Origin of the sequence: Roseibium sp. HPY-6 (genome assembly GCF_040530035.1) — a bacterium.
GTDB lineage: Bacteria > Pseudomonadota > Alphaproteobacteria > Rhizobiales > Stappiaceae > Roseibium.
This window is the reverse complement of the sequence record NZ_JBEWCD010000002.1, coordinates 3,103,826-3,159,889: the sequence shown is the minus strand read 5'-3', so window position 1 is coordinate 3,159,889 and position 56,064 is coordinate 3,103,826. Positions and strand designations below refer to the sequence as shown.

Genomic DNA, 56,064 nt, shown 5'->3' with positions numbered 1-56,064 from the left:
TCGGAACATCATCCAGGAACCCATTTGTTCCGTCTTCCAGACCCAGTGCTTGTCTTTCGGCGCGTTTTTCCGCCTTTTCTTCTGCTTTTATGCGCTCCCAAATGCCTTTCACGAGCTCTGGCTTGTCACCGTGTTCGTCTCCAAACACGTGTGGATGCCGGCGGATCATCTTCTTTGTGACACCTTCCACAACGTCGCCGAAATCGAAGTGGTCTTCTTCTTCGGCCATGCGGGCGTGATAGACGACCTGGAGAAGCAGGTCACCCAGCTCCTCGCGAAGATCGAGCATGTCGTTCTTGGCAATGGCGTCAGCGACCTCGTACGCCTCCTCCAGGGTAAAGGGCGCGATCGTCGCAAACGTCTGTACCAGATCCCAGGGGCATCCTGTGACGGGTGTTCGCAGGGCTGCCATGATTTCGATAAGGCGTGCAATGTCGCGGCTGGGGGTCATGAAGGCGTTGCTCCAATCTGTTGATCACTACCTAGAAGGCGGGGCCAAACTGTCCTTGGCTAAGGGCTATTTTTTAACACCGGTATATCGACTTCAGGACCCCGGATTTTGTCTTTTGGCACATCCGGGGCGACAGGTGAGCAATCTATCCCCGGATCGACGGATGCCAGAAGGTAACGGCCCGTTCAAGGAGCGCGATAATGCCATAAAAGAGCGAGCCGGCGAGCGCCGCGATCGCTATCTCCGCCCAGACCATATCCACATTCATGCGGCCGACTTCCGTGGAGATGCGGAAACCCATGCCGACAATCGGCGTTCCAAAGAACTCGGCAACGATAGCGCCAATAAGCGCAAGGGTGGAATTGATTTTCAACGCGTTGAAAATAAACGGCATTGCCATCGGCAGCCGCAATTTAAAAAGGGTCTGCCAGTAATTCGAGGCGTAAGTCCGCATCAGGTCGCGCTGCATTGCATCGGACGCCGCCAGTCCCGAAACCGTGTTCACGAGCATCGGGAAAAAGGTCATGATCACGACGACGGCGGCTTTGGATGGCCAGTCGAATCCGAACCACATGACCATGATCGGCGCGACGCCGATAATCGGAAGGGCCGAAACGAGGTTGCCGATGGGGAGAAGACCGCGGCGGAGGAACGGCACGCGATCAACGAGAATGGCTATGACAAAAGCTGACCCGCAGCCCATGGCGTAACCAGCCAGAACGGCTTTCAGGAAGGTTTGCTGAAAGTCTGCCCAGAGAGTCGGTACCGACGTGGCCAGACGCACCCAGATTTCCGACGGTGCCGGGAGAAGAACCTTCGGGACGCCGGCGCCGGTGACGATCACTTCCCAAAGAAGCAGGATAGCGACGCCGAAGAGGGCAGGGATGGCAAGATTGACAAGCCGCGTTGCAATCGGCGAGGCGGTTCTCCAGATCGCCAGCCTTTCGACAAATAGCCACGAGGCGGCCCACGTTGCGGCGGTCAGTGCCCAGAAGCCCAGCGCTGCTTCACCTTCATATCTGGACGCAGCGCCGATCAATAGCCAGGCGGCGATCGCTGTCACGAGCCCGAGGATCAGATCTCCGATCCAGTTACGCATGAAGCCGAGCTCATACCGGACTGCGGCAATGCCGAGGATCACCAGGCAAATCGACAGGCGTGGAACATCCATAACACCGAGATCTGGTTCGAAGATACGGCTGAACAGGCCGACAATGACCATTGCGACGATGAACCAGGCGAGGAGGGCGGGCATATCGAAACGCCGCTTGGAGACTGTTGCCGGTGTCATTGCGCCATCCCCATCCGTTTGAGCGTGACCTTTTCCATGATGCCGATCAGTGCCACGAGCGAGCCAGCCAGGAATGCGGCCACGATGAGCGCGGACCAGATCTGGATTGTCTGGCCGTAGTAAGAGCCCGCCAGCAAGCGCGCGCCCAGTCCTGCCACAGCACCTGTCGGAAGCTCCCCGACGATAGCCCCGACGAGCGAGGCCGCCATGCCGATTTTCATGGAGGTGAACAAAAAAGGTACCGCGTAGGGCAGGCGCAGTTTCCAAAAGGCCTGGATCCGCGTTGCGGAGTAGGTGTGCATCAGGTCCATGTGGATGACTTCCGGTGATCTCAGGCCCTTGACCATCCCAACGGTGACCGGAAAGAACGACAGGTAGGTCGAAATCATTGCTTTGGGCAACAACCCGGAAACGCCGATGGCGTTGAGGACCACGATGATCATCGGGGCGATTGCCAGGATCGGTATCGTTTGCGAGGAAATGATCCAGGGCATCAATGACTTGTCGAGGACACGCGAGTGCACGATGCCAACGGCGAGCAAAATGCCCAGCGTCGTTCCGATCAAAAAGCCGAGCAGCGTTGAGGAGAGGGTTATGCTGCTGTGATAGACCAGTGAGCGCTTGGACGTGATCTTTTTCTCCACAGTGGTGTTCCAGATCTCGATAATGACCTGGTGCGGTGCCGGCAGAACCGGCCGTTCCTGGGCCCAGGTATCGGCAATGAGCTGGGTGAACTGGACGTGTTCCTGCCCGGCACGCTCATACATTTCCTGCTGGAACGGCGTATTGAGTGCAGCCGCCGCGATGTACCAGATCGCCAGGATGGCCAGAACGACCACGGTAACCGGCCCGACTGTGCCGGACATGAGCCCGGCAAACGGGCTGAGATTGGCGCGGGGCGACGGGAGGGCGGTGTCGGTCATGCGGCCTCGCTCTTGCGGTTCAACTTGTCCGTCATTGTTTTTACGATGAAATCAGCCTCGGCATCGTCCAGATCGGTTCCGAACGAAATGGTCTTTTGTCCATAGTCGAACGCGACGCGTCCATGGCCCTTGATTGGCAGACCTATATTCTGCCTGCGGCCGGTCGTGCGAATTGAATCCTGCGTTCTGATATTTGTAACGTGTGCGGGATTGAAATGCCTTGTTCTGCCAAGCGCAAGTATCGAGATCTTCTTAGTTATCTTCGTTTGCGATACAATCAGGTGTTCCCTGCCAGTCAGCATCCAGAGCAATGTTGTTGCCGCGAACAGCCAGCCGAAAGCCCATCCGCCCATCCAGAACAGCAGGAACAGGTTTGTTTCGCCTTGCCAAAAACCGGAGAGGAGGCTGCCACCGGCAAAGAGCCCGCCGACTGTCCAGCCGCATATCCAGAAAGCAAGAAAGCCAAAGACGAAGTGCTGCATCTGCGCGCGCACGGTTATGACCAGACCGTCATGTGTTTGTCTGGTGCTCAGGCGCTTGGAAAGAGGCGACTCAAACTGCATCGACCGAGTGTTTCCTTGTCAAACTGCCGTCGCTGCCGTGATCGGGGTCTTTGCATTCCGGTCTCCAGGCAAACAAAATGTCCGGCAGCTTCTCTTCGTTTTCCCCGGAAGTGCGCCTCACTTCGTTGAAGCCTTCTCTTTCATAGAACTTTCTACCCCTTGCGTTTGCAACGAAGGTCCATAGCTTGAGCCCGTCGGGGTTCTCTTCCTTCAGTCGCTCGAGGAGTGATCGGCCAATGCCTTTTCCTCTTGCATCCTTGGCCAGATAAAGACCCGTGACAAAGCCGTCGGAACTGGTTGCAGCAAAACCCGTGACGGTTTTCAAAACGTCGGCGATGAAAACAGTGCGGTTCTCGAAAACGAATTCACAATGATGTCGGACAACATCTTCATGCGAATTGACGCGCGGCATCCATGGCGTTTCATCAATCCAGTCGTTCAGGATCCGGCCACAAGCTGGCATGTCGCCGCGGTTCGCTTTGCGGATCTCATACTGTTGGACTGGTTCAATCCTCATAGGAATGCCCGGCCCTGAGCCCATCTCGGACCCTGTGTGCAATTTTCAGGAACTCGGGGGACTCGCGGATGTCCAGGTTCCGCTCGCGCGGCAGGTCGCTCTCGATGACGTCGTAGATGCGGCCCGGGCGCGGGCAGAGCACGACGATCTTGGTAGAGAGGAACACGGCTTCCGGGATGGAGTGGGTAACGAAGACAACGGTCTTGTTGGTCTTCGCCCAGAGCTGAAGGAGTTGTTCGTTAAGGTGATCGCGGACAATTTCGTCAAGCGCACCGAAGGGCTCGTCCATCAGGAGGAGATCCGGTTCGACCGCAAGCGCGCGGGCGATAGAGGCGCGTTGCTGCATTCCGCCGGAAAGCTGCCAGGGATACTTCTGCTCAAAGCCGGCAAGATTGACCAGCTCCATGTTGCGCGAAATGCGCTCCTGCTGTTCGGCCCTGGAGAGCCCCATGATTTCCAGCGGCAGAGCGACATTTTTTGAAATCGTGCGCCAGGGATAAAGCGCAGCCGCCTGAAAGACGTATCCATAGGCCCGGTTGAGACGGGCTTCCTGGGGTGAAACGCCGTTGACCGTGATCGACCCCGCTGTCGGTTGTTCCAAGTCGGCAATGACGCGCAGCAGCGTCGTCTTTCCGCATCCTGACGGGCCGATGAAGGAAACGAAGTCGCCTTCGTCTATCTTCAGATCGATATCCGAAAGCGCATGAACCGGTCCGTCATTGGTCTGAAAGGTCAGCGACAGCTTGTCTATGTCGATGACACGCTTAGACTGTTCCTTCATCGCATCGTCCAGTCCGTCTTCAATTTCAGCGGCGGTCAACATTCTCTTACCTGATGCCCTTTTTCAATTTTAACCCGTGCAGGATGCGACGCGGAGTGTGTCCAATACGGACAGCCGCATCGACGCACCCTGCACGATTTGTCAAACGCCGCTGGCCGGAATGCCGGTCCGTTCCACCTTGCGCGGAGCGGTGAGTTCCTTCCATGTGCTGAGCGCCTTGTTGACCGCGTGGAACGGCTCGCGCGGGACGAACTCGCCGTGGCCCTGCTGGTGGTTGACCGTGCCATCCACAACGGCGACGCGGCCACGGGTGAGCGTGTAGCGCGGCAGGCCCTTGACCTTCTTGCCCTCAAAGACGTTGTAGTCGATCGCCGACTGCTGATTGCCCGCCGTGATCGTCTTTTCCTTTTCCGGGTCCCACACGACCAGATCCGCATCCGCTCCGACAAAAACAGCACCTTTTTTCGGGTAGATATTGAGAATCTTTGCAATGTTGGTTGAGGTGACGGCAACAAACTCATTTGGCGTCAGCCGACCGGTGTTGACGCCATAGGTCCACAGCATCGGCAGCCTGTCTTCGAGGCCGCCCGTGCCATTCGGGATCTTGGTAAAATCGCCGACGCCAGTGCGCTTCTGCTCGGTGGTGAAAGCGCAGTGATCAGTTGCAACGACCTGGAGCGAGCCTGCGGCCAGACCGGCCCAAAGCGAGTCCTGGTGTTTCTTGTCCCGGAAGGGAGGCGACATCACGCGGCGCGCGGAATGGTCCCAGTCGTGATGGTAATACTCGCTATCGTCCAGTGTCAGGTGCTGGATGAGCGGCTCGCCATAGGCGCGAATGCCGTTCTGGCGTGCGCGGCGGATGGCTTCATGCGCCTGCTCGGACGAGGTGTGAACGATATAGACCGGGACGCCGGCCATGTCGGCGATCATGATCGCGCGGTTGGTGGCTTCCCCTTCCACTTCCGGCGGGCGCGAATGCGCGTGACCTTCCGGACCGTTGTGGCCTTCGGCAAGCAGTTTCTGCTGAAGGCTGGCGACCACGTCACCGTTTTCGGCGTGGACGAGGGGCAGGGCGCCGAGTTCGGCGCAGCGCTGGAACGAAGCGTACATCTCGTCGTCGTTCACCATCAGCGCGCCTTTATAGGCCATGAAGTGCTTGAAGGTGTTGATGCCCTTTTTCTGCACGACCTCCTGCATGTCGTTGAAGACCTGCTCACCCCACCAGGTAATCGCCATGTGGAAGGAATAGTCGCAGTGGGCCATCGTCGACTTGTTGTCCCACATCTGCAGTGCCTCGAGCAGCGACTGGCCGGGTGAGGGCAAGGCAAAGTCGACGACCATGGTGGTGCCCCCGGCAAGGGCCGCGCGGGTACCGCTGTCGAAATTGTCGGAGGAGAACGTGCCCATGAACGGCATTTCAAGATGCGTATGCGGATCGATGCCGCCCGGCAAGATGTAACAACCGGTCGCATCCAGCGTCTCGTCGCCCGACAAGTTCGGCCCGATCTCGACGATCTTGCCACCCTCGATCTTCACATCGGCTTCATAGGACAGGTCAGCGGTGACAACCGTACCGCCCTTGATCACTTTGCTTGCCATCATTGTTCCCCTTTACTTTTGCCGCATGCGGTCACTTTTCAGGTCCCGATCAGAGTTCGGGACGATTTTATGAGCTGCTGTTTAGGTCCCGCCTCGAGGCGTGACGACATCTATTGGCTTTGGCTTCAGGTCCCGGCTCAAGGCCGGGACGGCGGAGAGAGATGTTCCAGCTAGGTTTCAACTTGATTTTGTTCTCTCTGTTTCGTGCAGCGCCGCCCCGGACTAGTTCCGGGGCCTTTCTATCTATTTTCATGCCGTCCCGGACGTGATCCGGGACCCACGTCCACAAAGCCTGTCTTCTAAAACGGTATCTGATCACTGATATCCTTCCAGTTCGGATTGAACCGGCCGATCAGGTCTTCCTTCCATTCCCTGCGCCACTTTTTCAAGCGATGCTCCTGTTGTATCGCCTCTCGCGTATCCGAATGTACCTCGAAACATACGAGCGTCTTGATATTGTATTTCTGCGTGTGGCTTCCGGGAATCCCCGCTTTGTGCTGATCAATCCTACTCCGCAAGTTTCGTGCTGAACCAACGTAGATCGCTCCATGCGGTTTGTTTGCAAGAATGTATACGAAATGGGTCATTGGTCCTTTTTGAGTGCTTGTGGATTTGGTCCCGGACAGTAGCTTGTTGCGATGATTAGGTCCCAGCTCAAGGCCGGGACGGCGGGGTTGGTTTTGGCTTTTTGGTTCTAGAAAATGGCCGGGACGGCGCCGCATATGCTTTACCGCCCCGGACTTGATCCGGGGCCTTTATCCAAACGACTACCCCACGATCTCTGCTGTCTCGACAACCGCGTGGAAGAGCACATCCGCGCCGGCCTTGGCCCACTCGCGCGTGATTTCCTCCGCCTCGTTATGCGAAAGTCCGTCAACGCACGGGCACATGATCATGGCCGTCGGGGCGACCTTGTTGATCCAGCAGGCATCATGGCCCGCGCCTGAGATGATGTCCCTGTGGCTGTAGCCAAGGCGCTCGGCTGCGCTGCGTACGGCCTCCACGCAGCCTTTGTCGAACTCGACCGGGTCGAACCCGCCGACTTTCTCGAATTCGACCTCAAGGCCCATGTCGTCGCAGATCTTCTTCGCGCCGGCCTTGAGCCTCTCTTCCATGTCCTGGATTACGGACAGATTCGGTGAGCGGAAGTCGATTGTGAATACAGTCTTGCCCGGTATGACGTTGCGCGAATTCGGGTAGACATCGATATGACCGGCGGCGCCGACTGCGTGCGGGGCGTGCGACCAGGCAATCTCGTCAACCAGTTCGAGGATCTTTGCCATTCCGAGACCTGCATTCTTGCGCATCGGCATTGGCGTGGACCCTGTATGGCTGTCCTTGCCAGTGACGGTTACCTGCGTCCAGGAAAGGCCCTGGCCGTGGGTGACGACGCCGATATCCTTGCCCTCGGCTTCCAGGATCGGGCCCTGCTCGATATGGAGTTCGAACATGGCATGCATCTTGTCCTTGCGGGAGCCGACGTCCTCGTCGCCGACCCAGCCAATGCGTTTCAGTTCGTCCCCGAATTTCTTGCCTTCCGCGTCTTCACGGTCATAGGCCCAGTCCTGGGTATGAACGCCTGCGAAGACACCGGAGGCGAGCATGGCTGGTGCGTATCGCGTGCCTTCTTCGTTGGTCCAGTTGGTCACGACAATCGGGTGTTTGGTTTGAAGCCCGAGATCGTTCATCGAACGCACAAGTTCCAGACCGCCAAGCACGCCCAGGACACCGTCATACTTTCCACCGGTCGGCTGTGTGTCGAGGTGGGAGCCGACGTAAACGGGCAGGGCATCCGGGTCGGTTCCGGGGCGCGTCATGAACATGTTGCCCATGGTGTCCACCGCCATGGTCATTCCGGCATCTTCACACCATTTCTGGAAGAGCTTACGGCCTTCGGAATCTACGTCTGTCAGCGTCTGCCGGTTGTTGCCGCCTGCCACACCGGGCCCGATCTGGGCCATTTCCATCAGACTGTCCCACAGTCGGTCCGCATTGATCCTCAGGTTTTCGCCCGGAGCAGCCATCGGAAATCTCCTATTTCAATTCGGTTTCGACGAAGGACATCTGAGCGTCCCCGCCATTGATTACATTGTGTTCCACGCCCTCGTCGCGGCGGTAAACCGTGCCGGCGGGAATGACCACTTCCCGGGTTTCGCCGCCCGGTTCCTCAAGCAGCATCTTGCATTCGGTCAAAGTGGTGATGACATAGTCCATCTCGTGCCGGTGCCATCCGGTTTCCGCACCCGGTTCGAAATCGAAACGGGTGACTCGAACCCTGTCGTCGTCAATCAATTGCGTTGCGGTGGCCGGTGTTCGTTGCATCACGCTCTGCTTTCGTTCTTACAGCTCAGTCGATCGCATTCAGAACCGACCGAAGCTTCCCGAACAGTTCGTCGATCTGGTCCTTTGAAATGATCAAAGGCGGCGAGAGGGCGATGATATCGCCGGTGGTGCGGATCAGGATGCCATCATCATAGGCTTTCAGGAAAGCCGAGAAGGCGCGTTTTGTCGGCTCACCTGCAATCGGCTCCAGTTCAATTGCTCCGATCAGGCCGAGGTTCCTGATATCGATGACATGCGGACAGTCTTTCAAAGAATGAAGTCCGTCCTCCCAGTGCTGGGCGAGATCGGCTGCGCGCGTCAGCAATCCTTCTTCATCATACGTGTCGAGTGTTGCAAGCGCGGCAGCACAGGCGACCGGATGGCCCGAATAGGTGTACCCGTGGAACAGTTCGATCATGTGCTCCGGGCCCGTCATGAATGCCTGGTAGATGTCGGCCGAGCAGAAAGCTGCTCCCATCGGAATGACGCCTGAAGTAAGACCCTTGGCTGTTGTCACCAGATCCGGTGTCACGCCGAAGAAATCGGTGGCGAAAGGCGATCCGAGGCGGCCGAAACCGGTGATGACCTCATCGAAAATCAGAAGGATTCCGTTATCGGTGCAGATCTTGCGCAGCCTCTCGAGGTAATTCTTCGGCGGAATGAGGACACCTGTTGAGCCGGCGACAGGTTCAACGATAACAGCCGCGATCGTGGAAGGGTCGTGCAGCTGGATAATGCGGATCAGGTCTTCTGCATATTCGGCTCCGTTTTCCGGCATTCCGCGCGAAAACGCATTGCGTTCCGGATCATGCGTGTGGCGCATATGGTCAACACCGGTCAGCATTGTCCCGAAGGTTCTGCGGTTGGCCACGATACCGCCCACCGAGATGCCGCCGAAGCCCGTGCCGTGGTAACCGCGTTCTCTACCAATCAGGCGTGTACGTGTACCCTGACCAATGGCTCGCTGGTAGGCCAGTGCGATTTTCAGTGCCGTGTCGACGCTTTCGGATCCCGAATTGGTGAAAAATACATGGTCGAGTGGTGAGGGCATCATTGCCGAAAGACGGGCGGCAAGTTCGAAGGCCTTGGGATGGCCCATCTGAAAGGCGGGGGCGTAGTCCAGTTCCGCAATCTGCTTTTGAACCGCTTCGACGACCTTCGGACGCGAATGTCCGGCGTTGCAACACCACAGGCCGGCCGTTCCGTCCAGGACCTGGCGTCCGTCTGCCGTTGTGTAGTGCATGTCCTTGGCGGCAACGAACATGCGAGGTGCCTGCTTGAATTGCCGATTGGCCGTGTAGGGCATCCAAAAAGCTTCAAGATTGTTGGTTGCTGCCTGGCTTGATGCTGACATGCGTCCTCCTCGGTCCGTCGAATGGACCGCTCCTGGTCAATTGTGAAGGAGACGGAGCGTGCGTCACGCCGGTTGCACGCAAGGTGAAACCGGCAGCGCTGATCCTCTCCCCACGCTGTTCCCGGCGCTTCCGACGGGTATTTTACCTCTTTGAGAAGTGCCGTATATCTCTGGTCGGCCGTGCGGCCTTTTCCGGCTTCTGCCGTTTTTTCATGATGGTCAGAACGCCGGTTCTCTTCAAGAGTTCCCCATTGCAGGGCACCCTTTGTTCGACTAGCCTTCTGACCACTTGGTCAATTTACCCTAGGAGGGATTTGACCAAATGGTCAAGATGCAATTCCAGTCGGCATGACCAATTTCTGGTCAATTGGTGTCAATCGCATTCGTGATCGGGGAAGGGGCAGGGTTCGCAGTGGCCCGGTCTGTTATCACAGGAACCTGGAAAGGCAGTCGCACAGGCTGCGATCGGAAGTAGTTTATGACAGGTCTAAGCGGGCAGGGCTCAGAAACACACAAGAATGGAGGCTTGAGCCGGATTCAGGAAAGAAACCGGTCCCTCATCCTGGATGCGGCATTGGGCGAATTTTCAAAAAAAGGGTTTTCGGGAGCCACTGTTGAAAGGATTGCCGCGGAAGCGGGAATGTCGAAATCCAATCTGCTTTATTATTTTTCCTCCAAAGAGGCGATCTACAAGGCAACACTCGCGCATATCCTTGAAGTCTGGCTCGCGCCGCTTAAGACACTCAACCCGAATGGGGAGCCATCCCAGGAATTGTCAGCCTATATCCGTCAGAAAATCGAGATGTCGGCGGAGTTTCCCGAGGCGTCCAGGCTTTTTGCAAATGAAGTCATGCAGGGCGCTCCGCAGATCCTTCCCATTCTGGAGGGTGAACTCAAGCGACTGGTCACTGAAAAGTCTGCCGTGATCGAGGACTGGATCGTTGCTGGGAAGATGCAGCGTGTGGAACCGGCCCATCTTATTTTTACAATCTGGGCGACGACGCAGCACTATGCCGATTTCTCCATTCAGATCAAAGCTCTTACCGGGAAGGATCTCAGCGATCCGGATTTCTTCCGCGAGACTGTTGCCTCGGTTACGGCCCTGATCTTGAACGGGATCGGTCTGACACCGCCACAAGACACCCCCAGCTGAATATGGCAGACGATACGAATGACCCCTACGCGTCTTCGCGCATCCCGGTGACCGCCCGGCTTTTTGTTCTGAAGAGTGACATCTCGGAGGATTTCGTCAGGGCGTCCGGTCCGGGAGGACAGAACGTCAACAAGGTATCAACCGCCGTACAACTTCGATTTCATCTGTCGTCGAACGAAACGCTGCCTGAGGATGTGAAATCGCGCGCGGCAAGGTTGGCGGGCAGCCGGTTGACGCTTCAAGGGGAGATTGTTCTTCAGGCAGACCGCTATCGCACGCGCGAGCGCAATCGTGCGGATGCGCTAGAGCGCTTGATCGAATTGCTGCGTAAGGCGACGGAAAAACCAAAGCCCCGAAAAGCCACGAAACCGACGCTCGGGTCGAAAAAGAGGCGTCTGGACGCCAAGAAACAGCGAAGTCAGATCAAGAAGATGCGTGGGCGTGGCGGCAGGTTCGAGGACTAGTGTTCGCAACACTCCATTCAAACCTGCGGTCAGCATTCACTCGCCCGAAGCCTGTTTGAGCGTGTCGCCCTGAATATGGACTTCCAATGCCTCAATGAGTTCGTCCTGGCTGGGCTTGTACTTCAGATGAATATTGGCGCCCGATATATAGACAAGGTTCTCGAACCAGTCAGGATTGCTGGCAGAATAGGAGACGAGAATCGGGCGACCATCCTTCTGATATTCATAAAGGTTCAACAGTTTCCGCGGGCAGTTCTGGTCGTGCGGGTTCGCCTGAACCGCAACGGCATCCAACAAACCTGCCCGGGCGTGTTCAAAGAGCTCTTCAAAGGTTTCGCAGTACAGAACATTCCAGGACTGCGAATCAGCGATCTTTCTGTCGCCAGCATCATTTATCTCGTTAGCGCATACCGCTAGAATCCGTTTGCCACGGATGAACCCGTACGACATGTGTCGTGACCCCTAAATTTCCAAGAATGTATGTGTCGAACCTCTAACGAGAAGCAGGCGCTTTCATCAGATTTTCAACGCGGGCAGACAAAAGCATCAACTCGCTAACCCGATTGCCCGTCTCTCGGCTTGCAAGCAATTTGCCAGCCGTTTCGATCAATTCCGACGCAATCAGCAGACAAACGTCGTGCCCTGCCGGGTACTCCATTGCCTGCGCTTTTTCAGAAATAAGTTTGGCAAGCGCCTCAACTTCTGCGAAGGGCTCTTCCATACCGTAATCCTGTGTCTTTAGAAGGCGCAGCGCCACAACACGAGGTGGAATCCCCGTTGAAACCATCGGTGTGCGAAGGGCTGCGTCAGATTGCGTTCAGTATCGTGACTGACAGACGCAGTTGTACGTATTTTTGCAGCGATAGGGAACGCAACGCAACAGATGTCACATGTTACATTTTTAGTAAGTGTCTGAAAATAAATCAATAAATTGATCTTCTATTGATTTAGAAGTGCTGTTTCCAACTCTGAATACAGCTCGATGAAACGTGTGCTGTCTGGTTGTTCACTGCACAAGCGGGGAATCGTAACGCTTGAAAAATGCGCGGGATCGATGTCGGGCCAGTTCGATTTTTGCCGTTCTATGACCGCCGCCGCCTGTTCCGGCCGGCCGAGTTTATTCAGCAACATGGCATGTCGCATGAAGGTATAGGGGATCTCGAAAATGAGTGCTGCCCGCTGTTCAGCTTCCAGGGCGAGGGTAAAGTCACCTCGATAAGCGTGCAGCCACGCAATCCATGTAAGCGTAAGCCATCTGATAGGGTTGTCCGCAGACAAAGCATTATCAAACGCGATTGCCTGTTCCACGACGGAATCGGGAGCTGCCGCGCAGGAATAGGGGATCATCCTGGCCAAAAACCGGGCGAGCGCGTGATTGGGGTCCAGCTCCGTGACCCGCTTCATGGTCGCCAGACTTTGAGCGATCGATCCGCTGTGCCATTGCGATTGCGCGACGTTGAAGACAACATTCGCATCAAGTGGCGCGAGCTCCATGGCTCTTTGTGCGTGCCATCTGGCTTTTGTCAGAAGCTCCGGTGTGTTCGACGGGCCATAAACATTGGCCAGATATGCCAGCTTGTCAGCAACGACCGAATGCGCAGCACCGAAATCAGGATCCTTGCGGAGGGCAATTTCCATCAACTGTACCCGTTCCAGTTCCCATTCGACCGCGTTGATCGCCGGTCCGGGTACCCACGTGCCCATAACGAAAAGCTGCTCGGGAGTCAGAGTTTCCGGATCGCGTCCTTCAAGCAATTCCTTGGACGCTCCAAACAGGCGCACGCGCAGTTCGCGCCCGATGCGCTCGGAAATCGCCGTGTCAAAGTCCCTCCGGTCATCGATGTGGATCGTTTTGGACCAGGAAATTGCATCGGTTTCGGCGTTGATGAGTTCGATATCGACCTGGGTTTCGCCGGGGTCGACTTGAACAGACCCTCTTACAACGAACGCCGCGTCCGGATGAATATCACCGTTTTGAGGTGCCAGCAGAACTGACAACGCCTTGTTGTTCGAAAGCCCCCGGCGCAGAATCGTTGCAGTTTCTGGACCGCTTGCACCTGAAAAATCATCCAGTTGCACTGCAATTCTGGAATCGCCCTGAGGTGTCACGAACCAGCCAAGCCCGAAGACGGCGAGGCCAACACAAACGGCCATGAAAACGGCGGCCGCAATGAGCTTCCAGGGCTTGAAGGGAGCAGGCCTCGCCGGAGCATCATCACGCTCCATGCTCTCGGTTTGCCGTGCATCGATTGTTCTTTTGGTCAGCGTCGGCCGGTAGGTGCCCTTGGGGATTTCGACCTGCAGGTCGCAGTCGGCGAACTCACTGCTTTCAAATACGGCGATCGCCGTTCTCAGTCGTCCTATTTCCACACGGACAACGCTGTCGGACTGGGGATCGAAATCCGGGCCTTTCCCGAAGATATCAAGCCCAATGGAATAGGCTTTCAGCTGCCCGCCAGAGCCTTCTGCCTCGGCGCGAATGAGGTGTTCCAGCAGAAACAGCCGGCGGTTGCTCTTTCCCAGAGCTCCAGAAGCGCGCACGCGCTCCAGATAGTCAGAAATTTGCTGCTCGTCCGGAAAATTCAAAAGTTCACACCCGCGATCTGGATGCCAAACAATCTACTAAACTGTGTTTCAGAGCCAATCAAGGCTAACTGACACCCAAAGCCGGGTCAACGATCTGTAGCTCTGAATTCAACGCAGAATTGTTCCTGAATTTCAAAAATTGCGGGGCTCTGGCAGTCTTGAATGAGCCGACCCGGTTCACGGCCGGGTGAGGGCGCTGAAATGCGTCAAACTTTCGATTGGGAGGCGTATGTCGGGTGTGGTCCGGGAAAGGCTCTTCTGGGGCGATGCTGGGTTTCACACTTGAGTTTTATTTCTTTTCCTCAATGAGTTAGTTCATGCAAAGGGGAAGGTTGGTTTCACCTGCAATGCGAAACGAGCACTCACTGGATCGAAAACAAGCTTGAATATGGTTCTACAAGAAAAAAGAGATTTAGGCGCAAGCTCGCTCGCTGCTTGCTTCTGGCGACAGCCTGGTCTATCCAAAAGATAGTGTCCCGGAAAACTGCGGGGCAATGGAGATTTTATGTCTGAGACTGCGGTACGCCGCTAAGGTTCACGCGATTGAACCTGGTTGTATGAACAGACTTCCGAACATGGGTTCGGAGGATCTTTGTTGCTGACATAAGATCAAGACACAATCCATTGAAAACATTAGATCAAGATCCGCGCGTCTTGTGCGTGATGCCGTATGGTGGTGACACCTGCTTGAAGAAGCAGTCACACATCAATTCCAACATCGGACGAACAGGCCCCGCCACCCCGTGCAAAGCCGGTTTCGCAGAACTTCAAAACGACACCTGCGAAGGGCAAAACTCATGACAAACCATTCCATTCAGCAAACCACAACGGATGACATTCCGGACTTGCAAATCGTCCTTGATCAGACCGGATTGTTTCCAAGCGAAATGCTATCCGACATGCTTGCACCGGCTCTTGCGGATGAAAACAAAGGAATCTGGCTGAGCTGTCATTTCAACGGAACGGCGGTTGGTTTCAGCTACACGGTGCCTGAAGAAATGGCGGACGGTACCTGGAACATGCTTGCGCTTGCAGTCCGACCGGACTTGCAGGGCAGGAGGCTTGGAACCGGTCTTGTGAAAGCCGTCGAAGAACGGCTTAGAGAGAAGCGCCAGCGCATTTTGATCGTGGATACGTCAGGCACTAATCAGTTCGCGGCGACGCGTGCGTTCTATGCCCGAAACGGCTATGCAGAAGAAGCCCGTATCCGTGATTTCTGGGCCGTAGGCGATGACAAGGTGACTTTCCGCAAAGCCTTGTAACTGAGCGAAGTCCTTTGCCGCAGTGTTGGCGAAGGACATCGGCTCCAAAGATCCAGCCGCGAGCGACCACATGCGAGCTTAATGCGTGTCCGTGTAGTGAAAACCTTCATACAAAACAGAGGGTTAAATGTTGCCTCAGGGTAAGGGTTTCAAATAACGCCAGGTTTGCTGCTTATGTCTATTGTGTCTGGCCAGCGCGTTTTGCGCTGCCGAGTAAAGGCAAGTCCTGCGTTACAGGCAATTCAAAGCTCGCCCGACTAAAGGCATTGATGTGGACTAATCTTGAAAGGCTGAACGTGCTGTGACCGACATTGATCTGGAGCTGGTTACTTATGAAGGTCTCGACGAGCGGATCGTTGTCGTCAGGGCCGGCGACGAGGTTGACAGTGTTTTTGTGCTCACCGAGCGATTTGGCGTGCTGGTGGACACTTTGGCGACCCCTGGCTTATGCGCCCGGGCATTGGAACTGTTAGCCGACCGGCTCACTGATCGACCACTCGTCGTCATCAACTCCCATATGGATTGGGACCATTATTGGGGCAACGCCGCGCTTGACGCTGACACGCAAATCATTGCGCACAGTGAAGCGATCAAACGCTTGCAGGACCCTAACACCGGGCAGGAACTGGCAGAAAAAAGATCACAAGAAGCCCGCTTTCAAGAGGTTGAAATTGTTCCGCCAACGATGACGTTCTCAGGGCGAACCATGTCGTTGCATGGAGGTGATCTGACACTCGAACTCATCCATACGCCCGGGCATACTCCGGACCATGTTGCAGTCTGGATACCAGAACTGCGAACCTGCCTGGCGGTGGATGCGGTCGAAGATCCAATTCCGGAAGTCTGGAGCCAGTCGCCAGACGATCTTCGCAATCTTTGTTTATCGCTGAAGCAAATCCGCGAATTGCATCCGCGTCACGCCATTCTCGCGCATGGGCAAACAGCCGACCCGGAAATCATCGACAGGAACATAGAATATTTTTCGAAACTGCGTGACGCAATCCGCGTTTTGCCAAACGTGTCACAAGCGACTGAAGGGCTGAGCGAACAGCCACGATTTCAACTAGAGGACTTTGTCGTGGTGTCTTCAAACATGCCGTTGGAAGCGAGAGCCTTTTATCAGCGCTGCCACAAATCAAACCTGAACGCAGTCGTAGCAGCCTGTCGAGCGGGCGTTGACTTTCTATGATGCTCAAATGCATGGCCGCAAAAACCATCAACGGCTCTGAACGCGCCGATTTGACTTTCGCTTGAACCTTTTCGAACGCTGCAGACTGCACGCAAAGCCGAACGCAAAGGCCCAAAGGGGACGGGTTCCATTGACACGTCTAATTCGCATAATCAATATTATGGAATATTTTTAGATCTGCAAAAGCAGCAATTCCAATGGCTTGGCCGCGTTGTGCGTCGCTGGCTCTTTTTATGTCCGATCAATTCGAGCCGTCGTCTTCGGCCGTGCCGTCGACAATCGCTTTGGAAACCGCGAAGGAAAATCCCGCCCGGCACATCGCTGCCAGATCTTTGTCACGCCGATCGTTTCTGTCGGCGCGATTTCGAAACGGTCCCAGACGCCGCCGGCGTGCATAGACCCGTGCGGCTTCGGCATCGGAATGCTGGTCGTCGTTGAGCACACCCTCTATTGTTGTGCGGTCAACGCCCTTGGCGGACAACTGCGCCTCGATCTTGCGTCTTGATCCGCCGCGGCGTCTAAGACTGGCGGTTTTCGTTTCCGCGTAAATCCGGTCATTTATGAGACCGGCGCTGAGGCATTTCTCGATGACTGCCTGAATGTGATCTGCAAAGTCTTGCGGGTCGCGTTCGTGAACCCGGCAGGCCTTCAGAACGCGGCGTTCCAGAACCTTTCGCAGGTTCTCTTGAGACGAACTGTAACGCTCCAGATAATGCAAAGCTGCCCTGGTCAGCCGTTCAACGGTCGGCAATTTCGGCGTGCGTTTATCTGGCATCTTCTGGGCGGCTGATGACTTCAGTAAGCGCTGCCAGATCAATTTTCATGCCGTCAAACGCCGTCTCGATGTTTTCGGGCAATTCGCTTTGCAATGTCGCATAGTCGAGATCACAATGCAGGTTGGTAAAGACCGCGTTTTTCGGGCCGATCCGCTGCGTCCACTCAAGCGATTCTTCGAGGCAAAAGTGGCTTGGGTGCGGGTTTCTGCGCAGGCAATCAAGAAGCAGAATATTCAGGTTTTTCAGCTTCTTGAGGCTGTTTTCGGGGATGTCGGAAACGTCCGGAATGTAGGCCGCATTGTCGATGCGAAATCCCAAGGCATCGATTTCGCCATGGCTAACCAAGATCGGCTCAAACGTGAGCGTGCCGCCGTCGCCGACGATGTCGATTGCCGTATCGGGCTCGATCAACTTGTGTTCCAGGATCGGCGGATAATTTGACCCGGCCGGGGTTTCAAAACAATACGCGAAGGCCGCATGTGCGCGTTCATATGTATAGGCGTCCATATGAACCGGCGTCCTTTTCCGGCTGAACAACCAGAAGGCTCTCAGATCGTCGATGCCGTGAAGATGATCAGCGTGAGAATGCGTATAAAGGACCGCGTCAACGTGAGCGACATTGGCCGTGAGCATCTGCTGCCGGAGATCCGGCCCAGTATCGATCAGAACCGTTGTGCAGCCATATTCGCCACGTTTTTCAACAAGAAGTGAACATCGCGACCGGCGGTTTTTGGGCTCGTTCGGATCGCAGACGCCCCAGTCATTGCCGATGCGCGGCACACCTGCCGAGGATCCGCAGCCGAGAACCGTCAGTTCCACGCTCATTGCGGACCGGCCCAGGCAAGGCTGTCGGGTCTGGGGACTTTTCTGAAGAGCCGGAAAAAGTTTTCTGTCGTCTGCTGCGCAATCTCTTCTTCCGAGACGTCGCGGGTTTGCGCGAGAACCGCCGCAGTCATAGCGGTATATGCGGGTTCGTTTCGCTTGCCGCGCCGGGCCTGTGGGGCAAGGTAAGGTGCGTCTGTTTCCACGAGAAGTCGGTCAGCCGGTAATTCTCTTGCGATTTCACGGAGTTCTTCCGATTTCTTGAACGTCAAGATACCTGAGAATGAGACGTAAAGACCCAATTCTATTCCTGTCATTGCAAGCTTACGGCCTGAGGAAAAGCAATGCAAAAGGGCCGGGAACTCCCCCTTCCCCATTTCGTCGCGCAGTATCTCGGCCATGTCCTGGTCCGCGTCGCGCGAATGGATCACAAGCGGCAATCCGGTTTGGCGCGCGGCTTCAATATGTGTGCGAAGCCCTTCCGCCTGAGCGTCACGCGGGGCCTTGTCGTAGAAGTAATCGAGACCGGCTTCGCCAATCGCGACGACTTTGGGATGCGCAGCCAGGGCGACAATCTCGTCCACCGGAATGCCGCGCTCAATCCCGGCATTGTGCGGGTGCGTTCCAACCGAGCAGTAGACCTCGGGGTATTCCTCGGCGATGGCCTTGATCCGGTCGAACTTTTTGATGTGGGTGCAGATTGTCACCATCAGGTCGACGCCTGCTTCGTGCGCACGGGAAATCAATTCGTCCCGTTCGCCGTCAAAGTCCGGGAAATCGAGGTGGCAATGACTGTCAACGAGCATGAAGCATCCTGAACTGAAATATCCTGAAACCCTAGTGGCCGTTCAGCGCGATGTGATACCCGGATTTGCGTAAAATCCCAAGAGGTTCATGCTTCAGGTCGCGCGCAGTGCAAAGAAAAAATCGAGCACCACTTGTTTGCGATCGAGGTTGAGCGCGTCGGATGCGTTGATGGATCGTTTTACACTTTCCCAAAGCTCGACATAGCGATAGGCAGCGCGAATGCCCGTATGTATGTCTTTTCGCAGGCGATCGTGCAGCCAAACGTCCACAACATGCTGAAAACTGTCCCAATTGTCGGCCTGGCCCCGGGCGGCGACAAGGTCAGCCAGAGCGTGAACCGCCGCCAGATCAAGTTGACCGGCATTGTCGGCCAGTTGCCGAACGCCCTTTGCGATCTTCAAGCCGTCGCCGGACAAAAGCGTTATCGCGGACCTCAGGCTTCCATCTGCCGTTTGTGAAAGGTCCATCAGGTCATCATTGGACGGTACGTCATCATCGCAGAGTTCCCGGAGGCCATCTGCAATCTCATCGGCGGACAGCGACGGCATGTCGAGACGTCGGCATCTGGAGCGAATTGTCGGCAGCAAACGGCCGGGCGCATGGCTGAGCACCAGGAACAGACAGCGTTCCGGCGGTTCTTCCAGAATTTTGAGGAGTGCATTGGCCGAGCTTGCATTCATGTCGTCGGCGGCGTCGACAATGCAGATGCGCCAAGCTTTTGCGGACGCCGTGGTTCCGAAAAAAGACACCGTGCGCCGGACTTCGTCGACAGGCAGATCGGATTTGAAGCGCTTTGCCTTGTCGTCCCAGGGACGGCGCAGATGAAGAATGTTGGGGTGCCCTCCTGAGATCACCTGCCGCGAAACAGCATGATCATCGGGAACGCCGAGATCCGGCGCAGAGGTGACGATCCCGCCGAAGCGATCCGGATTGGCGATGACGAACTTTGCAAAACGAAAGGCAAGGGTTGCCTTGCCTATACCCTTTGCGCCACCAAGGATCCAGGCATGATGCAGGCGCTCCGAGCGATAGGCCTCAAGGAGTGCTTGCTCGGTTGCTCTATGCCCAATCAAGCGCCCGCGTTCATGCGGGAGCGGATAGCCTGGCAATTCATCGACTTGCGGAATGTCGACCGGTTCGTTCCTGCGGGCCATTAGCGTGACACCTGCGTTGCCGGCACCGTCTCGTTCGTACCGCCAAGGTCTTGCGAAAACGCTTCGCGCACCGCGGTTTGGACTGCTTTTTCAACAAAGTCCTGATCCCGGGAGCCGTCCACGATGGTGAAGCGATAGGCTTCTTCAAGAGCCAGCTGAAGGAACAGCTTGCGTCGGCGTTCGTGCACGGCAACCGCCTCGTCTTCAAAGCGGTCGGGTCCGCCACTGTTATCGGTCTGGGACCGCTTCGCGACCCGGCTTAGTCCGATCGCCGGCGGCACATCAATCAGGATCGTCAATTCGGGCCTCAAGCCTGCAACCGCTGCTGTTTCCAGCAGCTTCAGATATTCCTGATCGACCCCCGCTTCTCCCTGGTAAACGCGAGTGGAATCGGCATACCGGTCGCAAAGGACCCAGTCACCGCGTTCAAGAGCCGGTTTTATCAGGGCGTCAACGTGATCAGCACGGGCCGCCGCAAACAGCATCGCTTCGCCTCTTGGACCGAGGTCTTTGGCCTCTCCCGAAAGAAGCAGCGAGCGAATTTTCTCCGCGCCTGGTGAGCCGCCGGGTTCGCGTGTGACAATGACGGACTTGCCGTTGGTTTCCAGAAATGTCTTCAGCCGGGCAATTTGCGTAGATTTGCCTGCGCCCTCTCCGCCCTCAAAAGTTATGAAATGTCCAGGCAAGCGTTCCCCGCCTCCACTCGCAAGCTGAAACCGATTCCGGTCCGGTATTGTTCGAAAAGCTTTTAACAGTGTTTTCGGCAGATGTTGATGGGTCGAAGCAAACTTCTATCCAATCCAGCCAAACAACAGCTCCTGCAGCCCGTCCACGGCTCTGTTCATCATCGTTCCAGCTGGAACATCGGCGCCAGTCACCAAAGGTGCCCGGTAGACAACACCTTCCTTGCCGATCACCCGGAGTTCGCCCGCCGGCGTGCCTTTTTTCACGGGTGCTTTGAACGGACCTTCATAGACGACTCGGATCCGGTAATCGAGGCTTCCTCCGCGGGCCAGCAGAACATCGATATCGGTGGAAGCGACCAGAGGCACCGTGCTTTCCGTGCCCCCGAAAACACGTGCTTCGGCAATTTCCTCGCCGGTGGCATATATGGTTTCAACGGCGTAGAATTCCCAGGCACCGCCAATGATCTCGTTGAGCGATTGAAGACGGTGTTTGTCGGAGTTGAGGCCGGCCACAGCTGCTATGATCCGCCGTCCGTTGCGGTCAACCGATGCAAGGCCCGAATATCCATCCTCAGGATCATTGCCACCGCCCAGCCCATCGAGGTTTCTGATCTCGCCGAGCAACGGGTTTTTGTTTCTCTGGTAAATCTTGTTCCAGGTGAATTCCGGGAGCGCGAACAACTCGTAGAGATCGCCGTGCGTTTCAACGACGTATTCTGCAAGCACCGCCTGGTCCCTCACCGTTGTACTGCTGGGTTTGTCTTCAAATCCCGTTGGATTGGTAAACCGGCTGTTGGTCATACCGATCGTCGCGGCAAACGCGTTCATGCGGTCGGCAAAGGCGCTCTCCGACCCGTCAACGCATTCAGCCAGGACAATGGCTGCATCATTTGCATTGTGAACGAGCAGGCCTTTCAGCAGGTCTTCAACCGCGATTTCCGATTTGATTGCGGCGAACATTGTGGATTTTCTCGACGGTGCGCCGCCGGTGCGCCAGGCATGTTCGCTTACAGTGCAAAGCTGGTCTAGCCGGACCTCACCTTCCTTGATCAGGTGGAAGATCATGGTGGCGGTCATGACTTTGACGAGAGAGCCCGGTGAAAAGGTCTCATCGGGAGCTTTGGAATAAAGCACCGTGCCGGATTCGGGCTCCAGCAGATAGGCTTTGGGCGCCTTTGTCACGATCGATTCAACTGCCAGGGAAGGGCTTGTCGCGAGCCCTGCCATGATCGCAAAAACCACCGTGATTGCCTGGGCGAATGCTGCCCGAGGCGCCGACGTGATGTTTTCAGCCAGTGGCCAGACCATGTGTCACCCTGCCCCGCTGCTTTGCTTGAAAGTGAGGAGCAAACGGACTGCTGCAGCGGTTAAGTTATTCGCTCGCCGGGAGTTTAGCAGCCAATTGCCGCATGGAAAGGCCCGATGCGGTCATTGTGGACAAGACGCCGTGCGCTTCGGAAATGCGCTGATTGGCGGTGTAGGACGAGATCGCGCTCCCACCTTGAAAACCGTTCGAAGTGACCGGAGCCGGGAAGGTTTGCGCTTTGTCCTGCGGCGCAAAGCCGGACGAGTGCGTTGTCGGGCCCTGCTGGAAGCGGTTGTTGGACGCGACACGTATCGCCGGATTACCCGCTTCAAACGCGATTGCCGGATCAAATGCAGCAGCGACCGTGGTGCCCGGCTGCGCTGCGGATGCGGTTGTCGCAGCAAGATAGGGCCGCGAAGCCGGTGCGGGAACCTTGCCGAAAATGATTTGCGGTGGCGTGGCTTGCGCCAGCAAAGTGCCAGGACGCGTTCCGCCCGGCACGACGGAACCCGGGCCGCTGTAGGACGCCATCAGGTATTCTTCGTCCTGACCATGCAGCGGCGCGCGGCCGACATATTCAACTTTCACCTTGCCGACACCAGCGGATTTTGTGTCGAGCATCGTGGCGACCCGCTCCGACAGGTCAATGATGCGATTGCCGTGGAAAGGTCCGCGATCGTTGACGCGCACGATCATTGACCGCCCGTTCGCCGTGTTTGTCACCTTTGCATAAGACGGCAGCGGCATAGTCGTATGCGCAGCTGTCAGCGCGTTCCGATCGAAAATCTCACCGTTGGCGGTCTTGCGGCCGTGGAATGTCGGGCCGTACCAGGAGGCCAAACCGGTTTTCTTGTAGTTCGGATCGTGCTCCGGGTAATACCACTTGCCGGCAATCTTGTATTTCTTGCCGACCACGTAGCGACCACCACCCTTGGGAACAGGCTTTCCTGCAGCTACCATGCGCGGGCTGGCTTTAACGCCATATTTTTCCGGGCTGAACTTCGCTTTTGGTTTTTCGGGTGCGGAGCTGCAAGCCGCAACGAACGAAACGGCTGCAATCGTCAAAAGGCCGGCTCGTACTTGGCGCCAGCCGTTTTTGTTGCAGCTTGAAATCGATTTCCCCGAAGACGATCCTGCCTTACGGCAAGTCTGCCCGCCTGTCCCTTGCATTCTGCCGTCCTACTCACCTACGCGTTGGCGGCCCCGCAGCTCACGCGATACCCCGGCATTTTTGCCGTTTCCCAGGCTGCGGCCCGATCCTGCGGACCGGTTCCTCATGACACACTGCCCCCGCGGTGCGTCCCACACATAGCGCCTGTTTAAATCGCAAGTTTATTACTTCAAAGTAAATGAGGCGTCGAGGCTTTTGAAACACGAGTTATCAACACGCAGCGCCGGCACTGCCGCCCTGACAGTAATCAACTTATCCGCCTATCGTTCGTGTCTTTGTAATGCGTTGAAAAAAAACAGGAAAGTTGATCAATCATTTGCGGTTTTTGGCTGTTGCACACAGGTGACAGTATGGGAAAAATCGTCAAATGCTCATGATGTGATGTAGGTCACATCCGCCATTGGCAGTTCCGCGTAGGTTGACCTCATTGCTGATGACCGCCCTGTCACAGCAATGCTGGACCCCACCTCCAGCTTTGGCCGCCGGTTCAAAACCCTGCCCACGACACCGGACCGGCGGCCCTCACACTTTGGTTATGTTCCGGCGCCGCCGCGCACGTCCTGCCCTACCCCACCCTGCTGCGCACAGGCCCGGAACATGCCAAAGGCCTTCACCAAAAATTTGCCTTCCACACGAATTTTTCCGTTTTCGCAATGGGTTCGAAAGAGAGCTCTTGACTTTCCAGTCAGGACGAAGGAAACGGGTGCTCTGGCAGCAGCGTTCACGTCTTTATGGCTGCTTAGGTGAGGTGGCCGAGTGGTTTAAGGCAGCGGTCTTGAAAACCGCCGTGCGTGAGAGCGTACCGTGGGTTCGAATCCCACCCTCACCGCCACCAACCCCTTGGATTTCTAATGAAATTTCCTTCTGTGGCTTTGCTCTGACACGCGAAGTCATGAGACAAAACTCGGTTAAATCCGATGCTTGGTGGGGAAACCGAGTCAAAAGTCCCACCAAAGTCCCACCAGTAGTCTTGCTTTGTTCCATGGTCTTTTCGGCTGGGTTCTGATCGAATCATACTCCCCAGCCATCGCGGCAGATTTTTGTATTCGGACAAATGGAAACGAAAACTGGCGCGTGCCGAACGGCTTTTCGGCGTTTTGTCAGAATCATAAATCGGACTGTGGAAAAGCCGGGCGCTTGGATATGATTTCAAAGGACGAGTGGAAAGACACGCTCGTCGAGATCAACACTCAGGTGAACAGAGGCACCCGGTATGTTCTGGACCGGTATCTTCATGATCACTGGAAGGCCGCAGACGGCGTAGGGGATTGTGAGGATTACGCGATCGAGAAACGCCCCAAGCTGATCGCGGCCGGAATTCCTGCCTCTTCCATGAGATATGCGTTTGTAGAGAACAAAGGCGAGCCACGCATCGTCCTGATCGTCCGCACCGATGACGGTGATCGGGTTCTCGACATGAACACAGACACTATCTATCCAGCGAACAAGACGGCATTTAAATGGCTGTCGATTCAATCTCGCTGGAATCCAAGAAAGTGGCTAAAGGTTGAAAACTGAACCCGATCTCCCCGACCTTTTGTCTTGCTCAACACCACGGGTGCGACATCAAAGAACATAAAGAGAACATTTGGTCGAACCAATTGATGTTTACACGTGGCAAACGCGGGAAAATCAGGCACCCTAAAAATATCTTGGAGGGGCTTAGTAAAGGCAGGAGCGCTGCCGTTTCAGTCTCTGGAAAGTCAAAGGTCGGATCAGGTTTTTTTTTCAATTGACGTTCTTATCCGGCACTGTGAGTAGCGTGATTTAAGGGCTGCCATGGTAGCGAATTTACTTCGTACGGCGCCAACTGAACATCTACACAACTGCGCATCATCGATTATGTTGAACCCTATCCAATAGCGGTTTGAAACTGCAGCCAAAACCATGAGGTCCGGCATTGCGGCGCAGATGCTTTTTGAACATGACATTGGGCGTTTTGGCCTCGGGTTTCGTTCCACTGGCGCACGCGGAGCAAGGCAGGCGCGTTGCCACTGGGTACATTCGGACAAACTGGAGCCGTGACCCCTATAGTCTTGGCTCCTATTCGTATGTGGCCAAAGGTGCGCAAAGACGTCATCACGCAGTCCTGGGTGAACCTTTCAGGGACCGATTGTTCTTTGCGGGCGAAGCAACGCACCCCAACTACAACAGTTCCGTCCATGCTGCGTACGAGTCCGGGATAATCGCTGCAGAGGCTGTTTTCGAAACTGACGCCAACACCGTTGGCATTGTCGGTGCGGGTGCGAGCGGTCTTACTGCTGCGACAGCCCTTGTAGGGGAAGGATATGATGTCACCGTCCTTGAAGCGCGTGATCGTATTGGCGGTCGGATCTGGACGGACAACAGTCTCGGAACACCTTTCGATCTAGGCGCAAGCTGGATCCACGGTGCGGACGGCAATCCATTGACGGATCTTGCTGGCTCACTTGGGCTTGAAATGAAGGCAACGTCAAAGAACTACATCGTGCGTGGTGGCGATGGTCGGAGAATTGATGATGCCGATGTTCCGGAGTGGCTTGAAAACGTCGTGTCGGTACAACACACCGCTGGCGCTGACATGAATGAAATCAACAGTTTGGCGTATTGGCGGGATTCAGATTACGGCGGCGATGAAGTGATTTTGCCCGGCGGTTATGATCAACTGTTGAATGCGGTGCCAGACAACATCGACATTCGATTGGGGCATGTCGTGACCAACGTCGTTGTCGAGGAAAACAGCGTCCAGCTGCAAGACCAGACCGGGCAACATCACTCGTTCGACGCAATGATCTTAACGACATCCCTTGGTGTATTGAAAAATGGAGCAATTGCCTTCTCCCCGCCATTGCCGCGCGAAAAAGTGGATGCGATTGTCAAATTGGGAATGGGCACCTTGGATAAGGTCTACTTGCGCTATGATGAGGTTTTCTGGGACGCGGATGTCACATGGATTGCGACGCCCGAAAACGGCCTTCCCCAGGGCCAGTTCAATCAATGGTTCAACCTGGTCCCGTACACAGGTCAACCGGTGATCATGGCGCTAAACGGTGCGCAACCCGCCCTGGACTTATCTGAACTGCCAGATGCGGAAATAGTCAAACGGGCGCAACAAACTTTGGAACTTGCATATCCATAGGCGCTCGTTGATTTGATTGTAAGCGCTTGCCTGTTGGTAGTTTTTGCGGGGGTGAAATACGGTCTTGACGTTTTGCCCGATTCTTCCGCTACGGTATTGAAACAGGGTTCAATTGCAGCTGGATGAAACGACCGACATGTCCATCAGCATACCGGTGTCTTACGGTGATTTCTTTGATCGACTGACGATCCTGGAAATCAAGGGTGAGAGGATCAAGGATCCGGACAAGCTGGAGATCGTCAATGAGGCATTGGCCGAGTTTCGAGCCATCGCTTTCGTCTCGGTCCCCAGGCTCGCAGAGATTTCGGATCAGGTTGGCGAACTCAAGGATATCAACAACACGCTTTGGGACGGTGAAAACAGGATCCGCGAGCTTGAGAAAAACGGCGATTACAGCGCCGAATTTGTCGAGACTGCGCGTTCAATCTGCCGACTGAAGGACCGTCGTGCCGAGATCAAATGCAAAATAGACAAGGTTCTCGGGTCGGATGTCACCGAGGTCAAGGACTACAAGGCTTCGTGACAGCGTATGCGGTGTCCAAAGTTGGAGCGCCAAGGGTAGTCCCCTCGCCTCGGCCCCATAATGCATGATCCGCCTTTCGTCATTTTGGTTCATAATGCGTCAGTTCACGTGCAGCGAAGTGACTGATTTCTCCTCACCGATGCCTACTTTTTGATCAGATAGGTCAGCCAAGCGTCGGCGGTGCACTCAGCTTTGTGGCTCGTCAAATTTATCAAGTGTTTGCATTTAATGATATATTTCTTCTGATTTTGATTTTGGCATTCGGTTTGCAACGATAAAGGCGTGCAGCGCGCCTAGGGATCCGGTTTCCAAAAACGCAGGACCGAGAGGCGCAAGCCGGAAAAGAATGGCCATGGTCAGAACAGTCCGGTGACACGGCGGGACAAAAACCCGGGAGACTACTGCACGAGGTTTCGCGCGCGCGAACCTGCTCCCGGACGTGCGCAAGAAACTCATGACGCAAGCTCAACCGGTTCCTTCCACCGGGCTTAAGACAGGAGACGCGCACACATGTTGAAATCGTTTGCCAAAGCTTCCCTCATAGCAGCAGCTCTTTCGTTGCCGCTTTCCATTTCATCAGCACAGGCCGAGGAAAAGAAAGACTTCAAAGTCTGCTGGTCGATTTATGTCGGCTGGATGCCCTGGGGGTATCTGCAAGATAGCGGCATCATGAAAAAATGGGCCGACAAATACGGGATTGACGTCGAGATCGTGCAGATCAACGACTATGTCGAATCCATCAACCAGTATACAGCCGGCGAATATGATGGTTGCTCAATGACCAACATGGACGCCCTGTCGATCCCTGCCGGTGGCGGTGTCGATACGACCGCGCTGATTGTCGGTGACTATTCCAACGGAAACGACGGCATCATTTTAAAAGACAAAACCGATCTTGCCGAGATCAAGGGCCAATCCGTCAACCTGGTTGAACTCTCCGTTTCCCACTATCTTCTGGCACGCGCACTCGACACGGTCGGCTTGTCTGAAAAAGACCTCACCGTTATCAATACCTCCGACGCCGACATGATCGCCGCTTACGCGACCGCGGACGTCACTTCGGTCGTGACCTGGAACCCGCTTCTTTCCGAAATAGAAGCTCAGCCGAATGCAACCAAAGTCTTCGACAGCGCCGGCATTCCGGGTGAAATCATCGACATCATGATGGTCAACACTGAAACGCTTGCGGACAATCCGGACTTCGGCAAAGCGCTTGTCGGCGCGTGGTATGAACTGATGTCCATAATGTCGAGCGATACGGACGCCGGGATTGCCGCCCGTACGGCGATGGCGGAGGCGTCTGGCACGGATCTGGCCGGGTATGACGCCCAGCTGGCGACCACCAAGATGTTCTATACGCCTGCGGAGGCTGTCGAATTTTCCAAGGCGGCCGAGTTGCCGGCCACGATGAAGTTCGTTGCCGAATTTCTCTATGACAAGGGAATCCTTGGTGAAGGTGCTCCGAGCCCTGAGTTTGTGGGCGTGTCGTTCCCTGACGGGTCGATCTATGGCGATGCGAACAACGTGAAGCTTCGCTTTGATCCAAGCTACATGCAAATGGCGGCAGACGGCGCACTCTGAGCTTCGTCTGGACGAACTGATCCGGCCGAAATTCGGCCGGGTCGCCTTCCCGCACCCTGCTAGGACCTGCCATGCGTATCATCAACCGGAAACCTTCCCGGGTGACCGCTCTTGCCCTTGGTGCTTTGCCTTTTGTGGCAACCATCATCGTCTATTCGGTGGCAAGCCATTACCGGCGTTTGGAAAATCCGGCAGACAAGCTGTTGCCGTCGCTGGAAAGCATGGGGGCAGCCTTCTGGCGCATGGCGGCGATCCCGGACAGGCGGTCGGGTGATCTTCTTCTATGGGTGGATACGATTGACAGCCTATGGCGCCTCGGGACCGGAATGGCTGTCTCCACTGTCATGGCGCTCTCGCTCGGCATAGCTATCGGCTTCATTCCCCATGTCAGGAGTGCTCTTGCGCCCTATCTGGCGACCTTTTCCCTGATCCCCCCGATAACCATTCTGCCGATCCTCTTCATTACGTTTGGCCTCGGCGAAGTTGCAAAGATTGCTCTGATCGTCATTGGAACAGCACCTGTGATGATCCGTTCCACGGCACAGGCGGTTCTCGATATTCCAAGGGAGATGATCATCAAGGCGGAAACGCTCGGCGCAACCGTCTGGCAAATGATCACACGGCTTGTTCTGCCCCAGGTGCTGCCCAAACTGATCACAGCGCTCCGGCTCGGCCTCGTCCCCGCCTGGATTTTCCTGATTTCCGCGGAGGCGATCGCCTCGACCACCGGGCTGGGTTACAGAATCTTCCTTGTAAGACGCTACCTCGCGATGGACGTGATCCTTCCCTATGTTCTTTGGATCACGTTGCTTGCCTTTCTCCTCGACAGGTTGCTTCTGCTGTTGTCCCGGCGGGCGTTCCGCTGGCATCACGCCGGAGGTGATGCGCTATGAGCGCCCACACGGATCCTAAGCTTCGCGTCAGAGGTGTTTCGAAATACTACGATGGCACGCCCGTGCTCGAACGGATTGAGCTTGACGTCGACAAGGGCGCGTTTTGTACGATTGTTGGCGCGTCCGGCTGCGGCAAATCTACATTCTTGCGCATGTTGTTGTCGCAAGAACATCCTACAAGAGGCGAGATACTCCTTGATGGCGATGCGCTTCCTGAGGAGCCGACACCGGACCGGGGCATCGTCTTCCAGAAGTATTCCGTTTTCACCCATTTGACCGTTGCTGAAAACCTGATCCTTGCAAAGGAATTTGAAGCAGCACCCTATACAGGGAAACTCTTCGGAGCCGCGAAACGGGCTGCGCTCGGTGAAATTGAAGAAGTGCTTGAGCGCATAGGACTGGCGGCAGCGGCGGAAAAGTACCCTTCCCAGCTTTCTGGCGGCATGCAACAGCGGCTTGCGATCGCGCAGGCGCTCGTCAAAAAACCAAGCATTCTTCTTCTGGACGAGCCTTTCGGCGCCCTCGACCCGGGTATCCGGGTTGATATGCATGAATTGATGCTCGGGCTCTGGCGCGATCTTGGCATGACAATCTTCATGGTTACGCACGACATCCACGAAGCCTTCAAGCTCGGAACGCGGTTACTGGTCTTCGACAAGATCCGGCATGACCCTCAGGCCCCGGAAGCCTATGGGGCAACCATTACCTATGACCTGCCGCTCAAAGCTCCCGCGACAGGTAACAGCACGCCCGCCCCCGATGAGATCGCCGGTGCGATCCGGACTGGCGGCAATAAGACATCTGACAAACCCCAAGACACCAACCACCCATGAGGAACGCCCATGCGTATTCTTGATCAATACGGTCCCGCAACCCGGCACCGCGCCGCCGGAACCGTTTCACGGTCACCGGCAGAACGGCATCACCACCCGGATTTCGACAAGCTGCAGCTGCGCGGCTGGAAGTCCGCGGAAAAAGAAGGCACTTTGCCGACCGCTGCCTGGGAAAAGGAAAAGGCCTGGGCGCTGCGCATGGGGCTGACCGGGTCTGACAGCCTGACCGACAAGTCCATTCCCACGTTTGCGCGCGGAGAATTGCCCCACTACGCCGGCATCAATACGTTCCTGAAAGCGCCTTACATTGAGGATGTGACCCAGGTTGGCGCTTATGACGCGGCGATCATCGGAATACCGTTTGACGGCGGCACCACCTATCGGCCGGGAACCCGGTTCGGCCCGCAGGGCGTCCGCAAGATCTCAGCGCTTTACACACCATACAATTACGAGATGGGTGTCGATCTGCGTGAACAGATGACGCTATGCGACGTCGGGGACATTTTCACCATCCCCGCCAACATTGAAAAGACGTTCGACCAGATCACCCGAGCGGTGTCCCACGTTGCCTCCTCAGGCGCCTTGCCGATCATGATCGGCGGCGATCATTCCATCGGGTTTCCCTGCGTTCGCGGTATCGCGGAGTGCACGTCAAAGCGTATCGGCATCGTCCATTTCGATCGCCACATCGATATCCAGGAGAAAGACCTGGACGAGCGCATGCACACAACGCCCTGGTTCCATGCAACGGACCTGGTCAATGTTCCGGCCGTCAATCTGGTCCAGATCGGCATTGGCGGATGGCAGGTGCCGCGCGAGGGGGTCGAGGTCGCGCGCGAGCGCAACACCAACATCTTCACCATGCGTGACGTTGAAGAACTCGGTCTTGCGGAAACCGCCGCGCGCGCCCTCGAACTGGCCTGGAAAGATGCGGACGCCGTCTATATCTCGTTCGACATCGACAGTGTCGATTGCGGCTTCGTTCCGGGAACGGGTTGGCCGGAACCGGGCGGCTTCCTGCCCCGTGAAGCATTGGAACTCGTGTCTCTCGTTGCGAAGGAAGGCATCTGTGGGCTTGAAGTCGTCGAAGTGTCGCCTCCTTACGACTGTTCCGACATAACCGCCCTCCTCGCCACACGCGTGATTGTCGATGTTCTTGGAACGCTGGTGTCCCACGGGAAGATGGGATCCCACAAGTCAATCATCGACAAACCGGTTTCCATCCCAGCCGGTCCGGAGGTGGCGTGACAACCATGAAACATCATCATCACCACGACCACCACCACCATGATCATGACCACCTCCATCCGCATGATCACAACCATTCCAGCCCCGATCACCTGCATTCGCACGTTCATGGGGCATCGCCGGCGGAAAAAGCAGATGAATTGCAGGCGCTTGCAACAAGTTTCATCGATGGGTTCAGGGCAGCTGACGACAAGACCAGCTATCTCAGGCTTGCCGGGGTGCCATTCCACCGGCCCGGCTCGGACAGTCTTATCCAACATCTCGTTGATGCGAAGATCGTCTCCAACTGGCAGATCGGAACCGCGTCGCCGGCATTTGCATCGCGAGAACTCGTCTACATGCCTTTTCCGGGCGAAATGGTTTCCGGACGGGAAACAATGACTTTCACCTATGTGTCTCTCACTGAGCGCACAGACATAGACCTGATCACAGTCCTGACCGACCGATTGAACACAGGAGATATCGCCAAATGAAACACCTTAGCCTTGCTGCAGCCGTAACAGCCGTTTCGACGCCCGTCTTTGCGCATCCTGGCGATCACCACGAGATCAGCGGCGTAACGGAGACCGTTGGTCATTTTCTCGGAACGCCGTTTCATCTGGCGCTATTGTTTGGTGCGGCCGTGGTCGGATTTTTGTGTGTGAGAGCTGTGAGAAGCGCACGGAACAAAAACTCGCAGTAAATTTCTCACATAACAGCCGGGCGGATGGCGATTGTGTCTGTCCGGCTTTCCCTGCTGAGGAATTGTCTCGTGCTGGAATGCACTTCTGACTTTTTTGGTATGGGGCTCGCCAAGGCCTGTAGACTTTTTTGTTTTTCGAGGCGCACTGACTGACGACGAGCCGGTTGTCCAGTGTCCTTGAACTGCCTTTGAACTTGTGTATTTGATTTGATCTGGCACGCGGGGGTTTTCGGTGCGTGCTCAATTCGTTCCAGAAGCGGGCTGCTGGTCGGACGGACACCAATACCTTCGGTCTGTCGCATCTCCAGCCTGAAATTCATTCTTGAGGCAGGTGAAGCCATGGCATTGGTTCAGGTTATCCGGAACGGTTTGTCGGCAACCAGTCTTGTTGTGGCAGTGAGTTGTTTCGGGGCTGCACTGACACCTTCGCTCATGCCGCGCGACCCGTTGGTCCAGGCTGCGCTTGCCGCGGTTGCCGCAAGCCTGGGCTACGAGATTGCAATGCTTGTGCGCGGCCTCTGGCGCTACATGGAGATCCCGGACATCAAGGGACGGTTTCTTTGGATCTGGTGGGCCGTTGCCCTAGCTGTGAGCACCGGCATTCTCGTCTACTCTTTGTCTAAGGCCGCTTCCTGGCAAAACGCAACTCGTGCTGCGGTGGGGTTGCCTCCGCTCGATACGGCAGCACCTTTCTACATCTTTGCAGTCGGCGGTCTCATGTTCCTGAGCCTTTGGGTCATCTTCAGGATATTGGGCGTCGTGCGCCGGTTCGTCGCAAGACAGTTGGACCGGGTTGTGCCGCAAAAGGTCGGTGTGGTCCTGTCGGTAGCGCTTGTCGGCTGGGTTTTCTGGGCTCTTGTCGACGGAACACTGGTGCGTTCGGCCTTCCGTGCGGCTGATGCTTCCTTCGAGGCTGCCGACATCTTGATCGAGCCCGATATCGCTCAGCCGCAGGATCCGATGAAAACCGGCAGCGCGTCGTCACTGGTCAAATGGCACGAAATGGGTCGCTGGGGCCGCCATTTTGTTGCTTCGGCGCCAACGGTCGAAGAGATTTCCGCGTTTCAGAGCGGGACCGTGATGGAGCCGGTTCGGGTCTATGTCGGCAGGCGGTCGGCGGACACCGCAGAAGAAAGGGCGCAAATTGCGCTTGAAGAACTGATCCGGGTCGGCGGCTTCGAACGCTCCGTTCTGATCGTTATGGTGCCGGTTGGAACGGGTTGGATGGATCCCGGCGCCCACGACACGCTCGACTTCATGCTTTCCGGGGATGTGGCAACCGTGTCGGTGCAATACTCTTACCTGACCAGCGTGCTTGCCCTGCTTGCACACCCGGACTACGGCGTCGCTCAATCCCGTGAACTCTTCGAAAAGATCTATGATCACTGGACTGAACTGCCCAAGGACAGCAGACCTGAATTCTATGTTCACGGTCTCAGCCAGGGTGCCTTCAACTCCCAGGCAACGCTGCCATTGTTCGACATGCTCGGTGATCCGATCAACGGAGCCATGTGGGCCGGGTCGCCGTTCTTCTCAAGATACTGGACGGAGGTGCGCGACCAGCGAAATCCCGGCAGCCCCGCCTGGCGGCCGACTTTCGGGAACGGCTCTCTGGTGCGCGTGATGGACCAGTATGGTGGGCTTGACGGGGATTTCACGCCCTGGGGTCCGCTCCGGTCGGTGTTCCTCAACTACGGCAGCGATCCGATCGTCAATTTCACCTTCGACAGTTCCGTTCGCCCTCCGGCATGGCTCAACCAGCCGCGCGCACCGGACGTTTCAAAAGAACTCTCGTGGTTTCCGGTCGTAACCATGCTGCAGTTGGCGCTCGATTCCATGTTCGCGCTCGATGTCCCCAGGTTCGGACATTACTACGTTGCACCGGATTACATAGATGCCTGGGCCGCCGTTGTGGAGCCGGAAGGATGGTCCAAAGCACGGGCCGATGAATTGAAGGACATTTTCTCCCGAAGGGGCCCTGCATTCTGACGCTATTGGGCTTCCAATAGCGTCGTCATTTCTGCCTTGAACACATCCTTGGCCTGATCGGCGGCACTCAGAATCTCCTCTATTTTGAAGAAATCCATCGCCTTGAATTTTCCGATGGGCGGCTCGATGAGGAGGTCCGGCCGCGAACATTGCAGTTTGGCTGCTACGAGCGAATGCAGCGTAATGGAGAAAGATCCTACCCAGGTGTCCATTCCGCTCGGCAGGCCGCTTTTGTGGGAAAAATCACTTCCTGTGACGTCTATTCCGACCGTCCGAACACGCGGGTCGACGAAAATGTCAAATGGTGTCGGATTGACGAAGCCGCCGTCGATCAAAACCCGTCCGTTGATTTCAACCGGCGTCAGAAGCATCGGGAGTGCTGATGACGCGGCAATTGCCGGCAAAAGAGGCCCCTCCTCCAGCACCACCTGCGACTGCGAATAAAAGTCTGTTGCGACGACCTTTAACGGGATGCGCAAATCGTGGAAATTCTCTGAAAGATCCGGTGGCAGCACGGTTTCAAACAGCACAATCGGATCGATGATGGCAGGACGAACAATGTTGAGAAGCGACGACCATGTCTTGCCGTCCTTCAGGAAAAGCTTCTGAAAGAGTTGCGTTTTCCGCGTGAATAGTTCCACGGCGAAAGACCGGATATCCTTGCCGCTCATTCCGCTGGCATAAAGTCCGCCCAGAATCGAACCCATAGACGTCCCGGCAATCTCGTCAGGAGCAATGCCAAGCTCATCGAGCGCTTCCAGGATCGGGATATGGGCAAACGCCTTGGCCGCACCGCCGCCAAGCGCAAGAGCAAAACCGTCTTTTGCAACACTGCGGCGTTCACCGTCAGAACTGTCCGTCGAGGCATGGGCCGTCTGCATAATCTGAAGCGTTCCTCCGGCTGCGATAGCGCCAAACATCAGGTCTCGTCGTTCAATCATAAGTCGTCTTCCAATAGGAGGTGTCGACATCTTGTTTGGGTGGCCTCGCACATGCAAGCGCTTCTGAAGCCTTCGTCTCCGGCCATAGACCAGAAACTCATTCGATCGCCTTAGGAGCCGTCTGCTTGCGTCCAGAGACAGTGAGCCTTTAAAAACCTATTTGGTGCCGTCTGCTTTGCACACAATCCGGAAACTTGGACAACCAGGATATTTCAATTGAAAATCGTCGCAGTTGAGACATTGCGTCTTCATGAGCATCCCAATCTTCTTTGGGTGCGCATTCACACGTCCGAGGGCATCACCGGGCTCGGAGAAACCTATTTCGGCACTGGATCGAGCGAAGCAGATATTCACGACCGCATAGCGCCGATCCTTCTGGGGCAGGATGCGCGCCGTATCGAGTGGCTCAACATGAAAATGCAACCCTATGTCGGTTTCACGGGGACTGGTGCGGAAGTGCGGGCCCTCGCTGCCGTCGACGTCGCCCTTTGGGATCTGGCCGCAAAGACCGCAGGTGTACCGCTGTGCGATTTGCTCGGTGGGAGAACACGGGACGCAATTCAGGTCTACAATACCTGCGCAGGACCGAACTACGTGTCAAAAACGTCCGCAGTCCGTCCGGACAATTTCGGCACGGACGGCGCGCAAGAAACAGTCGATCTCTACGACGACCTCAATGCCTTTTTGAACCATCCTGAAGATCTCGCCTCTTCCCTGATGGAAATGGGTATCTTCTCGATGAAGATCTGGCCACTCGACCTGGCCTCCGGAGCCGCAGATGGTGTCGATATTTCCCCTGCGGATCTGAAGAAGGGGATGGAACCATTTGAGAGGATCCGGAAGGCGCATGGCGACAAGATGCGCCTTAAAGCCGAGTTGCACGGATTGTGGAGCCTGAACGCGGCAAAGATGATTGCAAGTGCGCTCGAACCGCTTGAGATGGACTGGATTGAGGACCCCGTGTGGATGGACAGGACCCATGAGATCGCTGAGCTTGCGCGCTCAACGTCAGCACCGCTCGCCGGCGGCGAAACACTCGCCAGTCTGGGCCAGTTCAAAGCTCTGATCGACGAAGGAAACATTTCAACGCCGATCGTGGACGTCACCTGGGCGGGCGGCGTCACCGCGGCCCGGAAAGTCGCGGCGCTTGCTGAAGCAAGTTCAAGGCCGATTGCTTTTCATGACTGTTCGGGGCCTGTAACCCTTGCAGCCTCCACACATTTGGCGCTCAGCCTGCGCAATGTCCGCGAACAGGAAATCGCACGTGGCTTTTACTACAACTGGTACCAGGACCTCGTCGATCAGCTCCCGCCCATCGAAAACGGCATGATTAGCGTGCCTGATAGGGCTGGTCTTGGAATGGATCTCTTGCCGGATCTCTTTAAGCGCGGTGACGCAATACACAAAGTCAGCAAGCTGACCTGACGGCGGAAATTGCCGCACCGTTTTCCGGCGCGGCAATTGCGATCGATTTTTCTGTGCCTTCCGGACCGGAAGCATCCTCCCGGTCCGATGCAGCGCGAAACTTATTCCGGCAGCTTGTCGTCGACACCCTGCACGTACCAGTTCATACCGAGAATTGCGCCGTCATCGAGACGGACCCCATCTTCAGCAGCAACCGTGCCGTCCTGTTTGGTGATCGGGCCCGTAAACGGTTCCCAGCCATCCTTGATCTTGGCTTCTGTCGCCTGTGCCATTTCAACGACGTCAGCCGGAAGGTTGGTGTAAGGCGCCATGACGACGTGGCCTTCTGCCAGACCTTCCCAGGAACTGTGAGTGTGCCAGTTGCCGTCCAGGACTTCTTGCACACGCTCGATGTAGTACGGCGCCCAATCGTCAATGATGGCAGTGTACTGAGCATCCTTGGCGAAGTTGATCATATCGGACGCCTGGCCGAAGCCATGAACACCACGCTCCTGGGCGACCTGAAGCGGTGCCGTGGAATCGGTGTGCTGCGTGATGATGTCAGCGCCCTGGTCGATCAGGGCCTTGGCAGCATCGGCTTCCTTGCCCGGATCGAACCAGGTGTTGACCCAAACGACCTTGACCTTGAAGTCCGGATTAACGCTCTGGGCACCGAGCAGGAATGCATTGATGCCGGAGACCACTTCGGGGATCGGGAAGGATGCAATGTAGCCGGCGGTTCCGGTCTTGGACTGCTTTGCGGCAATCTGGCCGATGATGTAGCGGCCCTGGTGGAACTTGGAGTTATAGGTGGCGACGTTGTCGGCGGTCTTGTAGCCGGTTGCGTGCTCGAATTTCACGTCCGGGAATTTCTTCGCGACCTTGATGGTCGGGTTCATGTAGCCGAAAGACGTGGTGAAAATGATGTTGCAGCCTTCCCGGGCAAAACGCTCGATAGCGCGTTCCGCGTCCGGGCCTTCGGGTACGCTTTCAAGATAGGCGGTCTCGACCTTGTCACCGAATTTTTCTTCAACGGCCAGACGGCCCTGATCATGCTGGTAGGTCCAGCCAAAGTCCCCAACGGGGCCGACATAGACGAAGCAGGCCTTGACGTCGGCTGCCTGCGCTGCGGAACCGAGGGCAGCGAATGCCACGGCTGCAACGGTGGTTTTCAAAAGAGATTTCATTTGGTCATTCCCCTCTTGTTTAATCTCTCTAGTTTGCGATCGCGTATTTGGCCCGCGTCTTGATCGCATTCAAACACGAGCCGGGTTCCCTGCCGTCCTCTATCGGTCCGGCACAAATGGTTTCCCAAGACATGCAGGTGTGTTGACCAGCGTCAGCCTGCGATTGGCGGAAATCAGAACAAGCACTGCGATTGTCGCGATATACGGCAAGCTGGACAGGAGTTGCGATGGAATATCGAACTCCAATGCTTGCGCATGCAGATTCAGGACGCTGACCGCTCCGAAAAGGTAAGCTCCGATAACAACGCGAAGCGGCAGCCAGGACGCGAAAACAACCAGCGCAAGCGCAATCCAGCCACGTCCTGCTGTCATGTTTTCAACCCATTGCGGCGTGTAGGCAAGCGAAAGGTAAGCGCCCGCGAGCCCGGCGCAGGCTCCGCCAAAGAGGATTGCCAGGAACCGGACTTTCACGACCGAATATCCAAGAGCATGCGCAGAACCGTGATTGTCGCCGACGGCCCGGAGCACGAGGCCAACCCGGGTTCTGAAGAGGCCATAAGCAACAAAGGCAACGAGCGCAAAACTCACGTACACCAGTGCATCCTGCTGGAAGAAAACGGGTCCGAAAAAGGGTATTTCCGACAGAACGGGAATATAGAGCTGCGGAAGGTCGAGGCCAGGAACGCCGATAAATGCCTCCCCGATCATGCCTGACAGACCGATTCCCAGGATCGTCAGGGCAAGACCGGTCGCGACCTGATTGGCGACGAGGAAGAGAACCAGCACGCCAAAGAGCGCCGACATCGCCATGCCTGCGGTAATTGCGGCGATGACGCCGAGCGAACCCGAACCTGTCTGGTTGGCGACGGCGAAGCCGATAACAGCCCCCATGATCATCATACCCTCGACGCCAAGATTCAAGACGCCGGACCGTTCGACAACAAGCTCGCCGACGGCTGCAATAAGCAGAGGGGTGGCGGCTGTGATGACGGTCAGCAAAACGGCTTCAAACATGGGAGGCCTCCCCGTCTCCAATGCGCCGCGACGTGAAGCGGATCCGGTAGAGGATCAGCGTGTCGCATGCGAGGACGAAAAACAAAAGCAGACCCTGAATGACGCTCGCGATCTCATTCGAAACGCCCATCGCGGACTGCACGCCTTCACCGCCGATATAGGATAGCGCCAGAACGAAACCGGCGATGATGATGCCGATCGGGTTAAGGCGGCCCAGAAAGGCAACGATGATGGCCGTGAAGCCATAGCCCGGCGAAATGGACGGCAGAAGCTGGTTCAAGGCGCCCGAGACTTCCATTGTCCCGGCCAGACCCGCGAGCCCACCGGCCAGAGCAAAAGAAAACAGCGTCAGCCTCTTGGAGGAAAATCCGGCAAAACTTCCGGCTCGGGGACTTTCGCCCATGACCCTGATCTCAAAACCCTTCAACGTCTTTGCCAGGACTATGGCCAGAATGACAGCGACTATGATCGTTATGGGAGCGGAAAGGCTCATCGTCCCGCCAAAGACTTCCGGCAGCGTCGCAGCATCGGAAAAAATCCGCGTTTCGGGGAAATTGTAGCCGTCCGGGTCACGCCAGGGTCCTCGCACCAGATAGTCCAGAAGGAGACCGGCGACATAAACCAGCATAAGGCTGGTGAGAATTTCGTTGGTGTTGAACCGGGTCTTCAAGAGGGCTGGAATTAGAGCCCATAGCGCGCCGCCGAGGGCACCGAACAAAAGCATAAGCGGCAATGTGGCGACATTTTCGAAATCCGGATAAAGCACAGGCAACGCGGAACCGAACAGCGCGCCAACCACAAACTGGCCCTCTGCGCCAATGTTCCAGTTGTTCGACAGGTAGCAAACGGCAAGACCGCATCCAATCAGAATAAGCGGCGTGGCCTTGTCGATCGTTGCTTCCAGGGACCACTGCTGTGTCAACGGCTCAATGAAGAATTTATACAATCCAACAAACGGGTTATGACCTGTTATTGAGAAAATGACTGCAGCAGACAGTGCGGTCAGGGCAACGGCGATCACGGGTGACAGCAGCGCCATTGCCTGACTGTGTTCTTTCCTTTTGACGAGTTCGACGCGCATCAGGCCACCTCCCCTTGCGCTTCCGCACCACCGGCCATCAGGAGACCAACGCGCTCGCGTGTCATCTCTGTTGCAGGTTCGGCGTCCGAGAGGTAACCACGCGAAATAACGGCAATCCGGTCCGCGATTTCAAAGATCTCATCGAGGTCCTGGCTAATCACCAGGACAGCCGAGCCGGATCTCGCAAGATCGATAAGCGCCTGCCGGATCAGAGCGGCAGCGCCCGCGTCCACACCCCAGGTCGGCTGGTTGACAACGAGGACGCCTGGTTTCCGGTCGAGCTCGCGGCCAACGACAAACTTCTGGAGATTTCCGCCCGAAAGTGACCTAGCTTCGGGATCGTCGTGAGACATGCGAACATCGAAGGCCTGCTTGATACGCTTCTCAAGGGCACCTGCCTCGGCGTTCGAAACAAAACCGCCACCCACCAGCTTGTCGCCGGTACCATGACGCGTCAGAACGATGTTATCGGACAGTTTCATGCCGGGTACCGCGCCGTGCCCAAGCCGTTCTTCGGGCACAAAGGCGGCATTTTGCTTGCGCCGCCATGTTATGTTCCGCGAGCCACAGGGTTTTCCGTCGAGTTGCACCATCTGCGGTGCCACAGGCATCTCGCCTGAGATCGCATCGAAAAGCTCTCCCTGTCCGTTTCCGGCAACACCCGCGATGGCGACCACTTCACCGGCCTTCAGTTCCAGCGTAATGCCATTCAGCGCGGTGGCGAACGGCGTTGCAGCCGAGGCGGACAGTCCCTGCAGCGCGAGCCGGGTTTCACCTATGTCTGGCTTTGTGTCTCCTGCACTCACCGAGGCAACGTCCGCGCCGACCATCATGCTGGCCAGAGAGGCCGCCGTTTCGAGCGTTGGATCACATTCGCGCACCACCTCTCCGTGCCTAAGGATTGTCGCGTGATGACAGATCCGTTTCACTTCTTCCAGTCTGTGGCTGATGTAAAGAACGGCACAACCTTCCGATGCGAGACGCTGAAGTGTCAGAAACAGCTGATCGGCTTCCTGCGGCGTGAGAACCGACGTCGGCTCGTCCATGATGATCAGCTGCGGCTCTTGAAGGAGACACCGCACAATCTCGATGCGTTGACGTATCCCGACGGGCAGGTCGGCGACGATATCGTCCGGGTTCAGAGGCAATCCGTAGTCACGCGAAACCGTTTCAATCCGCTTCGCAAGATCCGACATCTTTCCAGGATTTGGCAGGGCAAGCGCGATGTTTTCGACAACATTGAGCGCTTCGAACAGGGAAAAGTGCTGAAACACCATTCCGATGCCAAGTTCTCTAGCCGTCGCAGGGTTTCCGATGGAAACCTTTTGGCCCTGCCAGAAGATTTCACCGGCATCCGGCTCCAGTGAGCCGTAGAACATTTTGACAAGAGTCGACTTTCCAGCGCCGTTTTCTCCCAGTAGCGCGTGAATTTCACCCCGATTGATGACGAGGTCGACATTATCGTTGGCCAAAATGTCGCCAAACCGTTTGGTCAGCCCCTTTGCGTCCAGCAAGGTTTCCTTTCCGGATCTGTCCTGCTGCTGCACAGTTTCGTTTACCTCTGGAAGAGTTGTCTCTGCCACGCTGTCCCCCAAGCGAATGCCGCCTTATTGACCATGTGTTATCTTTTGTGCAAGCCCCGGATCCGCAGACGACTGTCTATGCAGTGCCTCGTCATGCGCCAGCAGTTCCACCGCGATGCCTGCCGCGATCGCCGCCGGATGCTTTGATTTGACGGTTGAAGCCCCGATGGGGCAGATCATGTGCGATAACAAGGCGTTGTCTATTCCTCTTGCGTTCAAACGTTTCAAAAACCGTGCCCTCTTGGTTTTCGATCCGATCACTCCGCAATATCCGAAGGTTTGTTTCAGCAAGGCGCGTGCCATTATCTCTTCATCGAGCGCGTGCGAGTGCGTCATCGCAACGACAAATGCTCCTTCCGGTGCTTCATCCAGCATTGCGGCAGGATTGTCGACACAGACTTTCGTGACATTTGAAGGTACCGGTCCGGGGAACTGAACTGGCCTGCTGTCTACCCACGTGATTTCAAAGGGCAGCGGCGCAAGCGCAAGCACGAGGGCCTTTCCCACATGCCCCGCACCAAAGAGCATGAGATGGCGCGTTTCGTTGCCAAAAAGCTCGTAAAGAGTTGCCGTCCCGGTCTTGTCTTCCGAAATGGCGAAGGGGCTGTCAGGTGCGGTTTCCAGGAGACGCCGTGGACCCAAGGACCCACCCGAAAGCTCCGCACATGTGCCAAACGAAGATAGGCTCACCTCGGCCTCGGCAAGCTGCATTGCGGTCTCCAGCGAATTCCGGGTGAGGACCTCGATTGAGACCGATGCGCGGCCACCACAGCACTGACCGAGATCAGGCCCGAGTGAAACAGTATTAAGAACGAAACTTTCCCGCTCTTCGCGCACCGCCTCCGCGGCCATCCGGATGACTTCAAACTCGAGAGTACCGCCGCCGATTGTGCCGTAAAACGCGGCGTCCGGACGGACGACCATTCGGGCGCCGGCTTCGCGAGGAGTCGAGCCGTCGACCCGTGAAATCGTGACGAGGGCGCACGAACCATCCGTTTTCAAACAGTTGGTGATGTGTCCCCAGACCCTCATGCGTGCACCTTTCTTCGGCGCATGTCCTGAACTGCTTTCATGATCGCCTCAGGTGTCGCGGGAGCATCAAGGTCCGGTACTTCTCCCGGTGCGATACTGGCAACGGCATCGACAATCGCGCAGAAGACGGAATTGGCCAGCATGACTGGTGGCTCTCCAACGGCCTTTGAACGATAGATGGTGTCCTGAGGATTGCCTCTGCCTTCATACAGCTGGACGGTGAAATCGGCCGGGATATCGGATGCAGTCGGGATTTTGTAGGTCGAGGGCGCATGAGTGCGCAGCCGCCCCTCGTCGTCCCAGACCAGCTCTTCTGTCGTCAGCCAGCCCATACCCTGGACGAATCCACCCTCGATCTGTCCAAGATCGATTGCCGGGTTCAAGGAATGCCCGACGTCGTGGAGAATATCGACACGGTCGACCAGCATTTCTCCCGTCATTGTGTCGATCGTGACTTCTGAGCACGCGCCCCCAAAAGCGAAATAGTAGAACGGCCGCCCCGACACGGTTTCGCGATCCCATGTGATCCCGGGCGTGGCGAAATATCCGGCGTGCGACATCTGTATGCGGCCCACATAGGCCTGTTTCGCAATCTCGGAGAGCGGGTAGTTCTTTTCGCCGATCAGAACCTTGTTGTCACCGAAGTGAATGACGTCGGCGCCGCACTGGTGCTGCTCGCACAGGAATTCAACAAGACGTGCTTTGATCTCCTGCGCCGCGCGTTTGGCAGCCATGGCATTGAGGTCCGTCCCGGAAGACGCAGCGGTCGGGCCGGTATTGGGAACCTTCGACGTGTTCGTTGCGGTAATAATGACTTTGTCCATCGTCACGCCGAATTCCTCAGCGACGACTTGGGCGACCTTCTGATAGAGCCCCTGCCCCATTTCCGTTCCGCCATGGTTCAGATGAACCGACCCGTCAGTGTAAAGATGGACCAGGGCGCCTGCCTGGTTCAGATGCTTCAACGTAAAGGAAATGCCGAACTTGACCGGCGTCAGTGCAAGTCCTTTCTTCAGGACCGCATTGGCATCGTTAAAGGCCGTTATCTCCTCACGGCGCGTCCAGTAGTTGCTCTCCCGCTCGAGTTTCGAAATCAGGTCATGCATGACGTCGAATTCTTCGACGGGCATGCCATAGGGCGTCATATTCCGCTCGCCGTCATAGAAATTCAGTTTGCGAATATCCAGGGGATCCTTGCCCAGACGAATGGCGATCGCGTCGATCATCCGCTCTGCGGCCAGCATGCCTTGCGGTCCGCCGAACCCACGAAAGGCGGTATTCGAGCAGGTGTCCGTGCGGAGCCGTCGAGAACGGATGGAGGCATCCGGATAGAAGTAGCTGGAATCGGCATGGAACATTGTGCGGTCGTTCACGCCGAGTGACAGGTCAGCCGAATATCCGCAGCGCGCCAGGAACTCCATATCGACCGCACGAATGCGGCCAGATACGTCATGGCCGACTTTCCAGTTGACCTTAAAATCATGACGTTTGCCAGTCATGATCATGTCGTCGTCCCGATCAAGACGCAGCTTACAGCACCGGCCGGTTTTCTGGCATGCGATTGCGGCAAGTGCCGCCCACTGGTTGGCCTGGGATTCTTTGCCGCCGAACCCGCCGCCCATCCGGCGGACTTCCGCGGTAACCAGGGCATCGCTGACACCGAGCACTTTTGCGACCGTGTGCTGCACTTCGGTCGGGTGCTGTGTTGAGGAGTAGACCAGCATTCCGCCGTCTTCCTGCGGCACGGCCATCGCGACCTGTCCTTCGAGGTAGAAATGCTCCTGTCCGCCGATCGTCATGGAACCGGACAAGACGGTTTCGGAGGCCTGGAGACCCGTTTCAGGAGAGCCTCGCCTGAACTGGTAATCAGGCAACACAGTCGTGTCGGCGGCCACCGCGTCATCGGGTGTCAGGATGGGCGTGATCGGTGCAACATCGATCCTCGCCTTGAGCGTTGCCTTGCGGGCAATATCCCGGGTCTCGGCGACGACGGCAAAAACAACCTGCCCGAAAAAGAGAATTTCTTCCTCTGCCAGCACCGGGTCATCGCCAAAGGCGGAGGAACAATCGTTTATTCCGCTGATATCGGCGGCGGTGAGAACTGCCACAACACCGGGTGTTGCCCGTACATCCGTGAGGTCAATTGACGAAAGCCGGCCACGCACCGCATGTCTTGTCCAACCGGGTGCAATATGGAGTGTTCCAACCGGTTCTACGATATCGTCAATATAGGTCGCGGTGCCGGAAACATGTTTTGCCGCACTGTCATGCGGCAACGCCTTGCGAACGTGCTTAAGCGGTGCCGAAACATTTTCCCGATCAAGCGGCTCGGTCATTGTCCGCTCCCCGTCTTGCCGAAATCCTGATGTCACCGGGAGCCGTTCCGCTGACTTCCATCAGCGCCTTTGCGAGCAAGGCTCTCGCTGTCTCCATCCTGTAGTCAGCGCTGGCACGCATATCCGTCAGAGGTTCGAAGTCGTTGAGCAGCGCCTGCATGGAGGCACCCCAGCTGGAGGGGTCTTCAAGAACAGCGCCGGTCAGGGCCCGCTCGGCATTGGGCGCGCGGGTCGGCGTTCCTGCCATGCCGCCAAACGCGATCCGGGAGGCGACGATGGTGCCGTCTTCGATCGTGAAGCGGAACGCGCCCATGACAGAAGAAATGTCCTGATCGAACCGTTTGGAAATCTTGTAGCAGCGGAATGCCTGGTTGCTGGACAAGCGCGGCACAAACAGGCCTGTCACGAATTCACCTTCGTTGCGGTCCTGCCTGCCGTATTCGATGAAAAAATCCTCAAGGGCAAGCGCACGGGAGCCTTCAAGCGATTGCAGTTCAAGCGTCGCTCCCAGGGCGATCAGGGCTGGCGGCGTATCGCCGATCGGTGAACCATTGGCAATGTTGCCGCCAACCGTTCCCGAGGCGCGCACCTGCTTGGAGCCGATCCTTTTCCAGAGCTCGCCCAGATCTTCCGAAATGCCGGTAACCGCTTTTTCAGTCGCAGCGTAGGTCGCGATCGCACCGATAAGGACGCCGGACGGGCTGTCCTCGACCCTGTCCAGACCCTCGATGCGGCCAAGCCAGATCATTTTCGGCAATTCGCGCAGATGTTTGGTTATCCAAAGACCGACGTCGGTGCCGCCCGCAATGAGCGTTGCATCCGGATGCTGCCCATAAAGGGCGGCCAGGCCGTCCAGTGTAGACGGTGCCGAAAAGAAGCTCGTGGCGTCTCCGATGAAGATGTCCCGGCTGTCGGCGAGCATCTGGAGTGTCTCGCGCGTTTCGTTTGCCCGCCAGGAAAAGGCATCATCCGTGGCGTCAAAGCAAACCTCAAGCGCCGCGTCCACGATCGGCCGGTAGCCCGTGCAACGGCAGAGATTTCCGGCAAGCCACTCTGTGACGTTCTTGTGTGTCTTGTCAGCGTCGGCAGCATGATAGAGCGTAAAGAGCGTCATGATGAAACCGGGTGTGCAAAAGCCGCATTGCGACCCGTGCAAGTCCACCATGGCTTTTTGAACGGGGTGAAGACGTTCGTCCTGCACAAGATCCTCAACCGTGACGATCTCCGCTCCGTCGATCATTCCAAGAAGCAGGATGCAGCTGTTGACCGGCTGATAAACCAATTGTCCGTGAACAAGGCGCCCAAGCGCTATCGTGCAGGCACCACAGTCGCCCTCACCGCATCCTTCCTTGGTTCCTGTTTCTCGCCTGCGAAGACGCAGGTAATCCAGTAGGGTTTCGGTGGGGCCGACATTTTCAAGTTCGATAATTTCGCCGCCCTTGAGGAAACGAATGGTGTCCCGCATTGTTCAGCTTCCCCTGTAGGTCGAGTAGCCGAACGGCGAAAGCAAAAGCGGAACATGGTAGTGCCCGTCCGGCTCCGCGATACCGAAGCGAATTGGAATTACATCCAGAAACAGGGGCTTCGGGAGATCTTGTCCGGTATCTTTCAAGTAGTCGCCGGCGTGAAACTGCAATTCGAATTCCCCGATTTCGAAACGGTCGCCTTCAAGGATCGGGGCATCGACACGACCATCGGCGTTGGTAACGTGAGATGAGAGAAGCACTGGTGCGTCACCCCTGTGCCAGAGATCGATTTTCAATCCTCTGGCGGGTTTGCCCAAGGCTGTATCCAAAACGTGCGTTGTCAAACGCCCCATTGACTTTCTCCCTCTTGCGGCAAACCTCCGCAAAACTGTCATAAAATGTGCCTTAAAAAAACGAGGAACCAAAGCGCTCATTTGAGACCTTTATGATGCCGAATTGGCATCAATTGTCGTCAGTTGGTCCTTCAAGGCGAGCACTGCGTGATCAAAAAACATTCCAGGCGCAAGTGCAAGCGCGCGCAATGATGACGTTATCACACACAAACGGTCCGCTTGAAGTGGCGCGTCGGTCAGCGGTTTGAAAACGAGCCCGCCGGAGGCAAGATCATCCTCGCAACCGATCAGCGTCTGGAATCCGATCACGTCTTCCTCGCGTGCCAGAGCGCGCATCAACCGAAGAGAGTTGGCTTCCACATAGGTTCTCGAGGCTCCCGGTATTCTGCTTCGGACAAGATCCAGACGAGTGCGCAGAGAAAGCCCTTCGGCGGGAAGAGCGACCGGATATTTCAGGCAGTCCTGAAGGCCGAGGTTCTTTTCGCCTGCAAGCGGGTGTCCTGGTGTCATCAGCGCACCGATGACCAAGTTGTGCTGAAAAGCCACGGTAAGAGCGGAATTTTCCGGCGGATCAAATGTAAAACCGACATCTGCTTCCGCCGTTTCAACTTTTCTCGCAGCTTCCTGCGACGACGAGACGGAAACACTCACGTGAATGCCCGGATACTGCTTGCGGAAACTGGTGATCACCGCCGGCAGCAGTTTTTCAGACACGCTTTCAACGCTTGCGATCGAGACTGATCCGCGCCGCAATCCACGTAAGGCATCGAGCTCCGCGACGGTTCCCTCAAAGTCTGAAAATGTGCGACGGACATGTGCGAGGAGAAGCTCACCGGCCTGTGACAGTCTGATGCGGCGCCCGACACGTTCGAAAAGCTGCAGCCCGAGGGATTCCTCCAGCCACAGGATCTGGCGGTTGACTGCGGACGAGGCAACGTTGAGTTCCCGCGAAGCCGCCCGGATAGAGCCGGCTTCCGCGGCCGCGAGAAAGTAACGCATCGCGGGGCTGTAGAGATTACGCGACAAATCCTGTGCCCGGCCGGATAGACTACCCATTCCAGCGCCTATGGGATCAAGACTGTGGTGCCTGTGGTCTTTCTGCCTTCAAGATCTTCGTGCGCCTGGATCGCGTCTGCCAGCCTGTATTCCTGGTTTACCTTTACCTTGACGATCCCTTTTTCAACGACATCAAACAGTTCCGCTGCGGTACTTTCAAGAGCGTCACGGGTCGCGATGTAATTGAACAGCGTCGGTCTGGTCGCAAAAAGCGAACCCTTCTGCGCGAGCAGACCCAGATTGAAGTCGCTGATCACCCCCGAAGACTGGCCGAAGCTGACCCACAAGCCGCGTGGTTTCAGGCAATCAAGCGATCCGGGATAAGTGTCCTTGCCGACGGAGTCATAAACAACGTCGCATCCGCCGCCGTCGGTGATCTCCTTGACGCGATCTACGAAATTCTCCGTCCGGTAGTTGATCATGTGCTGGAAGCCGTGAGCCTTTGCCAGCTCGATTTTTTCCTGCGATCCTGCGGTTCCGATGACGGTTGCACCTAGATGAGCGGCCCACTGGCCGGCGATAAGACCGACACCGCCAGCTGCTGCGTGAAACAGCAGGGTTGTGTCCGGCCCGACTGAATAGGTTTGCCGAAGCAGATACTGGGCCGTCATGCCCTTGAGCATCATGCCGGCTGCGGTCCTGTCGTCGATTCCATCCGGCAGTGCGACGAGACTGTCGGCTGAAATGACCCGCTCCTGCGCGTAAGCGCCAATGGCGCCGACATAGGCAACACGATCGCCCGGCCCGACATGCGTCACGCCTTCCCCAACGGACAGAACGATCCCTGCGCCTTCATTACCGGGAGAAAACGGCGTGCCGGCGGGCGCAGGATATAGGCCCGAGCGAAAATACGTATCGATGAAATTCAAACCGATCGCAGTGTGTCGGATCCGAGCTTCGCCGGGCCCGGGTTCGCCGACTTCGATCTGTTCCCAACGCATAACGCTGGGGCCGCCCGTTTCATGGACGCGGATTGCCTGAACCATCTGAACCTCCAGGAGGCCTTTCGCCTCATTTTTTCATTTGCCTGGCGGAACACTAATGATTTCAAGGCGTCCCGAAAAGGCCGTTTTGGAGGTTAGTCGACCCTGTCAATGAGTTGCTGGATTGCAGAGACGGAAAACAGATAGATGCTCGACACTGTAAAGAGTAGAGCGCCGATCCCTTCAAGCGCCATACCATTGATGATGGCATACCCGGCCAGTCCCATCCAAAGCAACGTGATTGGCAGGGTCACGATGCGCCAGCGGCGGACACGGACAGGATGAACGAAACGGATCGGTGCAAAGGTCAAAGCACAGCACAGCAGGACGGTTGCAATGGTAAACGTCTGTGACGGTGACAGGACCATCAGGCCGAAAACGACCATGTTCCATCCTGCCGGAAACCCCTTGAAGGATCCGTCGGGCGTTTTCATGCCGTTGTCTGCAAAATAAAGAGCGCCGGTAAAGACGATCAGGCCTCCGCAGATCCAATTCCAAGGCTGCGACAGCATTATGCTCCAGGAGAGCGCAAAAGCCGGCAGGAACACATAGGTTGCGTAATCGATGACAAAGTCGAGCGAAGCGCCCGACCAGCGCGGCAGGCGTTCTGCAATATTGAAGCGGCGTGCCAGCGGGCCGTCGATGCCGTCGATGAAGAAGGCCAGCCCGAGCCATGCGAACATTTCCGCCCATTTGCCTTGTGCACCGGCCAGAAGCGCAACAAGAGCAATCGGGGCACCGGACGCCGTAAGGACATGAATAAGAAATAGGGCGGGTTCGGGCGCTTCCTTGCCCGGGGTAATGTCCGTCACGGGGTATCCTCACACAAAAGCAACACGGCGCACACAGGATTTGCGGCCTGTTTCAGGCGCTAACGCCTTCCCCAACTGACCACCATCTGCCGTGTCCGGGGAGTAATATTGCAATCGTATGACAGTGTGAACCGAAAAAACAGTCCCCGGCGTATTTCTGTCAGAAATCAGAGCGGCGCTTCAGGCATAAATGGCAATCGTCAGAAAAACCGCCCACAGGACGAGAAAAACGCCGATCGCGGGCGGCGCGATCCGGCTTGGGAACGCTTTTTCCAGCGCCATCACACCGCCAAGAAGCGCAATCCATAGAATATTCATGAGCCCGACCGCGAACATGACAGTCATCACCGCCCAGCAACATCCCAAACACGCCCACCCCTGAACGAGTCCCTCACGGTATCCGGCAAGAAATCCCGGGTTTTCACCGGTCGAAAATACCCAGCGCGGATACCAGCAGCGCTGAAGACACGCTTTCTTGGCCGGTGTGAACTGGTAAACACCCGCCGCAAACAAGACCGATGTCGTCAAAGCCATGCTGGCCGGGGCCATCATATCATTCAGGCTTCCGGCTTTGGACAATATCCATTGAGCAAACGTGGCAACAACCGCGTAGCCCAGCCAGACGGTGAGGTAACCGAATACGGATGCCACGCCCGTCCGCGCCACACTTTGTCGACCATACCCCAGGCGAACAAGACTGTCCTGATAGGCTCGGAACATCGGGAGCGCACCTGGCAACATCATTGCCGTCGACATCATCGCCCACATTGCAAAAATCTTTACAACGTCAAGACTGTTCAGGGCTGGGGTCGGCATCCCGAAAGTCGCGCCTGCGGGGAGGCAAATCACCGCAAGTGCCGCCCGGGCTTCCGCAGACAGACCATTGAACAGATTGAACTGATTGAAGACCTGCATGCCCGGCCCGGCCGTTGCCATGTCCATCGACGGCACCATGGCGGCAACCATTGCACCAAGGTAGATCCATCCCGAAGCACTGAGGGCAAGGACAACGGTCACAATGATGGGCCAACCGGATTGACCGGTCGATTTGGCAAGTTCTTTCCCGTTGTCTGTGTTGCGCGTTGTGGCAGCTGTCATTGAGTGTTGTTTGCTGTGTCGATGTCCGGTTCATCCGGATGTACTACGGTTCTAACGCCGACGGCTTTGATCTTGCTCATGTCTGACGCACTATCTGGATCATACAGGTTCTGACTGAAATGCGCCTGCGTGGTTTCGTCTCGTTGAAGAATCTCTTCAGGAGGACATGTTCTAGTCAGGTCGCGAGCAGATCGGGTCAACACAATGCCAAAATCAAAAAAACCGGACATTCAGGATATCGTTGTCGTCGGAGGTGGTCTTTCGGGACGTATTGCCGCTCTGAAACTCGCTCAACTGGGTTTCAGCGTTAGCCTTGTTGCGCCCGTATCCGGCCATTCCGATGGACGCACGACGGCGCTTTGGCAAAAATCGATTTCGCTTCTGGAAGACATTGGCGTTTGGGACGAGCTTGTCGAAGACAGTGCCCGCCTGAAAAAGATGCGAATGATCGATGACACCGATCGGCTCTTCCGGGCACCGGAAGTCGTTTTCGATTCAAGTGAACTCGGATTGGAAGAGTTCGGATTCAATATTTTAAACAGTAAACTTAATAAGAAACTTCAAGAAAAATGCGACGCAGAAGCGGGCTTGACCTGCGTGACGGACAGCGCCGGTTCAGTGACCTATTCCGATGACTTTGTTGAAGTGTGCCCGGGATCCGACAAGCCCGTGAGAGCGAGACTGGCGGTTGCAGCCGATGGGCGTCAGTCGCTGCTTCGGCAAGCGGCCGATATCGAAGTGAAATCCTGGTCCTATCCCCAGGTGGCGGTTGTGCTGAATGTTGAACACAGGCTTCCGCACGCTGATATCTCGACGGAATTCCATACGCAGACCGGACCCTTTACGCTTGTCCCCCTGCCCGGGCGAATGTGCTCAATCGTTTGTGTCGAGACGGAAGAAGGCGCGAACCACCTTCTTTCGATGCCACCGGCTGAGCTTGCGCGCGAACTTGAACGGCGCGCTCATTCCATTGTCGGAACGTTCGAAATTGTGTCCGACGTTCAGCATTTTCCGCTGTCCGGATTGAATGCGCGCAGTCTCATCGGTCAAAGGCTGGCCCTTATCGGTGAGACCGCACATGTGTTCCCGCCGATTGGTGCACAGGGGCTCAACCTGTCGCTTCGTGATATCGATGATCTGGCGAGCACGCTGCAGAGCGCTCGCATTCGCGGCAGCGATATCGGTGGCGTGGCTGTGTTGCAGTCTTATGAAGATCGGCGACGAAGCGATATCGCATCGCGTACAAACGCGGTTGACGCGCTGAACAGATCCCTGCTCACCTCGTTCCTGCCGGCACAGATTGTGCGCAGTGCTGGCATGTACATGGCAGGACGCATCGGTCCGCTCAGGCGGCTGCTGATGCGAGAAGGCATGGCACCGCGCCTTGGACTTCGCCTTCCATAGCGATCACACGAAATCTCCATTGCCGCGTTCTGGCTATCGGGAGCGGTGGTATGTAAAGGCCATGGTGATCATTTGCCGGATTTCATCTTCCGGCAGCGGATCTTCAGACCTGAAATGAACGCTTCTGTTGCCACCAAAACACACATGGGGAAAGAGCGCGCGCCAGTGCGAAACCAATGATGTCTGACAGTGCACGAACAGGACCACATCCCCCTCGCCTGACGTGTCGCGGTCAATCCGAACGGTCGTGCCTGTTTTCGGTTTCACGGTCAGGAAGCTGGGCTGTCCCCACTTAAGTGTCTCTTCCACTTCGCCGATGGCTTCGTTTTGCTCGGCCACGTCCAAAATGAGGCGGCGCAGATGAAGCAACTTGTCTCTGATAGGTTCAGGATGTTGCCCAATGGTCTCCAAGAGGGTCTTGTTTTCATTCATTGCTGATACCCAGGGCGATGCGCGTGAACTTATCCGGTCGGCAATATGCCAGAGGTTATCGCCCAAATGAATGCGGTCACGGTGATTATCGACACCGCCGTACCGACGAGCACGAAACTCGATGCCCGCTGCACGTATGTTCCGTATTGCTGAGCAATAACAAAGACGTTTGTGGCCGGTGGCAGGCAGGACATGAGTACGGCCGTTGCGACCCAGCTCGGGTCGAAGCCTCCGAGCCACGACAGCAGCAGAAAGATGAGGATCGGGTGCAGCAGCAGTTTGACCGACAGCACCAACGGCAGTTCGACCGGTATCCGTCCGATTGGCCGGATCGCTATCGACACGCCCATGGCAAAGAGCGCGCATGGAGCTGCGGCATTGCTGAGGTAAAGCAGGAGTGTGTTGATCGCCTGCGGTGGCCGGAATTCGAAAGCAGCCGCCGAAACACCGGCGATCGTTGCGAGGATGAACGGGTGCGTGAAGATCTTTATGATGATCTGCTTCAGCGTTCCCAGGATTGTTTCGTTTTCCGTTCCGGCCAAAGCCATCAGCAGCGGCGCCAGAATGAACATGAGCGCGTTGTCGAATGTCAGGATCAGTGCGGTCGGCACGGTCGCCTGTTCGCCGAGAACGGCAAGCGTCAGTCCGGGACCCATATAACCGACATTTGAATAGGCGCCGGCGATCCCCAAGATCGTCGATTCTCCGATGTTGCCGCGCGTTGCGACCACCCCGATGCAAAAGGAGATCGCAAATACGATATAGGTCGTGAACGTCGTTGCCGCGATATAAGAGAAATTTGCCAGTTGCTCGAACGGTGTTTCCGAAAGCAGCCGGAAAAACAGGGCCGGAAGCGCCAGATAAATGACGAAAAAATTCATCCAGGCAAGACCCGCTTCGGGAATGTTTTTAATTTTCCCGGCGCCATAGCCCAGAAGAATGAGCCCGAAGAACGGCAGGGCCAGAGTGATTACGTCCAGCATTCAGATTCCGAGATTTGATGCGGCAATCGGCATTGAAGCGTCCTTTCAAAGAGGCTTGCATCTCGCAAAGAGCTTGGATATGGACGCCTCACAAGCGGATCGTTGTTCGTCCCGCATTCCAATCAGGTCTGGATCGGCACTGCAAGGCCGCAATTTGGCCGAGATGACCTGAAATCGCCCATCGCGCAGATTGGGCAAACAAAAGCGAGAGTAGCCACTCCCAAATGTCTCGAAAGAAAAGACAAAGGAAACATCCGAAACGGTACGCGTTTCAAAACCGTATCGAGGGCATCGCGCTCAATCTCGCTATTTTTCTCTTTCGTCTCATCCCGGTTGACGCAGCCTCTTATTTAATGGGCAAAGCCTGGCGCTTGTTTGCACCGCTCAACCCACGCCACAAACGCGCGTTGCTGCATCTTCAAAAGGCGTTTCCTTCGATGAACGATGAGAAGCGGGAACGGATCGTTCGCGGCATGTGGGAAAACCTTGGCCGGGTTGCGGCAGAGACATTTCATATCGACCGGCTTTTGAAACAGGACCACCGGTTTGAGGCCGTTGCGGACGAGACGACAGCAAAAGTCCTTGCCGGTGACCAGGCCTGTCTTCTTGTGTCTTTCCATAGCGGTAACTGGGAATTGTGTGTTCAGCCCGTGGTGAGCCGCGGCATAGACGTCACGGGTGTCTATCAAGCGCTTAGAAACCCGGAAGCCGATCAGGCTCTAAGGTCTCTTCGGCAAGATCTCTACCGCGGCGGCCTGTTGTCGAAAGGACCCGAGACAGCACGGAAGATACTCGGAACGCTGAAGAGCGGCGGTGTTGTTGCCATGATGGGTGATCTTCGCGAAGCAAGGGGCATTCAGGTGCCTTTCTTCGGTCAGATGGCCTATGCCAACACGGTCCCTGCATCACTGGCGCGCTCATGCAACGTTCCGATCGTTCTCGGGCGCGTCGTCCGGAAGAAAGGTGTCAGCTTTCACGTTGAAGGCCGGGCGATTACTGTTCCCAAGACAGAAGACCGGCAAGAGGATATCAGGTCCGCGACAGCGCTGATGCATAAGATCTTCGAGGGCTGGATCAGCGAGCACCCGGAGCAATGGATGTGGATTCACAAGAAGTGGGCGCCTCCCGGAAAAAGCCTGATCAAAAGACAGGAAGTGCGCGCGATTGGTGCCAAGTCGCTGAAAAACTGATCACTGTTCCAGATATCTTACCCTTTCGGGGGATTGTTGCAGCGCAGCATTGTCGCTATAGCTATTTTCCGAACAGGAGGAGGACTGTGGTTTCATGAAAACCCCAAGCGCATTTTACAAGCCGCTCGCGATCGGAGCACCAGAGCCGTTTCGGGAGATCCCGGTATCGCTTGAGCGCATGATCCATTTCGTGCCGCCTCACATAGAAAAAATGCGTGCAAAGGTCCCTGATCTCATCGAAAAGGTGGACGTTGTTCTCGGCAACCTGGAAGACGCGATTCCTGCTGATGCCAAATCCGATGCCCGAAATGGGTTCATTCAGATGGCGCGGGACAACGACTTCGGATCAACCGGTCTCTGGACACGGGTCAATTGCCTCAACAGTCCCTGGTTTCTCGACGATATAGTTGAGATCGTCGGGGCGGTTGGCGAGAAACTGGATGTTGTCATGCTGCCCAAGGTCGAAGGGCCCTGGGACATACACTACCTCGATCAGCTTCTTGCGCAGCTTGAAGCAAAGGATGGCCTGTCAAAACCGATCCTGATCCATGCCATCCTGGAAACGGCCGAGGGCGTCAAGAACGTCGAGCAGATCGCGGCCGCAAGCCCTCGCATGCATGGCATGAGCCTTGGCCCCGCAGACCTGGCAGCCTCAAGGGGCATGAAGACAACCCGCGTCGGTGGCGGGCATCCAGACTATGCCGTCCTGTCCGATGCCGATGATGGTGGAGCGCGTGCAGCTTATCAGCAGGATCTGTGGCACTATACGGTTGGCAAAATGGTCGATGCCTGCCTTTCCTATGGCATCAAGCCGTTTTACGGCCCGTTCGGAGACTTCTCTGATCCTGCGGCATGCGAAAGCCAGTTCCGTAACGCATTCTTGATGGGGTGTCTCGGGGCCTGGTCGTTGCACCCAACTCAGATTGGAATTGCCAAAAAGGTGTTTTCACCCGATGCAGGCGAAGTGGAATTCGCACGAAAGATCCTGGAAGCCATGCCAGATGGTACCGGTGCCGTCATGATCGATGGTAAGATGCAAGATGATGCAACCTGGAAGCAGGCCAAAGTCATTTTTGACCTGGCTAAGCTTGTTGCGAGCAAAGATGCGGACATGGCCGTAATTTATGGTTTTTAGAAATTCGCAAGGCCTCTTGTATAGTGTTTAATATTACAGCGCTTGCAAGCAGGTTGCCGACACGGTATCCCGGCATTGCGTGCAGTAGGCGGACGAGTAACCATGCGAACGGCAAAATTTAGAATAGGTCAGGTCGTCCGGCACCGGATTTACCCCTTCCGGGGTGTCATTTTCGATGTCGACCCGACATTCAGCAACACGGAAGAGTGGTGGAACGCTATCCCTGAGGATGTGCGGCCCGTCCGTGACCAACCTTTTTATCATCTCCTCGCAGAAAACGAGGAGACCGAATATGTTGCCTATGTGAGTGAGCAGAACCTGGAACCGGATATGACCGGCGAACCGGTGCGCCATCCGCAGGTTGAAGAGATTTTTGAAGAGCAGACAGACGGATCCTATCTGCCACGGAGTGTGGAAATACACTGATCTGGCGGACCAGGTACGCAGCTGACAACAAACAAAAAGGCCGGAGCGTTAACTCCGGCCTTTTTGTTGTTCGCGTCTTAAACGAAACACTCGTCGTTATTGGC

Annotated in this window: 56 protein-coding genes, 1 tRNA gene and 1 riboswitch (2 of these 58 only partly in view); of the genes, 20 read left to right on the top strand and 37 right to left on the bottom strand. The window is 56.3% G+C overall.

What is annotated here, in order from left to right; all coding sequences use genetic code 11:
* The 11 genes from mazG to aptA form a co-directional block, all read right to left on the bottom strand.
* Window positions 1–451 carry the 5' portion of a nucleoside triphosphate pyrophosphohydrolase gene (gene mazG, locus ABVF61_RS25595; protein ID WP_353996346.1) on the bottom strand. Its footprint begins 377 nt before the window's first position, so 451 of the gene's 828 nt are visible here — the first part of the coding sequence; the start codon lies at window positions 449–451; the stop codon falls past the left edge of the window.
* Between the two features lie 145 nt (window positions 452–596).
* The gene (locus ABVF61_RS25590; RefSeq protein WP_353996345.1) at window positions 597–1,742 is read right to left on the bottom strand and encodes an ABC transporter permease; all 1,146 of its coding nucleotides are present in this window, start codon (window positions 1,740–1,742) and stop codon (window positions 597–599) included.
* Window positions 1,739–2,665: an ABC transporter permease gene (locus ABVF61_RS25585; protein ID WP_502949993.1), complete on the bottom strand. Its 927-nt coding sequence runs from the start codon at window positions 2,663–2,665 to the stop codon at window positions 1,739–1,741. Before ABVF61_RS25585 ends, ABVF61_RS25590 begins: the two co-directional genes overlap by 4 nt.
* Window positions 2,662–3,228 carry a hypothetical protein gene (locus tag ABVF61_RS25580; protein ID WP_353996344.1) on the bottom strand — a complete coding sequence of 189 codons (567 nt, stop codon included), beginning with the start codon at window positions 3,226–3,228 and terminating at the stop codon, window positions 2,662–2,664. Before ABVF61_RS25580 ends, ABVF61_RS25585 begins: the two co-directional genes overlap by 4 nt.
* The gene (locus tag ABVF61_RS25575) at window positions 3,218–3,745 is read right to left on the bottom strand and encodes a GNAT family N-acetyltransferase (RefSeq protein WP_353996343.1); all 528 of its coding nucleotides are present in this window, start codon (window positions 3,743–3,745) and stop codon (window positions 3,218–3,220) included. The genes ABVF61_RS25580 and ABVF61_RS25575 overlap by 11 nt, the downstream gene beginning before the upstream one ends.
* Window positions 3,735–4,526, bottom strand: coding sequence for an ABC transporter ATP-binding protein (locus ABVF61_RS25570; RefSeq protein ID WP_353996498.1), 792 nt, complete (start codon window positions 4,524–4,526; stop codon window positions 3,735–3,737). The genes ABVF61_RS25575 and ABVF61_RS25570 overlap by 11 nt, the downstream gene beginning before the upstream one ends.
* Before the next feature lie 141 nt (window positions 4,527–4,667).
* Window positions 4,668–6,125, bottom strand: a complete 1,458-nt coding sequence (gene hydA / locus ABVF61_RS25565) for a dihydropyrimidinase (RefSeq protein WP_353996342.1) — start codon at window positions 6,123–6,125, stop codon at window positions 4,668–4,670.
* A 299-nt stretch (window positions 6,126–6,424) separates the two neighbouring features.
* On the bottom strand, window positions 6,425–6,712 hold the full coding sequence (locus ABVF61_RS25560; protein ID WP_353996341.1) for a GIY-YIG nuclease family protein: 288 nt from the start codon (window positions 6,710–6,712) through the stop codon (window positions 6,425–6,427).
* A 180-nt stretch (window positions 6,713–6,892) separates the two neighbouring features.
* Window positions 6,893–8,149, bottom strand: coding sequence for a Zn-dependent hydrolase (locus ABVF61_RS25555; protein ID WP_353996340.1), 1,257 nt, complete (start codon window positions 8,147–8,149; stop codon window positions 6,893–6,895).
* 10 nt (window positions 8,150–8,159) lie between these two features.
* Window positions 8,160–8,447 carry a cupin domain-containing protein gene (locus ABVF61_RS25550; RefSeq protein ID WP_353996339.1) on the bottom strand — a complete coding sequence of 96 codons (288 nt, stop codon included), beginning with the start codon at window positions 8,445–8,447 and terminating at the stop codon, window positions 8,160–8,162.
* A gap of 25 nt (window positions 8,448–8,472) precedes the next feature.
* A complete protein-coding gene (gene aptA / locus ABVF61_RS25545) occupies window positions 8,473–9,801 on the bottom strand; it encodes an omega-aminotransferase AptA (protein WP_353996338.1) in 1,329 nt (442 codons plus the stop codon).
* 478 nt (window positions 9,802–10,279) lie between these two features.
* Between aptA and rutR the strand changes: the two genes are divergently transcribed.
* Together rutR and arfB are read left to right on the top strand one after the other, a co-directional pair.
* Window positions 10,280–10,954 carry an HTH-type transcriptional regulator RutR gene (gene rutR / locus ABVF61_RS25540; RefSeq protein WP_353996337.1) on the top strand — a complete coding sequence of 225 codons (675 nt, stop codon included), beginning with the start codon at window positions 10,280–10,282 and terminating at the stop codon, window positions 10,952–10,954.
* 2 nt (window positions 10,955–10,956) lie between these two features.
* Entirely contained in the window at window positions 10,957–11,418 is a 462-nt protein-coding gene (gene arfB, locus ABVF61_RS25535) for an alternative ribosome rescue aminoacyl-tRNA hydrolase ArfB (RefSeq protein WP_353996336.1), read from the top strand.
* Window positions 11,419–11,454: 36 nt separating this feature from the next.
* On the opposite strand, the gene ABVF61_RS25530 is transcribed toward arfB, so the two are convergent.
* From ABVF61_RS25530 to ABVF61_RS25520, 3 genes are all read right to left on the bottom strand, one after another.
* Window positions 11,455–11,868, bottom strand: coding sequence for a hypothetical protein (locus ABVF61_RS25530; RefSeq protein WP_353996335.1), 414 nt, complete (start codon window positions 11,866–11,868; stop codon window positions 11,455–11,457).
* 43 nt (window positions 11,869–11,911) lie between these two features.
* Entirely contained in the window at window positions 11,912–12,139 is a 228-nt protein-coding gene (locus ABVF61_RS25525; RefSeq protein ID WP_353996334.1) for a hypothetical protein, read from the bottom strand.
* A 218-nt stretch (window positions 12,140–12,357) separates the two neighbouring features.
* Window positions 12,358–14,004 (bottom strand): hypothetical protein, encoded by a 1,647-nt coding sequence (locus tag ABVF61_RS25520; RefSeq protein WP_353996333.1) that lies wholly within the window; start codon window positions 14,002–14,004, stop codon window positions 12,358–12,360.
* A gap of 797 nt (window positions 14,005–14,801) precedes the next feature.
* Here ABVF61_RS25520 and ABVF61_RS25515 point away from each other — a divergent pair.
* Entirely contained in the window at window positions 14,802–15,266 is a 465-nt protein-coding gene (locus ABVF61_RS25515; protein ID WP_353996332.1) for a GNAT family N-acetyltransferase, read from the top strand.
* Between the two features lie 301 nt (window positions 15,267–15,567).
* Window positions 15,568–16,455, top strand: a complete 888-nt coding sequence (locus tag ABVF61_RS25510; RefSeq protein WP_353996331.1) for an MBL fold metallo-hydrolase — start codon at window positions 15,568–15,570, stop codon at window positions 16,453–16,455.
* 241 nt (window positions 16,456–16,696) lie between these two features.
* Here the strand turns inward: ABVF61_RS25510 and ABVF61_RS25505 are convergent, their stop codons facing one another.
* The 7 genes from ABVF61_RS25505 to ABVF61_RS25475 all read right to left on the bottom strand — a co-directional run bounded on the left by ABVF61_RS25505 (window position 16,697) and on the right by ABVF61_RS25475 (window position 23,071).
* On the bottom strand, window positions 16,697–17,230 hold the full coding sequence (locus ABVF61_RS25505) for a RecX family transcriptional regulator (protein ID WP_353996330.1): 534 nt from the start codon (window positions 17,228–17,230) through the stop codon (window positions 16,697–16,699).
* The gene (locus ABVF61_RS25500; protein ID WP_353996329.1) at window positions 17,220–18,056 is read right to left on the bottom strand and encodes an MBL fold metallo-hydrolase; all 837 of its coding nucleotides are present in this window, start codon (window positions 18,054–18,056) and stop codon (window positions 17,220–17,222) included. Before ABVF61_RS25500 ends, ABVF61_RS25505 begins: the two co-directional genes overlap by 11 nt.
* Window positions 18,053–18,859 carry a TatD family hydrolase gene (locus ABVF61_RS25495; RefSeq protein WP_353996328.1) on the bottom strand — a complete coding sequence of 269 codons (807 nt, stop codon included), beginning with the start codon at window positions 18,857–18,859 and terminating at the stop codon, window positions 18,053–18,055. Before ABVF61_RS25495 ends, ABVF61_RS25500 begins: the two co-directional genes overlap by 4 nt.
* A gap of 93 nt (window positions 18,860–18,952) precedes the next feature.
* On the bottom strand, window positions 18,953–20,014 hold the full coding sequence (locus tag ABVF61_RS25490) for a DNA polymerase III subunit delta' (protein WP_353996327.1): 1,062 nt from the start codon (window positions 20,012–20,014) through the stop codon (window positions 18,953–18,955).
* The gene (gene tmk, locus ABVF61_RS25485) at window positions 20,014–20,700 is read right to left on the bottom strand and encodes a dTMP kinase (RefSeq protein ID WP_353996326.1); all 687 of its coding nucleotides are present in this window, start codon (window positions 20,698–20,700) and stop codon (window positions 20,014–20,016) included. Before tmk ends, ABVF61_RS25490 begins: the two co-directional genes overlap by 1 nt.
* A 105-nt stretch (window positions 20,701–20,805) precedes the next feature.
* Window positions 20,806–22,008, bottom strand: coding sequence for a D-alanyl-D-alanine carboxypeptidase family protein (locus ABVF61_RS25480; RefSeq protein ID WP_353996325.1), 1,203 nt, complete (start codon window positions 22,006–22,008; stop codon window positions 20,806–20,808).
* 64 nt (window positions 22,009–22,072) lie between these two features.
* The gene (locus tag ABVF61_RS25475; protein WP_353996324.1) at window positions 22,073–23,071 is read right to left on the bottom strand and encodes a septal ring lytic transglycosylase RlpA family protein; all 999 of its coding nucleotides are present in this window, start codon (window positions 23,069–23,071) and stop codon (window positions 22,073–22,075) included.
* Between the two features lie 848 nt (window positions 23,072–23,919).
* Here ABVF61_RS25475 and ABVF61_RS25470 point away from each other — a divergent pair.
* The 11 genes from ABVF61_RS25470 to ABVF61_RS25420 all read left to right on the top strand — a co-directional run bounded on the left by ABVF61_RS25470 (window position 23,920) and on the right by ABVF61_RS25420 (window position 34,044).
* Window positions 23,920–24,009: transfer RNA gene (locus tag ABVF61_RS25470), tRNA-Ser, on the top strand.
* 92 nt (window positions 24,010–24,101) lie between these two features.
* Window positions 24,102–24,695, top strand: a complete 594-nt coding sequence (locus ABVF61_RS25465; RefSeq protein ID WP_353996323.1) for a transglutaminase-like cysteine peptidase — start codon at window positions 24,102–24,104, stop codon at window positions 24,693–24,695.
* 406 nt (window positions 24,696–25,101) lie between these two features.
* A complete protein-coding gene (locus ABVF61_RS25460; protein WP_353996497.1) occupies window positions 25,102–26,295 on the top strand; it encodes a flavin monoamine oxidase family protein in 1,194 nt (397 codons plus the stop codon).
* 136 nt (window positions 26,296–26,431) lie between these two features.
* On the top strand, window positions 26,432–26,818 hold the full coding sequence (locus ABVF61_RS25455; RefSeq protein ID WP_353996322.1) for a DUF6165 family protein: 387 nt from the start codon (window positions 26,432–26,434) through the stop codon (window positions 26,816–26,818).
* 282 nt (window positions 26,819–27,100) lie between these two features.
* Window positions 27,101–27,217, top strand: a riboswitch (guanidine-I (ykkC/yxkD leader).
* 114 nt (window positions 27,218–27,331) lie between these two features.
* Entirely contained in the window at window positions 27,332–28,399 is a 1,068-nt protein-coding gene (locus tag ABVF61_RS25450) for a putative urea ABC transporter substrate-binding protein (RefSeq protein ID WP_353996496.1), read from the top strand.
* Window positions 28,400–28,470: 71 nt separating this feature from the next.
* Window positions 28,471–29,292: an ABC transporter permease gene (locus ABVF61_RS25445; RefSeq protein WP_353996321.1), complete on the top strand. Its 822-nt coding sequence runs from the start codon at window positions 28,471–28,473 to the stop codon at window positions 29,290–29,292.
* The gene (locus ABVF61_RS25440; RefSeq protein ID WP_353996320.1) at window positions 29,289–30,125 is read left to right on the top strand and encodes an ATP-binding cassette domain-containing protein; all 837 of its coding nucleotides are present in this window, start codon (window positions 29,289–29,291) and stop codon (window positions 30,123–30,125) included. The genes ABVF61_RS25445 and ABVF61_RS25440 overlap by 4 nt, the downstream gene beginning before the upstream one ends.
* Window positions 30,126–30,134: 9 nt before the next feature.
* Window positions 30,135–31,373: an agmatinase family protein gene (locus ABVF61_RS25435; RefSeq protein WP_353996319.1), complete on the top strand. Its 1,239-nt coding sequence runs from the start codon at window positions 30,135–30,137 to the stop codon at window positions 31,371–31,373.
* 5 nt (window positions 31,374–31,378) lie between these two features.
* Window positions 31,379–31,846, top strand: coding sequence for a hypothetical protein (locus ABVF61_RS25430; protein WP_353996495.1), 468 nt, complete (start codon window positions 31,379–31,381; stop codon window positions 31,844–31,846).
* Window positions 31,843–32,055 (top strand): hypothetical protein, encoded by a 213-nt coding sequence (locus tag ABVF61_RS25425; protein ID WP_353996318.1) that lies wholly within the window; start codon window positions 31,843–31,845, stop codon window positions 32,053–32,055. Before ABVF61_RS25430 ends, ABVF61_RS25425 begins: the two co-directional genes overlap by 4 nt.
* 339 nt (window positions 32,056–32,394) lie before the next feature.
* Complete coding sequence (locus ABVF61_RS25420) at window positions 32,395–34,044, top strand: alpha/beta hydrolase (protein ID WP_353996317.1); 1,650 nt, start codon at window positions 32,395–32,397, stop codon at window positions 34,042–34,044.
* Between the two features lie 2 nt (window positions 34,045–34,046).
* Here the strand turns inward: ABVF61_RS25420 and ABVF61_RS25415 are convergent, their stop codons facing one another.
* The gene (locus ABVF61_RS25415) at window positions 34,047–34,985 is read right to left on the bottom strand and encodes a patatin-like phospholipase family protein (protein WP_353996316.1); all 939 of its coding nucleotides are present in this window, start codon (window positions 34,983–34,985) and stop codon (window positions 34,047–34,049) included.
* 216 nt (window positions 34,986–35,201) lie between these two features.
* Between ABVF61_RS25415 and ABVF61_RS25410 the strand changes: the two genes are divergently transcribed.
* Entirely contained in the window at window positions 35,202–36,410 is a 1,209-nt protein-coding gene (locus tag ABVF61_RS25410; protein ID WP_353996315.1) for a mandelate racemase/muconate lactonizing enzyme family protein, read from the top strand.
* Window positions 36,411–36,511: 101 nt separating this feature from the next.
* On the opposite strand, the gene ABVF61_RS25405 is transcribed toward ABVF61_RS25410, so the two are convergent.
* From ABVF61_RS25405 to ABVF61_RS25350, 12 genes are all read right to left on the bottom strand, one after another.
* Window positions 36,512–37,576 carry a BMP family ABC transporter substrate-binding protein gene (locus ABVF61_RS25405; RefSeq protein ID WP_353996314.1) on the bottom strand — a complete coding sequence of 355 codons (1,065 nt, stop codon included), beginning with the start codon at window positions 37,574–37,576 and terminating at the stop codon, window positions 36,512–36,514.
* Between the two features lie 99 nt (window positions 37,577–37,675).
* The gene (locus ABVF61_RS25400; RefSeq protein ID WP_353996313.1) at window positions 37,676–38,590 is read right to left on the bottom strand and encodes an ABC transporter permease; all 915 of its coding nucleotides are present in this window, start codon (window positions 38,588–38,590) and stop codon (window positions 37,676–37,678) included.
* Entirely contained in the window at window positions 38,583–39,671 is a 1,089-nt protein-coding gene (locus ABVF61_RS25395) for an ABC transporter permease (protein WP_353996312.1), read from the bottom strand. The genes ABVF61_RS25400 and ABVF61_RS25395 overlap by 8 nt, the downstream gene beginning before the upstream one ends.
* Window positions 39,671–41,218 carry an ABC transporter ATP-binding protein gene (locus ABVF61_RS25390; protein WP_353996494.1) on the bottom strand — a complete coding sequence of 516 codons (1,548 nt, stop codon included), beginning with the start codon at window positions 41,216–41,218 and terminating at the stop codon, window positions 39,671–39,673. The genes ABVF61_RS25395 and ABVF61_RS25390 overlap by 1 nt, the downstream gene beginning before the upstream one ends.
* Before the next feature lie 60 nt (window positions 41,219–41,278).
* Window positions 41,279–42,286 carry a xanthine dehydrogenase accessory protein XdhC gene (gene xdhC, locus ABVF61_RS25385; protein ID WP_353996311.1) on the bottom strand — a complete coding sequence of 336 codons (1,008 nt, stop codon included), beginning with the start codon at window positions 42,284–42,286 and terminating at the stop codon, window positions 41,279–41,281.
* Window positions 42,283–44,622 (bottom strand): xanthine dehydrogenase molybdopterin binding subunit, encoded by a 2,340-nt coding sequence (xdhB, locus tag ABVF61_RS25380; RefSeq protein ID WP_353996310.1) that lies wholly within the window; start codon window positions 44,620–44,622, stop codon window positions 42,283–42,285. Before xdhB ends, xdhC begins: the two co-directional genes overlap by 4 nt.
* On the bottom strand, window positions 44,606–46,087 hold the full coding sequence (gene xdhA / locus ABVF61_RS25375; protein ID WP_353996309.1) for a xanthine dehydrogenase small subunit: 1,482 nt from the start codon (window positions 46,085–46,087) through the stop codon (window positions 44,606–44,608). Before xdhA ends, xdhB begins: the two co-directional genes overlap by 17 nt.
* A 3-nt stretch (window positions 46,088–46,090) precedes the next feature.
* The gene (gene uraH, locus ABVF61_RS25370) at window positions 46,091–46,441 is read right to left on the bottom strand and encodes a hydroxyisourate hydrolase (RefSeq protein WP_353996308.1); all 351 of its coding nucleotides are present in this window, start codon (window positions 46,439–46,441) and stop codon (window positions 46,091–46,093) included.
* Between the two features lie 90 nt (window positions 46,442–46,531).
* The gene (locus tag ABVF61_RS25365; RefSeq protein ID WP_353996307.1) at window positions 46,532–47,497 is read right to left on the bottom strand and encodes a LysR family transcriptional regulator; all 966 of its coding nucleotides are present in this window, start codon (window positions 47,495–47,497) and stop codon (window positions 46,532–46,534) included.
* Window positions 47,498–47,505: 8 nt separating this feature from the next.
* A complete protein-coding gene (locus ABVF61_RS25360; RefSeq protein WP_353996306.1) occupies window positions 47,506–48,483 on the bottom strand; it encodes a quinone oxidoreductase family protein in 978 nt (325 codons plus the stop codon).
* A gap of 92 nt (window positions 48,484–48,575) precedes the next feature.
* Window positions 48,576–49,292, bottom strand: coding sequence for a CDP-alcohol phosphatidyltransferase family protein (locus ABVF61_RS25355; protein WP_353996305.1), 717 nt, complete (start codon window positions 49,290–49,292; stop codon window positions 48,576–48,578).
* Window positions 49,293–49,472: 180 nt separating this feature from the next.
* A complete protein-coding gene (locus tag ABVF61_RS25350) occupies window positions 49,473–50,390 on the bottom strand; it encodes a DUF2182 domain-containing protein (protein ID WP_353996304.1) in 918 nt (305 codons plus the stop codon).
* A 204-nt stretch (window positions 50,391–50,594) separates the two neighbouring features.
* Here ABVF61_RS25350 and ABVF61_RS25345 point away from each other — a divergent pair, with 204 nt between their 5' ends.
* Entirely contained in the window at window positions 50,595–51,794 is a 1,200-nt protein-coding gene (locus tag ABVF61_RS25345) for a UbiH/UbiF family hydroxylase (protein WP_353996303.1), read from the top strand.
* A 33-nt stretch (window positions 51,795–51,827) separates the two neighbouring features.
* Here the strand turns inward: ABVF61_RS25345 and ABVF61_RS25340 are convergent, their stop codons facing one another.
* Together ABVF61_RS25340 and ABVF61_RS25335 are read right to left on the bottom strand one after the other, a co-directional pair.
* Window positions 51,828–52,226, bottom strand: coding sequence for a DUF1801 domain-containing protein (locus ABVF61_RS25340; protein WP_353996302.1), 399 nt, complete (start codon window positions 52,224–52,226; stop codon window positions 51,828–51,830).
* 29 nt (window positions 52,227–52,255) lie between these two features.
* Complete coding sequence (locus ABVF61_RS25335; protein WP_353996301.1) at window positions 52,256–53,209, bottom strand: AEC family transporter; 954 nt, start codon at window positions 53,207–53,209, stop codon at window positions 52,256–52,258.
* A 224-nt stretch (window positions 53,210–53,433) separates the two neighbouring features.
* On the opposite strand from ABVF61_RS25335, the gene ABVF61_RS25330 reads away from it, so the two are divergent.
* The 3 genes from ABVF61_RS25330 to hspQ all read left to right on the top strand — a co-directional run bounded on the left by ABVF61_RS25330 (window position 53,434) and on the right by hspQ (window position 55,960).
* Complete coding sequence (locus ABVF61_RS25330) at window positions 53,434–54,399, top strand: lysophospholipid acyltransferase family protein (protein ID WP_353996300.1); 966 nt, start codon at window positions 53,434–53,436, stop codon at window positions 54,397–54,399.
* Between the two features lie 94 nt (window positions 54,400–54,493).
* On the top strand, window positions 54,494–55,534 hold the full coding sequence (locus ABVF61_RS25325) for an HpcH/HpaI aldolase/citrate lyase family protein (RefSeq protein WP_353996299.1): 1,041 nt from the start codon (window positions 54,494–54,496) through the stop codon (window positions 55,532–55,534).
* A gap of 102 nt (window positions 55,535–55,636) precedes the next feature.
* Window positions 55,637–55,960: a heat shock protein HspQ gene (hspQ, locus tag ABVF61_RS25320; RefSeq protein ID WP_029065428.1), complete on the top strand. Its 324-nt coding sequence runs from the start codon at window positions 55,637–55,639 to the stop codon at window positions 55,958–55,960.
* 96 nt (window positions 55,961–56,056) lie between these two features.
* Here the strand turns inward: hspQ and ABVF61_RS25315 are convergent, their stop codons facing one another.
* On the bottom strand, window positions 56,057–56,064 hold the final stretch of the coding sequence (locus tag ABVF61_RS25315; RefSeq protein WP_353996298.1) for an invasion associated locus B family protein. The gene runs 604 nt beyond the window's last position; 8 of the gene's 612 nt are visible here — the last part of the coding sequence; its start codon lies off the right edge, out of view; it ends in the stop codon at window positions 56,057–56,059.

What these genes read in the sequence shown, in the direction of transcription:
- ABVF61_RS25590 (WP_353996345.1), bottom strand. Translation starts at nt 1,742, where the DNA reads ATGACACCGGCAACAGTCTCCAAGCGGCGTTTCGATATGCCCGCCCTC.
- ABVF61_RS25585 (WP_502949993.1), bottom strand. Translation starts at nt 2,665, where the DNA reads ATGACCGACACCGCCCTCCCGTCGCCCCGCGCCAATCTCAGCCCGTTT.
- ABVF61_RS25580 (WP_353996344.1), bottom strand. Translation starts at nt 3,228, where the DNA reads ATGCAGTTTGAGTCGCCTCTTTCCAAGCGCCTGAGCACCAGACAAACA.
- ABVF61_RS25575 (WP_353996343.1), bottom strand. Translation starts at nt 3,745, where the DNA reads ATGAGGATTGAACCAGTCCAACAGTATGAGATCCGCAAAGCGAACCGC.
- ABVF61_RS25570 (WP_353996498.1), bottom strand. Translation starts at nt 4,526, where the DNA reads ATGAAGGAACAGTCTAAGCGTGTCATCGACATAGACAAGCTGTCGCTG.
- hydA (WP_353996342.1), bottom strand. Translation starts at nt 6,125, where the DNA reads ATGGCAAGCAAAGTGATCAAGGGCGGTACGGTTGTCACCGCTGACCTG.
- ABVF61_RS25560 (WP_353996341.1), bottom strand. Translation starts at nt 6,712, where the DNA reads ATGACCCATTTCGTATACATTCTTGCAAACAAACCGCATGGAGCGATC.
- ABVF61_RS25555 (WP_353996340.1), bottom strand. Translation starts at nt 8,149, where the DNA reads ATGGCTGCTCCGGGCGAAAACCTGAGGATCAATGCGGACCGACTGTGG.
- ABVF61_RS25550 (WP_353996339.1), bottom strand. Translation starts at nt 8,447, where the DNA reads ATGCAACGAACACCGGCCACCGCAACGCAATTGATTGACGACGACAGG.
- aptA (WP_353996338.1), bottom strand. Translation starts at nt 9,801, where the DNA reads ATGTCAGCATCAAGCCAGGCAGCAACCAACAATCTTGAAGCTTTTTGG.
- rutR (WP_353996337.1), top strand. Translation starts at nt 10,280, where the DNA reads ATGACAGGTCTAAGCGGGCAGGGCTCAGAAACACACAAGAATGGAGGC.
- arfB (WP_353996336.1), top strand. Translation starts at nt 10,957, where the DNA reads ATGGCAGACGATACGAATGACCCCTACGCGTCTTCGCGCATCCCGGTG.
- ABVF61_RS25530 (WP_353996335.1), bottom strand. Translation starts at nt 11,868, where the DNA reads ATGTCGTACGGGTTCATCCGTGGCAAACGGATTCTAGCGGTATGCGCT.
- ABVF61_RS25525 (WP_353996334.1), bottom strand. Translation starts at nt 12,139, where the DNA reads ATGGAAGAGCCCTTCGCAGAAGTTGAGGCGCTTGCCAAACTTATTTCT.
- ABVF61_RS25515 (WP_353996332.1), top strand. Translation starts at nt 14,802, where the DNA reads ATGACAAACCATTCCATTCAGCAAACCACAACGGATGACATTCCGGAC.
- ABVF61_RS25505 (WP_353996330.1), bottom strand. Translation starts at nt 17,230, where the DNA reads ATGCCAGATAAACGCACGCCGAAATTGCCGACCGTTGAACGGCTGACC.
- ABVF61_RS25500 (WP_353996329.1), bottom strand. Translation starts at nt 18,056, where the DNA reads ATGAGCGTGGAACTGACGGTTCTCGGCTGCGGATCCTCGGCAGGTGTG.
- ABVF61_RS25495 (WP_353996328.1), bottom strand. Translation starts at nt 18,859, where the DNA reads ATGCTCGTTGACAGTCATTGCCACCTCGATTTCCCGGACTTTGACGGC.
- ABVF61_RS25490 (WP_353996327.1), bottom strand. Translation starts at nt 20,014, where the DNA reads ATGGCCCGCAGGAACGAACCGGTCGACATTCCGCAAGTCGATGAATTG.
- ABVF61_RS25480 (WP_353996325.1), bottom strand. Translation starts at nt 22,008, where the DNA reads ATGGTCTGGCCACTGGCTGAAAACATCACGTCGGCGCCTCGGGCAGCA.
- ABVF61_RS25460 (WP_353996497.1), top strand. Translation starts at nt 25,102, where the DNA reads ATGACATTGGGCGTTTTGGCCTCGGGTTTCGTTCCACTGGCGCACGCG.
- ABVF61_RS25455 (WP_353996322.1), top strand. Translation starts at nt 26,432, where the DNA reads ATGTCCATCAGCATACCGGTGTCTTACGGTGATTTCTTTGATCGACTG.
- ABVF61_RS25445 (WP_353996321.1), top strand. Translation starts at nt 28,471, where the DNA reads ATGCGTATCATCAACCGGAAACCTTCCCGGGTGACCGCTCTTGCCCTT.
- ABVF61_RS25440 (WP_353996320.1), top strand. Translation starts at nt 29,289, where the DNA reads ATGAGCGCCCACACGGATCCTAAGCTTCGCGTCAGAGGTGTTTCGAAA.
- ABVF61_RS25435 (WP_353996319.1), top strand. Translation starts at nt 30,135, where the DNA reads ATGCGTATTCTTGATCAATACGGTCCCGCAACCCGGCACCGCGCCGCC.
- ABVF61_RS25430 (WP_353996495.1), top strand. Translation starts at nt 31,379, where the DNA reads ATGAAACATCATCATCACCACGACCACCACCACCATGATCATGACCAC.
- ABVF61_RS25425 (WP_353996318.1), top strand. Translation starts at nt 31,843, where the DNA reads ATGAAACACCTTAGCCTTGCTGCAGCCGTAACAGCCGTTTCGACGCCC.
- ABVF61_RS25420 (WP_353996317.1), top strand. Translation starts at nt 32,395, where the DNA reads ATGGCATTGGTTCAGGTTATCCGGAACGGTTTGTCGGCAACCAGTCTT.
- ABVF61_RS25415 (WP_353996316.1), bottom strand. Translation starts at nt 34,985, where the DNA reads ATGATTGAACGACGAGACCTGATGTTTGGCGCTATCGCAGCCGGAGGA.
- ABVF61_RS25405 (WP_353996314.1), bottom strand. Translation starts at nt 37,576, where the DNA reads ATGAAATCTCTTTTGAAAACCACCGTTGCAGCCGTGGCATTCGCTGCC.
- ABVF61_RS25400 (WP_353996313.1), bottom strand. Translation starts at nt 38,590, where the DNA reads ATGTTTGAAGCCGTTTTGCTGACCGTCATCACAGCCGCCACCCCTCTG.
- ABVF61_RS25395 (WP_353996312.1), bottom strand. Translation starts at nt 39,671, where the DNA reads ATGCGCGTCGAACTCGTCAAAAGGAAAGAACACAGTCAGGCAATGGCG.
- xdhC (WP_353996311.1), bottom strand. Translation starts at nt 42,286, where the DNA reads ATGAGGGTCTGGGGACACATCACCAACTGTTTGAAAACGGATGGTTCG.
- xdhB (WP_353996310.1), bottom strand. Translation starts at nt 44,622, where the DNA reads ATGACCGAGCCGCTTGATCGGGAAAATGTTTCGGCACCGCTTAAGCAC.
- xdhA (WP_353996309.1), bottom strand. Translation starts at nt 46,087, where the DNA reads ATGCGGGACACCATTCGTTTCCTCAAGGGCGGCGAAATTATCGAACTT.
- uraH (WP_353996308.1), bottom strand. Translation starts at nt 46,441, where the DNA reads ATGGGGCGTTTGACAACGCACGTTTTGGATACAGCCTTGGGCAAACCC.
- ABVF61_RS25365 (WP_353996307.1), bottom strand. Translation starts at nt 47,497, where the DNA reads ATGGGTAGTCTATCCGGCCGGGCACAGGATTTGTCGCGTAATCTCTAC.
- ABVF61_RS25360 (WP_353996306.1), bottom strand. Translation starts at nt 48,483, where the DNA reads ATGGTTCAGGCAATCCGCGTCCATGAAACGGGCGGCCCCAGCGTTATG.
- ABVF61_RS25350 (WP_353996304.1), bottom strand. Translation starts at nt 50,390, where the DNA reads ATGACAGCTGCCACAACGCGCAACACAGACAACGGGAAAGAACTTGCC.
- ABVF61_RS25345 (WP_353996303.1), top strand. Translation starts at nt 50,595, where the DNA reads ATGCCAAAATCAAAAAAACCGGACATTCAGGATATCGTTGTCGTCGGA.
- ABVF61_RS25340 (WP_353996302.1), bottom strand. Translation starts at nt 52,226, where the DNA reads ATGAATGAAAACAAGACCCTCTTGGAGACCATTGGGCAACATCCTGAA.
- ABVF61_RS25335 (WP_353996301.1), bottom strand. Translation starts at nt 53,209, where the DNA reads ATGCTGGACGTAATCACTCTGGCCCTGCCGTTCTTCGGGCTCATTCTT.
- ABVF61_RS25330 (WP_353996300.1), top strand. Translation starts at nt 53,434, where the DNA reads ATGTCTCGAAAGAAAAGACAAAGGAAACATCCGAAACGGTACGCGTTT.
- ABVF61_RS25325 (WP_353996299.1), top strand. Translation starts at nt 54,494, where the DNA reads ATGAAAACCCCAAGCGCATTTTACAAGCCGCTCGCGATCGGAGCACCA.
- hspQ (WP_029065428.1), top strand. Translation starts at nt 55,637, where the DNA reads ATGCGAACGGCAAAATTTAGAATAGGTCAGGTCGTCCGGCACCGGATT.